Here is a 56,839-nt window from a genome sequence, read left to right as displayed (position 1 = left end):
CCGAGCGGCTGCCCGAGCGCGCCCAAGAGATAGACCGCCGGCTGGTCTCGCTGCGTACCCGCGCCCAGGCCCTGACGACCCGCGCCGGGTCCGTGGAGCCCGTCCTCAGCGAGCTGCGCCGCCGTTTCGCCGCCGCGTGCTGGCAGGACCTCCAGCAGGTGCCCGACCATGCGGCGACCAGCGTCCGTCAGGCCGAGGAGAAGCTGAAGGAGGCGGGCAAGGCGCGCGAGGAGCAGCGGTGGGCGGACGCGACCTCACTGCTCAGTACGGCGCGGGCCCTGCTGAACGGTACGGACGAGGCGGTCTCCGCGGCCGGTGACCGGCTGCGGCAGCTGAACGCCGTCTCGAAGGACCCGCAGCAGGAGATCGACCGTACGCGCTTCGCGATCCGCGACGCCCAGCGGCTGGCCATGAGCGGACGCCATACGCCCGAGCCGCGCCATGCCCGCCCGCTGGACGACGCGGTGGCCAGGCTGGAGCGCGCGGTGGCCGCGCTGGAGGGCCGCCATCCCGACTACTGGCACTTTCTGACCGAGACCGAGACCGTACGGAGCACCGTGGCCCGGGTCGTCTCGGACATCCGCGAGGAGCGCGGCGCTGCGGCGCCCGGCCACGGCGCCTGACGCGAGCGGACCCGGTGTCCGCCGTGATCGGCCCGCCCGGCCACGGCGTCTGATTTGTCCCGGACCCCGGCTGGGCGGATGCTGGGTACTACGCCGTACGCCAAAGGAGGCCGCAGATGGCCACCCAAGCGCTCCGCCACCCTCACCGGCGGCGTGTCAGGCTCGATGAACAGCTCCCCGTCGACCACCGGCTGAACCAGGTCTACCGGATCGGCGCCGGACTCATGGGGCTGATCCTGATCGTCTTCGGCATTCTCGGACTGATCGACAAAATCGGTTTCTTCGACACCGGCGGCGCCGGGGTCGCGGGTCTGAACACCAATGGCGCACTGGGCGTGCTGTCCATCTGTGTCGGACTCCTGCTTCTCGCCGGTATGACGATCGGCGGGAATCTCGCCTCGACGCTGAATATGGTCCTGGGAGTTCTCTTCATCGCCAGCGGCTTCGTCAATCTCGCCCTGCTGGACACCGGTTACAATTTCCTCGCCTTTCATATGCCCAATGTGCTGTTCAGCTTTGTGGTGGGGCTGCTGCTGATGTTCTTCGGCATGTACGGAAGAGTCAGCGGCGGTCTGCCGCACGACAATCCGTACTGGCGCGCCCGCCATCCCGAACAGGCGGAGCACGAGCAGCGGCTCCGCGCCAAGATCGAGCAGGTGCGGGCCCATGGGCACGGGTACGGACATCTGCATGATCACGGCTATCAGTACGAGCGGGAACGGGACGAGCGGGAGCGGCACGAACATGAACAGCCGCACGAGAGGAGCCGGACGGACAGCGGCTCCCCCTCCTGACGGACTGCGGCTCCCCTCCTGAGCGGGCACCCCTCCAGAGCGGGCACCAGACCCGAACGGACACCCGGCGCGGCCTGCGCCGGATAGCCTGGTGCCATGCCTCGCTACGAGTACCGCTGCCGCTCCTGTGGTGACACCTTCGAACTCAGCCGTCCGATGTCCGAGTCCGCCGCCCCGGCCGCGTGCCCGGCGGGCCACGACGACACCGTGAAGCTGCTGTCCACCGTCGCGGTCGGCGGCACCGCCAAGGCCGGCTCCCCCGGCCCGGCCGCCGCGACCGGCGGCGGTGGCGGGGGATGCTGCGGCGGTGGCTGCTGCGGCTGACCCGCCGCACGGACCGCGCTCACGGACCCCACGGACCTGCCCGTACGCGCACGGCGCGATGACGGCCGTACGCGTACGGCGCGGTGACGGTCAGGCCGCGCCCCGGGCGCCGGCGGCCAGGCTGAGGCGCCGCAGGATCTCCTCACCCGCCGCGACGCCCGTTTCCTCCAGTACGTCGACATGCGGGGCGCCCCAGCCCGTGTCGGCGAGTTCGCCGTGGCCCGGGCGCCAGGCCCGGTCGGCGGCCAGCAGCAGGTCCGCGTCGAGCAGGGAGTCCCCGGCGGCGAGGGTGAGTCCGGCTCCCGTCCTGCGGGCGATCTCGCGCATCGCGGCGCTCTTGGTGAGCGGCTGCGGTACGGCGTAGATCTTGCGGCCCTGAAGGGAGACCGTCCAGCCGCGGCCCCGCGCCCACTCGGAGAGCTCCTTCACCCAGCCCTCGGGCAGCAGGGTGCGGTCGACCACCAGATAGGCGAAGAGGTCCTCCGCGATCCGCTCCTTGAGCAGCCACGCCGGATCGGCGGCGGCGAGCAGATGGGCACGGACCTCGGCGAGCGGCGCGCACTCGTCGGCGAGCCGGTCGGCCACCCGCGCCTGCCAGGCCGTGTCGGACACACCGTCGACCAGGATGTGGCCACCGTTCGCGCAGATCGCGAATCTCGGTTCGGGACCCGGCAGATGGACCCGGCCGTACTGCTCCCGGGTACGGGTGGTGGTCGGTACGAAAACGGTCGTGCGGGCCAGCTCTTCGAGCAGCCCGGCCGCCGTCTCGGTCAGATACGACAGCGGCTTGCTCCCGTACACCTCGACACAGAGCAGCCGAGGCGCCTCGGCGTCCGGCATCGGGAGCTGGAGCGCGGCGGCCGAGTAGATGAGCGTACGGTCCAGATCGCTCGCGACCAGGACCGGGGCCGGGACCAGGGCAGGCGCCGGGCGCTCGGGCGCGGGCTCAAGGGCTCGCGCCGTCAGGGGAGCTTCCCTCGGCGCGGAAGCCTCCCTCGGCACGGAAGCTTCTGCTGTCACGGGAGCCTCTCTCGTCACGGAGACGTTCACGGCGCGGTCACCGCCTTGCCGTCCGCTCCGGTCGCGCCACGGGTGTACCGCGGGTGGATCAGCCCGACGCAGGTGTACGGAAGACCGTCGACCTCCTCCACCGGCACGCCCCGCTGCCCCGCCAGCAGCCGGACATGGTCGAGGTCCGCGCCCGCGCCGCGCTGGGCGAGGATCTTCCAGGGCACCCGGCGCAGCAGCACACGCGTGGTCTCGCCGACGCCCGGCTTGACGAGGTTCACATCGTGGATGCCGTACTCCTCGCTGATCCGCTCGACCGCCGCCCAGCCTTCCCAGGTCGGGGCCCGGTCCGCCGCGAGCAGTTCCTTGACCTCCGCGTCGACGGCGTCCACGACCTCCTCGAAGTGGGCCGCGACGGTGTCCAGGAAGTGGATCGAGACATCGGCGCCGGCGAGTTCGCCGTAGTGCTTGGCACCGTGGAAGTCGTCCGGGCCGACCAGGTCGGACCGCAGGACGGTACGGGAGATCAGCCCGGAGACGGTCGAGTTGAGGCAGGCGGAGGGAATGAGGAAGTCCTCGCGCGTGCCGTAGGTCCGTACGCAGCCGCCAGGATCGGCGAGGACCGCGATCTGCGGGTCGAAGACGCCGGTGCCCGGGTTGGCCTCCGCGAACCCGGCCAGCGCGTCGGCCAGTTCACGGGTGATCGCGCCCTTGCCGGTCCAGCCGTCGACAAACACCACATCGGCGGGATCGTGGTGGGCGGCGAGCCAGCGCAGGGCATTGGTGTCGATGCCCCGGCCGCGCACGATGGAGACGGCGTAGTGCGGCAGGTCCAGACCGTGCCGCCGCTGGGCCCAGCGGCGCATCAGTACGCCGACGGGCGTGCCGGCGCGGGCCAGGGAGACCAGGACGGGACGGGACGCGCGCTCGGCGAGCACGGTCTCGGTGACGGTGCCGACGGCGTGCGCGATCCGGGCCGCCGAGGTCTCCAGGGCGGAGAGGAACAGCTCCTGGTACTCGGCGCTCGGCTGGTACTCGACCGGTAGCGATTCGGCGTAGTGCGCGCCACCGCTCTGGATCGCCTCCTCGCGCTCCTCCGTCGGGGCCTCCAGCTCCACGTCGGAGAGGTCCTGGAGCAGCCAGCCCACGTCGTCGGGCGCGTAGGAGGAGAAGGCGGGCCCGCGAAGGGGTTCGGGCAGCATGGGGGGTTCCTGCCGTTCGGCGTCGTGCGGGGAAGAGGTGGTGTGCGGGAAAGAGGTGGCGTGCGGGGAAGAGGTGGCGTGCGAGGAGGCACCGGCGCGGGAAGGGGAGTCGGCGCCGGAGGAGGAGTCGTACGAGGAGCCCGGGAGATACGCGGGCACCACCGCCAGAACCACGCGCGGTATGTGCGCGGCGAGTTGCGCCAGCAGACCGTCCGGGCCGTGCAGTTCCGGCGAGTCCGCGAGGGAGTCGACCACGGCGACCACCGCGTCGAAGCCGCCGCCCGCGACGTTGTAGGCATACCGGTCGCCGGTGCCCTCGCCGTCGGGGAAGGCGGCGGTGTCATGGGCGGGGAAGACAAGACGGCTGCGTATGGCGTAGCCGGGATCGTCCACGGCCAGCACCGGGGACCGGGTGGTGGTGGAGTACCGCACCTCCGCGCCGGAGATACGTTCCAGCGCCTCGGCCAGTCTCAGGGGCGCGTACATCAGCTCCTCGAAGCCGAGGACGAGGACCCGCCCGGCGCCGGCGAGCCGATCGGCCAGCGTGGTGGCCAGCGCGGGCAGCGCGGACTCCAGCCGGGCCCGATGGGCGGGGGTGAAGCCGTGCCGGCCGCCGTCCGGGACCCCGGCCGGCCAGTCCAGATCCACCCGCTGAACCGTCCCGGCGGCCGGACCTCCGCCCGAGCCGGTGTCTCCGCCCGCGTCCCCGTCCGCGCCGTCCGGACCGTACGGAGGCCGGGGCGCCCCGGCCGGTGTCGTACCCTCCGGCGTCGCACCCGTCGCCGTCGCCGCGCTCTCGTGTTCCTCGACCAGTGCGCGGCCCTTCTCCAGCACGCCGTCCGGCAGCTCGATGGTCCCGGAGGCGAGCGTGATCAGATCCACGCGCGCGCCGATCCGCTCCGCGAAGTCCGCGAGCCGTCCCTGGTCGGCCGCCGAGCGCATGTCCACCAGGGCGACGATCACGTACCAGCCGCGCGGATAGCGCTCGTGGAGCGCGAGGACGGTGTTGAGGACGGTGTTCCCCGTGGAGAACTCGTCGTCCACGAGGACCAGCGGGCCGTCCGAGGCGAGCAGCGCGGGATCCTCCGGCAGCAGCAGATGGGAGGTGGCGTGCGAGTGCGACTCCTCGAAACCGCCCGCCCGCTCCACACCCGGCACCGGCCGGCGCGTGGAGTGCAGATACGGCGCGTGGCGCACGCCGTCCGCGACCGCGTGGCCGAGTCCGGTCGCGGTCTCCGCGTAGCCGAGGACGACGGCGCGCGCCACGTCCGCGCCGAGCAGTTCCCGTACCCGCTCGCCCAGCCGGACGCCGGTTCCGTATACGACCTCGGGTCGTTGCGGTACGTGTTTGCCCAGCACATTCGAGACAAGGAGATGGGCCCGCCGGGGATTGCGGCGCAGGGCCAGTCCCAGCAGATCCCGTAGCCCCTCGGCGCCCGCGAGCCGCACTCCGAGCCGCTCGGCGACCCAGGTGCCCGACCAGACCATCCCGGCGTTCTCCTCCTTCCCTCCGGACGTCCCCGCCGGCCCCCCGGACGCCCGCGCGGACATCCCCTCCGACCCCGAGGACGCCTCAGCACCCGCGGACGCCTCCACAGACCGTTCCGTGCCGCTCACTCGCCGAGACCGGCGGTGAGCAGCTCCACGAACCCGACGTCCTCGCGCGCGACCCCGAAGACCTCGGCCCGCTGAATGGTCCGCTCGGCCCAGGCGCGGTGGGGCTTCACCTCGTTCATCTTGTTCGTGTACGCCGAGCGCAGCACTCCGCCTCCGTCGCGCTCCGGCCGCAGGATGTCCTGGGCGTCGCTGAACTCCTCATGGCTGACCACCGACAGCGCGTGGACGGGCGGCACATGAGAGGGATGGATACAGGTCTTGCCCAGCAGTCCGTTGGCCCGGTCGAGCTCGATCTCGCGCAGCAGTCCGTCGAGATCGTGCTCGATCAGGGCCGTACGCAGCTCCTCCGCGCGGCCTTCGAGGAACGGGCTGCGCCGGAGCTGGGGCTTGAACATACGTTCCTGCAGACGGAAGTACTCCCACACCGGGCCGGTGATCGTGAAGCCCGAGCCGTCCGCACGGCCCAGCACATTGACCACATCCGCGATGACACCCGCCACGATGCGTACGTCGTACGCGGTCATGTCCGGCGATCTGCGCAGCCCGTACGCGGAGCAGAAGTCGGTGACGCCCAGCCGCAGCGCGAGCACGCGGTCGCGGTACTTGTCGACGACATTGGCGATCCCGGTGAGCGTCTCCGTCCTGGTCTCCAGATGCAGCAGCTCGGGCGATTCCAGCACCGGCATCGCGTAGAGCTGATGGCCGGTGGCACTCTCCGCCTCGGCGAGCGCCTCCAGAAAGGGCGTGCCGCGCTCCTCGGTGAACTTCGGCAGTACAAATCCGGACAGCAGCCGGATCGAGGAGCCCATCCGCCGGGCGAGGTCAGGAATCTGCCCCGGCTCACGGACCCGGATGAAGAGCAGCGGTGTGGCCGCGCCGCGCTCGTCGAGATCGGCGAACTGCCGGACGAGATTGGCCTCGGCCGAGTCGACCTCGGAGTCATGGATGGAATCCTCCAGGCAGAGCACCATGGAGACGACTCCGCGCCGGGTCTGCTTCACCACGTCGTCGGCGAGCCGCGGCCGGGTGGCCGGGCAGTAGAGCGTGGCCCCGAGAGCAGCCGCCAGGAGACGGGCCGGAGAGCCCGCGGTGAACTCGCACGGCTCCTGATGGAACAGACCCTCCCGGGCAGCGGGCGGGATATGCCCGAAATGACGCATGTGAATCCCCCGTACTGCCGATGTGGCCGGTTGGGCATGTGGCCGGTAATAGTACGTACGGACGGGTGTCAAGAGTTCCCACGCTTCATGAAATCCAGGTAACTCGTCCGCTTCGCGCCCATGTCCTTGGTGTAGTGGATGGATCGGGCCGCCCCCGCGTTGTCCGCACGGGTGACGGGAAGGCAGGATGACTGGCATGACGCACGCGATGCTGAAGGGCTCGAACGTCCCCCTCGACGCCATGGCCGTACGAGCCGTGCTGCGGTGGTCCCCGGGTGCCGGGGTCCCCGATGTGGATGCCTCCGCCCTGCTGCTCGGGTCCGGCGGCCGGGTGCGTTCCGACGAGGACTTCGTCTTCTACAACCAGCCCCGGCATCCGTCCGGGCTGGTCCGGCGGCTGCCCAAGAAGCAGGTCGGCGAGGCGCTGACCGATACCGTCGAGGCCGATCTCGCCGCGCTCGACGCCTCCGTCGAACAGGTGGTGCTCGCTGCCTCCTCCGACGGCGCGAGTTTCCAGCATGTCAGCGATCTGCGGATCCTGCTCTACGACGCCGGCTCGGCCGACGGCGAGCCGCTGGCCGCCTTCGACGTACGGCCGGAGACCGGCGAGGAGACCGCAATCATCTGCGGTGAGCTGTACCGGCGCGGGGAGGGCTGGAAATTCCGCGCGGTGGGCCAGGGATATCCCACCGGTCTGGTCGGTCTGGCCACCGCGTTCGGCATCTCGGTGGACGAGACGGAGGAGTCCGCCGACGAGCCGTCGCCCGCCGCCGCCCAGGCCGCCGACGCCGGTGCCACGGTGGCCGTCGAGCCGCCCGTCCGGGTGCCGCCTCCGCCGGCCCAGCCGCCCACCCAGCCGATGGCGCCCGCGTACGGTTATCCGCAGCCCGCGCTGCCCGCGGCTCCGCCCACCTACGGCTACCCGCAACCGGTCGCCGCGCCCCGGCCGCAGCCCGCCTACGGCTATCCGCAACCCGCCGCCGCGGCGGCTCCCGCACCCGATCCGAACTTCCGGCTGCCCCCGATGGGACCGCAGTTCATCCGTCAGTAGCACCGGGGCCGTCCGCTCAGGTCTTCGTCTTGTAGCCACGCCCCCACTGGAGGCCCCAGCCGTACAGCCGGTCGAGCTCCGCCTGGAAGCCGTAGACGAACTTCACCTCGCGGCGCACGATCAGCTCGCCCTTGACGTTCTCCACCGAGAACACCGCGCACGAGCGGGCCTGCGGCGTGTCCGCGTCGAGTGCGATCTCTATCCGCGGACCGCTGCTCGGGTAGAGCGTCACATGGGCGTGCGTACGGTCGAAGGCCGGCGTCTGGTCGTAGATGTAGACGAAGACCAGCAGTCGCTTGATCTTCTCCCAGTGATCGAGATTGACATAGATCGTCTCGCCCGAGCCGGAGCCGAACCGGTCGTCACCGCTGAGCTTGACGAACGGCGGATCGTTGAGGTCGCCGAGGAAACCGCCCAGCGGCTGCACCACGCCCTTGCTGCCGTCGGTCAGCTCGTACATGCAGCCCAGATCGAGGTCCACATTGACCATGCCCTGGGTGTGGGCCTGCACCACATCGGGCTTGAAGAGCTTGAGCGGATGCCGCAGCAGCGAACTGCCCTGCCGGGACCGGTCCTCGATGTCGGAGGTGCGCATCCGCCAGGAGAGATTGACCCGCAGATTGCCCGTGGCCGCGCCCTGCTTGGAGAGCGAGACCGAAGGACGTCGCCTGGTCAGCTCGATCGAGTTGGACGCGGCGCTCCCCGAATCGAAATCCGACGCCCTTCCCTGCCACAGATTGTCCCAGAAGGCCATGCCCGCCCACCCCTGTCATCCACTCGCCACCAGCACACGGACCGACGGGGCGGCCGTCAGGCTTCCGCCTCACGGCCGCCCCGTCCAGAGCGTTCCCGAAATCCCCTCCGGGTCACACCTCGGAGGACCGGCTCACCGGAGGGCTCACCGGCGCACGGCCCGGACGCGAAGCGCCACCTCAGACACTCAGCGCCGCCTTGTCGTCATCGGGATCCTTGTCGCCGCCCGCCGCCTCCAGCGCTCTGTTCCTGCGCACCGATGACCAGAAAGAGGCCGCAATCAGGACAACACCGATCAGACCGGTGATGACTTCATTGATCGAGTGCTCAATGGTGACCAGCAGAATCACGGCCAGCGCACCGATCGCGTAGTGCGCGCCGTGCTCCAGATACACGTAGTCGTCCAGGGTGCCCTGGCGGACGAGATAGACGGTGAGGGACCGGACGTACATCGCGCCGATACCGAGACCCAGCGCCATCCAGAAGATGTGGTTGGTGATGGCGAAGGCGCCGATGACACCGTCGAAGGAGAAGGACGCGTCCAGCACCTCCAGATACAGGAAGAGGAAGAAGGCGGCCTTGCCGGCCAGCCCCACCGCCGAGACGGTCTTGCCCTCGGCCTTGGCCTTCTCCTCCTCTTCCTGCTCGTGCTCCTCCTGCTCCTCCAGCCGGTTCTCGAAGTAGCCCGAGAGACCGCCGACGACGAGATAGGTGATCAGTCCCGCGACACCGGCGAGCAGCACGGTGGAGGACTTGTCCGCGTAGCCCGAGCTGGTGTGGGCGTGGGTGGCGAAGGTCAGCGCCGTGACCAGCAGCACGATCAGCGCGATGCAGACGGACAGCATGTCGACCTTGCCGAGCTTGGCCAGGGGACGTTCCAGCCAGCCGAGCCACTTGATGTCCCGCTCCTCGAAGATGAAGTCGAGGAAGATCATCAGCAGGAACATGCCGCCGAAGGAGGCGATGGCCGGATGGGCGTCGGTGACCAGGTCCTTGTACCGGTCGGGGTCGTCCAGCGCGAGCTGCACGGCGTCGATCGGCCCGACCTTGGCGCTGATGGCCACGATCACGACGGGGAACACCAGTCGCATGCCGAACACCGCGATGAGAATGCCGACCGTGAGGAAGATCTTCTGCCAGAAGGCATTCATCTTCTTCAGGACACCGGCGTTGACGACCGCGTTGTCGAACGACAGAGAGATCTCAAGGATCGACAGGATCAGTACGATCCCGAACGCCTCCCACCCCCACTGCCAGGCCGCGAAGGCGAGGCCGACCGCCGTGATGGCGAACGACCAGCCGAAGGTTTTCAGGATCACTGGCTACCCCATCTGGTGATTAACGGGTTTTCCCCCGCGCAGAGTACTGCTTTACGAAACGTTGACCCCGAAGTCTAGAGCGATGCCCCGCAGCCCCGACGCGTACCCCTGTCCCACGGCCCGGAACTTCCACTCACCGCCATAGCGGTAGAGCTCGCCGAAGATCATCGCCGTTTCCGTGGAGGCGTCCTCACTCAGGTCGTACCGCGCCAGTTCCTGACCGTCGGCCTGATTGGCCACCCGGATGAAGGCATTGCTGACCTGGCCGAATGTCTGGCCGCGATTGTCGGCCTCATGGATGGAGACCGGAAAGACGATCTTGTCGCAGGTTGCCGGCACCTTGGAGAGGTCGACAATCAGGGACTCGTCGTCACCCTCGCCCTCACCCGTCAGATTGTCACCGGTGTGCTCGACGGAGCCGTCCGGGCTCGTCAGGTTGTTGTAGAAGATGAACCACTCGTCGCCGAGCACCCGTCCCGACTGGCACAGCAGGGCGCTGGCGTCGAGGTCGAAGGGCGCTCCGGTGGTGGATCGCGCATCCCAGCCGAGCCCGACCAGCACCTGGGTGAGATTGGGTGCGGCCTTGGAGAGGGAGACATTGCCTCCCTTGGCGAGTGTGACGCCCATGATGGTGAGTCCTCCCCGAGGTGATGTGGTGCCGTGCTGCGAGGTCAAGACGCGCCTGACGTCCTGCCCCTTCAAACCTTGTTCATGCCGTCTTCGCCGTACCGACGCGCGTACGAATTCGGAGCCGAATCCGGGAGCGAATCCGAGACGCGTACGGCGCCGCACAGAAGTGTGCGGCGCCGGACACGGAAAGACGAGCCGTTCAGACGTTGACGCCGAAGTCCTGCGCGATACCGCGCAGCCCCGAGGCGTACCCCTGGCCGATGGCGCGGAACTTCCACTCCGCGCCGTTGCGGTACAGCTCGCCGAAGACCATCGCGGTCTCCGTCGAGGCGTCCTCGCTCAGGTCGTAACGCGCCAGCTCGTTGTTGTCGGCCTGGTTGACGACGCGGATGAACGCGTTGCGCACCTGGCCGAAGGACTGCTGACGGCTCTCGGCCTCGTAGATCGAGACGGGGAACACGATCTTGTCGACATCGGCGGGCACCGCGGCCAGATTGACCTTGATCGCCTCGTCGTCGCCCTCGCCCTCACCGGTGAGGTTGTCACCGGTGTGCTCGACGGAGCCGTCCGGGCTCTTGAGGTTGTTGAAGAAGACGAAGTTGCCGTCGACGGCGACCTTGCCCTCGGCGTTGGTCAGCAGGGCGCTGGCGTCGAGGTCGAAGTCACTGCCGGTGGTCGTACGGACGTCCCAGCCCAGACCCACGGTGACCGCGGTCAGGTTGGGCGCGGCCTTGGTCAGCGAGACGTTTCCGCCCTTGCTGAGGCTGACTCCCACGAGTCCTCCCTTTGGTTTCTCGGGGCGGCGCTGCCCCTGAAGCGTTGCATCGGATCAACGACTGGATCCTAGTGACCGGTTCCCCGCCACCGGGCGATTTCGCGGGGCCCGGATGGCCCGCCGCGCGGTTTCAGAGCGCGGCGAGCGCCTTGACGTAGTCGCCGAGATCCCTGGCGTCCGGCAGACCGTTGAGGATGCTCCAGCGCACGATGCCGTCCTTGTCGAGGATGAACGTCCCGCGCAGGGCGCAGCCCTTCTCCTCGTCGAAGACCCCGTACGCGCGCGAGACCTCGCCGTGCGGCCAGAAGTCCGACAGCAGGGGGTACTCCAGACCCTCCTGTTCGGCGAAGACACGCAGGGTGTGGATGGAGTCGTTCGAGACGGCGAGGAGCTGGGTGTCCTCGTTGACGAACGAGGGCAGCTCGTCGCGGAGCGCGCACAGCTCGCCCGTGCAGACGCCGGTGAAGGCGAAGGGGTAGAAGAGCAGCACCACATTCTTCCCGGCGCCGTCCGCGCCGTCGGCCCCGCCCTTCGCCGTGCGGAAGTCGGACAGCCGCACGGTCCGCCCGTGGTTGTCCTTGAGCTCGAAGTCCGGAGCGGGAGCGCCGACCTCGATCGCCATGGGATACGTCCTTTCACGTGGCCGGCCCTGTGCCGTCCGTCACCGTCCAGCCTACGGGCTGCCCCGTGATCGCCGGTGGGTCCGCGCGCGGCTTCGGACGCGGTACATCGCAGGGCGGAGGGGCGTCCCCGTACCGGGCGGGACGGCCCTTGGGGTCCGGGTGCCGCGGGCGGGGCCGGACCGGATGCGCGAGGCCCCCGCCGACGCGAAGGTCGGCGGGGGCCGTCATGGCTGCTGCGCCGGTACTGCTGCCGCGTCTCGCGCCCCCGGGGCGCCCGGGGTCAGCGCTTCGACTTCGCCGCCTTGGGGGTGACGAGCCGGCTGCCGGTCCAGTCCTTGCCGGCGTTGATGCTCTTGGTCTGGGACAGGCCCGCGGTCTGGGCGGCCTCGTTGATGTCGCTCGGTTCGACGTAGCCATCACGGCCGGTCTTGGGCGTCAGCAACCAGACCGCTCCGCCCTCCTCGATCAGACCGATGGCGTCCACCAGCGCGTCCGTAAGGTCGCCGTCCTCGTCACGGAACCACAGGAGGACGGCGTCGGCCACGTCCTCATAGTCCTCGTCGACGAGCTCCTGGCCGATGACAGCCTCGATGGACTCGCGGAGCTCCTGCTCGACGTCGTCGTCGTAGCCGATCTCCTGGACCACCTGTCCGGGTTCGAACCCCAGCCTTGCGGCAAGGTTGGTCCGTTCCTCCGCGTGGTCCGCGGTCGCGCTCACGGATTGCCTCCTGATCATGTTTCGGAAAATGCTTCAGACCCGCGCGTGCGCGGGGCATTGGCCGTAGTCCACACGGGCGCAGCGGATCGCGCAAGTACCCGGCCGCCGAGACCGCCGAAACGGTGACGTTCCCGGCCTCTTCGCCGCATCTCCTGTCACTTCGCCACCGTCTCCTGTAACGCGGGCCATACGTTTCCTCCTTCTTCGCCATGTTATGCCGGTTCAGTACGCCAATCAGGTCCGAACGGCCGAACGAAACACATAGACGGGTTGGGCGTATGGTTGCGATTTGACCGCGGCGAAGACCGAAGCGGAGACCGGGAACGGGGCGGGATTCCCCGGAGATACCTGGTTACCCCTCGGTAGAGATGACGTTTCCCCCGCAGCGGTACACGATGGAGGCGGCGTGCGTGCCCACTCCCTGGGGGCTCCGGTGAGAATCCCTCGGATCCCCGGGCCCGCGTAGCGAGCAGTATTCCGACGGCGTGCACCGCATCGACCGTGTGCAGGGCACGACACGACCAACCAGCGAAGGACAAGCGTGGCTTCCGGATCCGATCGCACCCCGATCATCATTGGCGGCCTGCCCAGCCAGGTCCCGGACTTCGATCCCGAAGAGACCCAGGAGTGGCTCGACTCCCTCGACGCCGCTGTCGACGAGCGGGGCCGTGAGCGCGCCCGCTATCTGATGCTCCGGCTGATCGAGCGTGCCCGCGAGAAGCGCGTGGCCGTGCCCGAGATGCGCAGCACGGACTACGTCAACACCATCGCCACCAAGGACGAGCCGTTCTTCCCCGGAAACGAGGAGATCGAGCGCAGGATCCTCAACGCGACGCGCTGGAACGCGGCCGTGATGGTCTCGCGCGCGCAGCGCCCGGGGATCGGTGTCGGCGGCCATATCGCCACCTTCGCCTCCTCCGCCTCGCTCTACGACGTGGGCTTCAACCACTTCTTCCGGGGCAAGGACGGCGGCGACGGCGGCGACCAGATCTTCTTCCAGGGCCACGCCTCTCCGGGCATCTACGCCCGTGCCTTTCTGCTGGACCGGCTGAGCGAGACGCAGCTCGACGCGTTCCGCCAGGAGAAGTCGAAGGCGCCGTACGGACTGTCCAGCTATCCGCACCCCCGGCTGATGCCGGACTTCTGGGAGTTCCCGACCGTCTCCATGGGCCTCGGCCCGCTCGGCGCGATCTACCAGGCCAGGATGAACCGCTACATGGAGGCGCGCGGCATCGCCGACACCTCCGCCTCGCACGTCTGGGCATACCTCGGCGACGGCGAGATGGACGAGCCCGAGTCGCTGGGCCAGCTCTCCATCGCCGCCCGTGAGGGCCTGGACAATCTGACCTTCGTCGTGAACTGCAATCTCCAGCGGCTCGACGGCCCGGTGCGCGGCAACGGCAAGATCATCCAGGAGCTGGAGTCGCAGTTCCGCGGCGCCGGCTGGAATGTCGTCAAGCTGGTCTGGGACCGCTCCTGGGACCCGCTGCTCGCGCAGGACAGGGACGGTGTCCTGGTCAACCGGCTGAACACCACGCCGGACGGGCAGTTCCAGACGTACGCCACCGAGACCGGCGCGTACATCCGTGAGCACTTCTTCGGCGACGACCAGCGGCTGCGCGCCATGGTCGAGCACATGACCGACGACCAGATCCTGCATCTCGGCCGCGGTGGCCACGACCACAGGAAGGTCTACGCCGCGTACGCGGCGGCCAAGGCGCACAAGGGCCAGCCGACGGTGATCCTGGCGCAGACGGTCAAGGGCTGGACCCTCGGGCCGAACTTCGAGGGCCGCAACGCCACCCACCAGATGAAGAAGCTGACGGTCTCCGACCTCAAGGGCTTCCGCGACCGGCTGCACCTCCCGATCACGGACCGGGAGCTGGAGGACGGCCTGCCGCCGTACTACCACCCGGGCCGGGACTCCGAGGAGATCCAGTACATGCACGACCGGCGCAAGTCGCTGGGCGGGTACGTACCGACCCGGGTCGTCCGGGCCAAGCCGCTGCACCTGCCCGAGGACAAGACGTACGCGGCGGTCAGGAAGGGCTCGGGACAGCAGTCGATCGCCACCACCATGGCGTTCGTCCGGCTGCTCAAGGACCTGATGCGGGACAAGGAGATCGGCAAGCGGTTCGTGCTGATCGCCCCCGACGAATACCGCACGTTCGGTATGGACTCGTTCTTCCCGAGCGCCAAGATCTACAACCCGCTGGGCCAGCAGTACGAGGCCGTGGACCGCGAGCTGCTGCTCGCGTACAAGGAGTCCCCGACCGGCCAGATGCTGCACGACGGCATCTCCGAGGCGGGCTGTACGGCCTCGCTGATCGCGGCGGGCTCGGCGTACGCCACCCATGGCGAGCCGCTGATCCCGGTCTATGTCTTCTACTCGATGTTCGGTTTCCAGCGGACCGGTGACCAGTTCTGGCAGATGTCCGACCAGCTCGCCCGGGGCTTCGTGCTGGGCGCGACCGCCGGACGGACGACACTGACCGGTGAGGGTCTCCAGCACGCGGACGGCCACTCGCATCTGCTGGCCTCGACGAATCCGGCCTGTATCGCCTACGACCCGGCGTACGGCTTCGAGATCGCGCACATCGTCAAGGACGGTCTGCGCCGGATGTACGGCCAGGCCGCCCCCGGGGAGAGCGCGGACGTCTTCTACTACCTCACCGTCTACAACGAGCCGATCCAGCATCCCGCCGAGCCGGCCGATGCGGACGTGGAGGGCATCCTCAAGGGAATCCATCTCTTCAAGCGGGGCGAGCGGGGCTCGGTCCCGGCGCAGATCATGGCCTCCGGTGTGGCCGTGCCCTGGGCGCTGGAGGCTCAGCGGCTGCTCGCCGAGGAGTGGAACGTCAGGGCGGACGTCTGGTCGGCGACCTCCTGGAACGAGCTGCGCCGTGAGGCCGTCGAGGTGGAGCGGCACAATCTGCTCCACCCGGAGGAGGAGCAGCTCGTCCCGTACGTGACCCGGAAGCTGTCCGGCGCGGAAGGTCCGTTCGTGGCCGTCTCCGACTGGATGCGTTCGGTGCCCGACCAGATCGCGCGCTGGGTTCCCGGCTCGTACCAGTCGCTGGGCGCGGACGGGTTCGGCTTCGCGGACACGCGCGGCGCGGCCCGCCGCTTCTTCCACATCGACGCGCAGTCGGTGGTGCTCGCGGTGCTGACCGAGCTGGCGAAGGAGGGCCGCGTCGACCGTTCCGCGCTGAAGCAGGCGGTGGACCGCTACCGGCTGCTGGACGCCTCGGCCGCGGATCCGGGCACGGCGGGCGGCGACGCCTGACAGCGGTTCGCGGTTGGGTGTACGGGGGCGGCGGGACCGGTGGGTCCTGCCGCCCCCGGCCCTGCCCAGGGCCGCCGGCCGGCGTGCGGCGGTCAGCGTTCCCACAGCTTGAAGGCCCGTACGCGGTACGGCGAGCCCGGCACCCAGGTGCCCTTGCCCGGATAGGTCTCGAACTCCCCCGTCTCGTCGCACTCGACGGACTGATAGGTGGTCACATTCCGCCCGGTGCGGTTGGCCAGTGACTGGGCCGTCGTGCCCGGAGCGAGCGGCACGCAGCTCCCGATCTCCGTACCGGACAGCTCGCGTGTCTGCCGCGCGCCCTGGAAGTCCGCCTTCGCCCAGAAACACAACTCGCCCGTGGCGCACGCGCCAAGACGCGGCGGCGGAGCCGCCTCGGCGACGGTCGGCGGTGTGGTGAGCAGAGCGGTGAGCACGACTGCGAACAGAGTGCTGAGCATGAGCGTGATCTTGCGCATATCGATCGGTCCCCGTGTGTGACGAAATCGGTCGACGCCACTCTGACCTGCGGCGCTCGGCCCCGGAAAGGGTCCACGGCACTCTCCACCCGGATAGGCGACAGCCCTGCCGGAACCTTCCGGCAGGGCTGTCGCGGGTGCTGAGTTGACGCGATGTCACCAGCGGGCTGACGTCAGATGTGCACTCCTGCGCCCGCCGCGTCCGCGTTGTCTCCACGCTTCGTCAGCAGCGCGACGAAGATCGCCACGGTGGCGACACCGGCCGCGACCAGACAGGCCAGACCCATGCCGGACATGAACGTGTCATGGGCGACGCCCGTGATCTTCTCGGCCACCTCGGCCGGCGTGCCGGGCGCCACCGGAGGCACACCGACCTGGACCGCCTCGGCCGCCGCCTCCGCCTGCGCGGGGGTGAGCGGCGGCAGACCGGCGCCGGTCCAGTTGCCCGGCAGGTCGTTGGAGACCTTCGAGGCCATGACGGCGCCGAGCACCGCCGTACCGAGGCTGCCGCCGATCTGCATGGCGGACTGCTGGAGCCCGCCGGCCACGCCGGACAGCTCCATCGGCGCGTTGCCCACGATGACCTCGGTCGCGCCCACCATCACCGGCGCCAGACCGAGGCCGAGCAGCGCGAACCAGATCGACATGGTGACACTGCCGGTGCCGGTCTCCAGCGTGGACATACCGAACATGGCCGCCGCCGTCAGCGCCATACCTCCGGCCAGCGGGACACGCGGGCCGACCTTGGTGATCAGCACACCCGCCAGCGGCGAGCCGACGATCATCATGCCGGTGAGCGGCAGCAGATGCAGACCGCTGTCGACGGCGCTCATGCCGTGCACGTTCTGGAGATAGAAGGTGACGAAGAAGAGGCCGCCGAGGAAGGCCACGGCCATCAGCACCATCAGCACCACACCGGCGGAGAGCGGTACGGACTTGAAGAGCCCCAGCGGTACGAGCGGCTCCTTGACCTTGGTCTCCCAGAAGGCGAAGAGGACGAAGCAGGCCACCGAGACACCGATGAAGAGCCAGGTCGTACCGGAACCCCAGCCCCAGACGGGCGCCTTGATGATCGCCCAGACCAGACAGAACATCGCGGAGGAGAGCAGCAGGATGCCGAGGACGTCGAAGGACTTCGGGGCGTTCTCCGCCCGGTGGTCCCGGAGGATCACGGCGCCGACCACCAGGGCGATCACGCCCACCGGCACATTGATGAAGAAGACCGACTGCCAGCTCACGTGCTCGACCAGCACACCGCCGAGGATCGGACCGCCCGCGGTGGAGGCACCGATGACCATGCCCCAGATACCGATGGCCATGTTGAGCTTCTCGGCGGGGAAGGTGGCGCGCAGCAGGCCGAGGGCGGCCGGCATCAGCAGTGCGCCGAAGAGGCCCTGGAGCACACGGAAGACGATGACCAGGCCGATGCTGTGGGACAGGCCGATGGCGCCCGAGGCCGCGGCGAATCCGGTGACACCGATGAGGAAGGTCTGCCGGTGGCCGAAGCGGTCACCGAGCTTGCCCGCGGTGATCAGCGCCACGGCGAGGGCGAGGAAGTAGCCGTTGGTGATCCACTGCACATCGGCGAAAGTGGCGCCGAGGTCCTTCTGGATGGCAGGGTTCGCGATCGCGACAATGGTGCCGTCGAGCGCCACCATCATGACGCCGATGGCCACGGAGAAGAGGGTCAGCCAGGGATGGCCGCGCAGTCCCTTGGTTGGCGCGGGCGCCGGGTGTTCCGGGCTCTGTGGCGCCTTGTCGACGGTGGTCTGACTAGTCATACCGGGTACGCTAATGTCAGCCGCTGACAGTTGACAAACCATTTCACAAGTTGGTAACTGTCACGTAGCTCACAGTTCGACTGAGCGGTCGATTTGCGACTGATCAGGTCGGATGAAGATGGAAAGCGGTGGAATGAGGACCCTTCGGTGACCCTCGGGCCGGACACAGCCGCCGGGCAGGACCGGATGTCAGCGGCTGAACAGCCGAGCGGACTGCGCGCCCGCAAGAAGCAGCGCACACGCGATGCCCTGCTGCGCGAGGCACTGGAACGGTTCACCGCCCAGGGCTACGAGCAGACCACCATCGACGAGATCACGGACGCCGTCGAGGTCTCGCAGCGCACCTTCTTCCGCTACTACGCGAGCAAAGAGGACGTCGCCTTCGCCGTCGTGGAGATGGTGGAGAACAAGTTCATCGAGGCCCTGCGCGTACGGCCCGCCGCGGAAGGGCCGATGGAGGCGATGCGCAACGCCGTCACCTCCGCCTGGACCTCCGTCGGCGAGACGATCCAGTCGGTGATACCGGTCGAGCTGTACATGCGGACCTACCGGATGATCGAGTCGACGCCGGCCCTGCTCGCCGTCCATCTGCGCCGCTCCGCCGGTCTTGAGGAAGGGCTCTCCCAACTGCTCGCCGACCGTGAGGGCCTGGACGTGGACGCCGATCCCCGGCCACGGGTGGCCGTCGCCGCGTTCACCGGGGTGATGCGGGTGACCGGCCAGCTCTGGGGCAAGGGCCAGGACACCAGCCTGGAGACACTGCGCGACCTGTCCGAGAGGTATCTCGACCATCTCGGTCCCGCGCTCGCCGAGGACTGGCGAAGTGCCGGAGCGCGTGGCGCGCCGACGGCCCGCCCGGTCCGCCGTACACGCGGCTGATCCCTCGTTCTCCGTACACGCACGGCCTTGCCCCCAGGGCACGCGCGGACACCCGCGGCGGATCGTTCCCGCCGCACCGGTTCTCCGTACACCCGTCTGGCCCGCCGTACACCCGGAACGCGCCGGAGCGTGCGCGCCGCCTGAACGGCCGGTGAGGTTACCTTCGGTTCAATCCTCCCCCGCCCGTGATCCGTACGACCCGTGTCGCGAGGACTCCCGCGACCGTCCTAGTCTGGTTGAACAGTGACCTCTTTAGACTCCTCTCCCCCTCTGAACGTCTGGCGCGCCCTGCTCGCTCTCGCCGTCGTGTTCGTGATGCTGTCGACCACCGGCTGGACCGCCGTCCAGCGTCAGCACGGCCCCGGCGAGCCGCTCGAAGCCGCGCTCGACGCCTGGGAACGAGGCCGGACAGGCGTTCGGCAGCTGCCGGATCCCGCTTCGCCGCCGAAGCGGCTCGCCGCGTTCTTCGGCTCCCTCACCGAGGAGGAACGGGAGCGGCTCGCCACCACCTATCCGCTGGTCGTCGGCAATCTCAACGGCGCGCCCGTCGGGCTGCGCTACCGCGCCAACCGGCTCGCCCTGATGCGGGCGCGCGTGGTGGAGGAGCGCCGTATGCACGACACCAGGCTGTCCGACGACGGCCGTCGTCAGGCGGGCCGCCGTATGCACCGCTACGAGTCGATGCTCGGCGGGGACCGGCAGATCCTCGCGTTCGATCCGTCGGGAAGGGGCCGGGCCGCGGAGGTGTTCGGCGATCTCGAACGGGCCGAGCGCGTCTCGGTCGTCGTGCCGGGAGTCGACACGCACATGCTGACGTTCGAGCGGACCGAGCGCTGGTACACGGCGCCGGTGGGCATGGCCGAATCCCTGTACTCCGCCGAGCGGTCCGCCGATCCCGGTACGCGTACGGCCGTCATCGCCTGGGCCGACTACACCTCGCCCGCCGGGCTCGGCATGGACGCGGCGATCGGCAAACTCGCGGAGGAGGGCGCCGTACGGCTCACCGCGCTCACCCGCGCGCTGCCGGGCACGTCCCGGGTCTCGCTCTTCTGCCACAGCTACGGCTCGGTGGTGTGCGGGGTCGCGGCGCGCGGGCTGCCCGCCCGGGTCATCGACGTGGCGGTCGCGGGCAGTCCCGGGATGCGGGTGCGGAACGCGGCCCAGCTCCGCACCGACGCCCGTGTGTGGGCCATGCGGGACCGCGACGACTGGATCGAGGACGTGCCGTACATGGCGGTCGGCGGACTCGGCCACGGCGCGGACCCGATGGCGCGGGCCTTCGGGGCCCGGGTGCTCTCCGCGGCCGGCGCGGCCGGGCACAGCGGTTACTTCGAACCGGGTACCGAGAGCCTCGACAACTTCGCGGACATCGGCGTCGGTTCGTACACCGCGGTGAGCTGCGCGGACGGCGACGGCGGCTGTGTGAGCGGAATCCCGGACGACGGCGGGAGCGGAACGGACCAGGCCTGATGCACGCGGCGGGCACCCGGGCGGGGTGCGCGTCGCGCGTCGGCCGGGCATGGCCTCCGCACGGAACGGGGAACACCCGGGGAGGACCCACGCGCGTAGAATTCGTGCGCTGGGGCAGGCGACTCATCGGCGCACGCCGCCTACGATGAAGCACATGGGTGATGTGCTCGCGGGGATCCATGCCACCTGGGAGTTCGAAAGCGACTCCGTGCTCATCCGCTTCGAACGGGGGATCAGAACGCCGAAGCTGTTCCAGGCGCTCGGTGAACGCCGAATCCCTCATGAGGCGTTGTCATCGGTGACGCTCACTCCCGGAAAGCGCGGGACGGTGGTGCTGCGCGCCGTGCCGAGAGCCGGGGCCGATCCGCTCGTGGAGGCGGCGGCCGGACAGCTCAGGGAGAGCGGCGATCCCTACCGGCTGGTGCTGCCCGCCGAGCGCGACACCCTCGCGGAGTACTACGCCGACGAGCTGCGGGCCGCGGTGGCGCGCGGCGCCCGGGACGCGCACGAGCCCGCCGAGCGCTATCTGGTGGCCACGCCCCCGCCTCCGCTGCACTTCAAGGCGTTCGACGGCAAGGCCTTCTTCGACGGGGACCGGGTGTCCTTCCGCTGGTTCTCGACGGGCGCCTCCACCACCAAGTGGAAGGCGGGCGACCAGAATCTGCCGGTCGGGGAGCTGCACGGCGTCGAATGGCGCTCTCCCGAGCTGCTGGACGGCTATCTGCGGCTGCTGCGCCGCGACGGGAGCGGTACGGGTACGGGACTGCCGCAGCCGGCCCGGGCCGACCACGATCCGGCGGCGGTCGTCTTCGGCCTCGGCTACGGCCCGGTGCACGAGTCGCTCCCGTTCGCGGCGGCGGTCCTGGCGGCCGTCCAGGACGCGTCACCGAGCCGTGCCTCGGTGACGGTCCCCGCGGTGGCGTCGATACGCCGCGACCCGGCGGATGTCGCCGACCGCATCCGCCATCTCGGCGAGCTGCACCAGGCGGGCCTGGTGACGGACGAGGAGTTCTCGGCGAAGAAGGCCGAGCTGCTCGCGGAGCTGTGAGGCCGGGGCCCCTGCCCCGGAGCGGACCCCGGGCACAGGGCACAGGTCACCCGGAAGCGCCGACCGGATCCTGCCGCCGGTGGATCGCCTTACGGTGGGCGCCTTGCGGTGGGCGACAGGCGCGGGGGTTACTCGCGGCCCGCCGAGGTGAACGTCAGGTCGGCGTACCGGCCGCCGGCCACCTGGCCCGCGATCGGCTCCAGCAGCTGGAGCTCGCTCTCGGTGAGGATGAGCCGCGTGGCGGCGGTGTTCTCCTCGACGCGGGTGCGCCTGCGGGTGCCCGGGATCGGTACGACGGACAGCCCGTGCAGCGCCGACCGCTGCTGCACCCAGGCGAGCGCGACCTGCCCGAGCGTGGCGTTCCGCCCTTCGGCGATCTTGCGCACCGGTTCCAGCAGCGCGGCGTTCACGGCGGCGTTCCCGCCGGTGAAGCGGGGCTGCTGGCGGCGGAAGTCGTCCTCGCCCAGCTCCTGGTCGGCGTTGACGAACGCGCCGGTCAGAAAGCCACGGCCGAGCGGGGAGTACGGCACGAGCGCCACGCCGAGCTCGACGGCGGCCGGTACGACCTTCGCCTCGATGTCCCGGCTGAAGAGCGACCACTCGGACTGCACGGCCGCGATCGGGTGCACCGCCTGGGCCGCGCGCAGCTCACCGCTGGTGACCTCGCTGAGCCCGAGGTGCTTGACCTTGCCCTCGTCCACCAGCTCGGCCATCACTCCCACCGTCTCCTCGATGGGGATGTTCACATCGCGCCGGTGCATGTAGTAGAGGTCGATCACGTCCACGCCGAGGCGTTCGAGGCTGCCCTCGACGCACTGGCGGATGTACGGCACGTCGTTGCGGATGACGCGCTTGGTGCGGTCGTCCGGGTCGATGGCGAGGCCGAACTTCGTCGCCACGACGATCTCGTCGCGGTGCGCCCGGACGAACGGCGCGATGAATCTCTCGTTCTCGCCGGCCCCGTAGGCGTCCGCCGTGTCGTACAGGGTCACACCCAGTTCGAGGGCGCGCTCCAGGGTGGCGCGCGCCTCGTCCAGGTCCGTCGGTCCGTAGGCGAAGCTCATACCCATGCAGCCGAGCCCCTGGGCACCGACCTCCGGGCCGCCGGCACCGAGCCGTACCTTTTCGATTCTGGTCTCGCTCATCGGGTTTCAGGCCCTCTCCGACGCCTTGCGGGCGTCCGCGTAAAAGCTGATCTTGTGATCGAGCACGGCGACCGTGTCCTGGAGTTCCGCGATCCGGTTCAGTACATCGCGCCGGGTCCGCGCCAGTAGTTCCTGCCGCTCCTCGAACGTCTCCTCGCCCACCCGGATCAGCTCGGCGTACCGGACCATGTCCGCGACGGGCATCCCGGTCAGTCTCAGCTTCCCGACGAAGGCGAGCCAGTCGAGATCCTGGTTGCTGAACCGCCGCTGTCCGGTGTGCGACCGGTCGACATGCGGCATCAGCCCGATCCGCTCGTACCAGCGCAAGGTGTGCGCGGTCAGACCGGTGAAGGCGGCGACCTCGCTGATCGTGTAGCGGTCCTCACCATGGGGACGTGGATGCAGGCGGGGTGCCGCCACACACGCGTCCAGGCGATCGGTCGATACCGGACTGCTCTGTGTCAGCGTCATACCACCCACGCTAGATCCTTCGAGTGCACTCGAAGCAAGCGAAAAATGAGCGGGAGTTTCCCGGCGCCGACACGGCCGCCGGTGGCGGCGCCGGCCGAGGCGCCGCGTAACCGCCGATCCCTCCATGAGGCCGGTTCTCCGAGTCCTCTACGCTCTAGCCATGCAGAGCCTGGCGCTGATCGAGAACTGGCCGGTGACGACCGCGGCGACCGCCGTCGTACGGGCGGACGGCACCGTCGTCGGGGCGTACGGCCCGACCTCGCACCGTTTCCCGCTCGCCTCCGTGACCAAGCCGCTCGCCGCGTACGCGGTGCTGGTGGCGTACGAGGAGGGTGCCGTCGAGCTGGACGAGCCGGCCGGGCCCGAGGGCTCCACGGTCCGCCATCTGCTCGCGCACACCAGCGGTCTGGCCTTCGACCAGCACCGCGCGGCCGGCGCCCCGGGCACGCGCCGGCTCTACTCCAACGCGGGCTTCGAGGTCCTCGGCGAGCATGTCGCCAAGGCCACCGACATACCCTTCGCCGACTATCTGCGCGAGGCGGTCCTGGAACCGCTCGGTATGACCTCCACCTCCTTCGAGGGCTCACCCGCCAGGGACGCCGTCTCCACGGTCGACGATCTGGTGCGGTTCGCCGCGGAGATCCAGACGCCGAGGCTCCTCGACCCGCGCACGGTGCTGGAGGCGATGACCGTCGTCCACCCGGGGCTCTCCGGTGTGCTGCCCGGCTACGGCCATCAGAAGAACAACGACTGGGGTCTCGGCTTCGAGATCCGGGACGCCAAGTCCCCGCACTGGACGGGCGCCTCGTCGTCGCCGCGTACGTTCGGGCACTTCGGCCAGTCCGGTACGTTCCTGTGGGTCGACCCGGACGCGGGCGCGGCCTGTGTCGCGCTCACCGACCGCCCCTTCGGGCCCTGGGCGGTCGCGGCCTGGCCGCCCTTCACCGACGCGATACTCACCGAGCTCCGTACGGCCTGAGCGCGGGGCCGCCGAGCGGCCTGCCACCGCGCCGCTCAGCCCGGCATCTCCCAGAGCAGCACCTCCGCCGCGGGTCCCGCGGCCAGCTCCAGTCCCTCGGCGTCCGTGACCCGCGCGGAGTCGCCGGGCGCCAGCTCCGCGCCCGCCCTGTCGCCGCGACCACCACCGCTGCCGCCGGCGCCCAGCCGTACGCCCCCGCGCACCACATGGACATAGACGAAGCGGGCGTCCGGCACGGCGGAGCGCTCGCCGTCCTTGAGGCGCCGTACATGCAGCATCGCCCCGGCCTGCGGAAGGGCGTACGGCGTGGAGTCCGCGATGCCCCGGACGATCTCGTACGCGGGCTCGCCGCCCGGCTCCAGTGGCGCGAGCCACATCTGTACGAAGACCAGCGGGCCCTCGCCGTCGTTGCGCTCCACATGCCGTACGCCGCCGCCCGAGCTGAGCCGCTGCACGTCGCCCGCGCGGACGACCGTGTCGTGCCCGGCCGAGTCCCGGTGCGTGAGCTCGCCCTCCACGACCCAGGTGACGATCTCCGTATGGCTGTGCGGATGTTCACCGAACCCGGCGCCCGGTGCGAGCCGCTCCTCGTTGCAGGCGAGGACCGCGCCGAAGCGGAGGTTGTCCGGATCGTAGAAGCGCCCGAACGAGAAGGCGTGCAGGGACTCGATGCCCGCGCCCGGGTCACCGCCGACATGACGCTGCGCTGCGTGCCTCACGAGAATCACGGCTCAACGGTAGGCGGTCCCCCGTGGATTCGGACCGGTCCGGGAGCGGTCCCGGACGGGTCCGGGGCAGCTCCGTGACCGGTCCGGGTGCCGTCCCTCCGCCGGCCGGCCGGGGCCGGTCGCCGGGACACCCTCCGACCCCGGGCCCCCGGACCACCGCCCTGATGAGGCACTCTTGTCCCGTGCCTGAACCCTCGAACGAACCCCATCCGCATCCCGCGACACTGCGCAGGCTGGAGCAGTCCTCGGGACGGCTCGCCGCGAACGCCATCGCCCGCATGGACGAGACGCTCCCGTGGTACCGCGCGATGCCGCCGGAGAACCGTTCCTGGATCGGGCTGGTCGCCCAGGCCGGCATCGCCGCGTTCACCGAGTGGTTCCGTCATCCGGAGACACCTCAGGCCATCTCCACCGATGTCTTCGGCACCGCTCCCCGCGAGCTCACCCGGGCGATCACTTTGCGCCAGACCGTCGAGATGGTGCGGACCACGATCGAGGTCATGGAGACGGCGATCGAGGAGGTCGCGGCCCCCGGCGACGAGTCCGCGCTGCGCGAGGCGCTGCTCGTCTACGCCCGCGAGATCGCCTTCGCCACCGCCCAGGTGTACGCGCAGGCCGCCGAGGCGCGTGGCGCGTGGGACGCCCGGCTGGAGTCGCTGGTGGTGAACGCCGTACTCTCCGGCGAGGCCGACGAGGGCGCCGTCTCCCGGGCCGCCGCCCTCGGCTGGAACTCCCCCGAGCATGTCTGTGTGCTGCTCGGCACCGCTCCCGACGGCGACAGCGAGCTGACCGTCGAGGCGATCAGACGGGCCGCCCGGCACGCCAAGCTCCAGGTGCTCACCGGGGTCCTGGGCGACCGGCTCGTGGTGATCGCGGGCGGCAGCGACAATCCGCTCCAGGTCGCCAAGGCGCTGATCGGCCCGTATGCCGCGGGCCCGGTCGTCGCGGGCCCCGTGGTGCCCGATCTGCTGGCCGCGACCAGATCGGCCCAGGCCGCGGCGGCCGGGCTCAAGGCGTGCTTCGCCTGGCAGGACGCGCCGCGTCCGGTCCTCGCCGACGATCTTCTGCCCGAGCGTGCCATCGCCTCGGATCCCGCCGCGCGAGAGCAGTTGGTGGAGGAGATCTACAGACCGCTCGAAGAAGCCGGGTCGGCGCTGCTGGAGACTCTGAGTGTCTATCTGGAGCAGGCGAGCAGTCTTGAGGGCGCCGCCCGGATGCTCTTCGTACATCCCAACACCGTGCGCTACCGGCTCCGACGTGTGACTGACGTCACCGGATGGTCACCGTCCGATGTCAGATCCGCCTTCACGCTGCGGATCGCACTCATCCTGGGGCGTCTGGCCGACGGTGACCCCCAGACCTAGACTTTTGTCGTACTCCAACAATTCCCCTGACGGTTCTTCGTCCTTGTCCTCACGGGCGATATGGCCCGTCCACAAGAGAGAGTGTGAGAGTGCTCGTACTCGTCGCTCCCGGCCAAGGCGCTCAGACGCCCGGCTTCCTGACTCCCTGGCTCGAACTGCCCGGTGCCGAAGACCGGCTGCGGGCGTGGTCGGCCGCCATCGACCTGGATCTGGTCCACTACGGCACGAACGCCGACGCGGACGAGATCCGCGACACCGCGGTCGCCCAGCCGCTGCTGGTCGCGGCCTCGTTGCTGTCGGCCCGTCAGCTCTTCCCGGACACCGCGGACATGGCGCGCCAGGTGGGCGCCACGGCCGGTCACAGTGTCGGTGAACTGGCCGCCACGGCGCTCGCCGGTGTGCTCTCCGACGAAGCGGCCCTGGAGCTCGTCCGGGCCCGTGGTCTGGCGATGGCCGAGGCCGCCGGGATCACCGCGACCGGCATGTCGGCGCTCCTCGGAGGCGATCACGACACCACCGTCGCCCATCTGCGGAAGCTCGGCCTGACGCCCGCGAATGTGAACGGCGCGGGCCAGATCGTGGCCGCGGGAACGCTCGACCAACTCGCCGCGCTGGAGGCCGACAAGCCCGAGGGCGTGCGCCGGGTGGTGGCGCTCAAGGTCGCCGGGGCGTTCCACACGCACCACATGGCGCCCGCGGTCGACAAGCTCGAAGTGGCCACCGGATCACTCGTCGTCGCCGATCCGGCCGTGCCGTACGTCTCGAACCGCGACGGGCGGGTCGTCGCCGGCGGAGCCGAAATCGTGACGCGCCTGGTCGGTCAGGTCGCCAATCCGGTCCGCTGGGACCTGTGCATGGAGACTTTCCAGGAGCGCGGTGCGACCGCTCTCATCGAGCTGTGCCCCGGCGGCACCCTGACGGGTCTCGCCAAGCGGGCCCTGCCCGGAGTCAAGACCCTCGCGCTGAAGACCCCCGACGACCTCGACGCGGCCCGCACGCTGATCGCCGAGCACTCCTCCACGGCTGAATAGGAGCCAGTGAGCATGTCGAAGATCAAGCCCACCAAGGGCGCCCCGTACGCGCGCATCATGGGCGTGGGAGGTTACCGCCCGACCCGGATCGTGCCCAACGAGGTGATCCTCGAGACGATCGACTCGTCCGACGAGTGGATCCGCTCCCGCTCCGGAATCGCCACCCGCCACTGGGCCTCGCCCGAGGAGACGGTCGCCGCGATGTCCATCGAGGCGTCCGGCAAGGCGATCGCCGACGCCGGGATCACTCCCGAGCAGATCGACGCCGTGGTGGTCTCGACCGTCTCGCACTTCAAGCAGACCCCGGCCGTCGCGACCGAGATCGCGGACCGGATCGGCGCGGGCAAGCCGGCCGCTTTCGACATCTCCGCCGGATGCGCGGGCTTCGGCTACGGGCTGACGCTCGCCAAGAGCCTGGTCGTCGAGGGCTCGGCCCATCATGTCCTGGTGATCGGTGTGGAGCGGCTCTCCGACCTGACCGATCTGGAGGACCGCGCGACGGCGTTCCTGTTCGGCGACGGCGCGGGCGCCGTCGTGGTCGGTCCCGCCAAGGAGCCGATGATCGGGCCGACGATCTGGGGCTCGGAGGGCGACAAGTCCGACACCATCAAGCAGACCGTGCCGTGGGACGATTACCGCAACGGCACGGTGGAGAAGTTCCCGGCCATCACGCAGGAGGGCCAGGCCGTCTTCCGCTGGGCCGTCTTCGAGATGGCGAAGGTCGCCCAGCAGGCGCTGGACGCGGCCGGAATCAGCTCGGAAGACCTGGATGTCTTCATTCCGCACCAGGCCAATATGCGGATCATCGACTCGATGGTGAAGACTCTGAAGCTGCCGGACAGCGTCACGGTCGCGCGTGACGTCGAGACCACCGGCAACACCTCGGCCGCCTCGATCCCGCTCGCGATGGAGCGGCTCCTGGCGACCGGGCAGGCGAAGAGCGGCGACACCGCGCTCGTCATTGGCTTCGGGGCGGGTCTCGTCTATGCCGCGACGGTCGTTACCCTCCCCTAGGCACACCGGATCTTTCCGGAGCGTGTTCCGATATATCCCTCTGCGTACAATCGAAGGAGCGCCCACATGGCCGCCACCCTGGAAGAGATCGTCGACGGTCTCGCCGAGATCGTGAACGAGATCGCCGGTATCCCGGTCGAGGACGTCCAGTTGGACAAGTCCTTCACCGACGACCTGGACGTCGACTCGCTGTCCATGGTCGAGGTCGTCGTCGCCGCCGAAGAGCGCTTCGACGTCAAGATCCCGGACGACGACGTGAAGAACCTGAAGACGGTCGGCGACGCCGCCGACTACATCGCGAAGCACCAGGCCGCCTGACCCGCCTGACCGGATCGCGCGGCATCCGCCACCCGGTGGTGGCGCCGTAAAAATTCAGCACCCTCTACACGTGGAGAAAGAATTCCAGTGAGCTCGACCAATCGCACCGTGGTCGTCACCGGTATCGGCGCAACCACACCACTGGGTGGCGACAGCGCCTCGACCTGGGAAGGTCTGCTCGCGGGCCGCTCCGGGGTCCGCCCTCTCGAAGGCGAGCGCTATGTCGGCCTGCCGGTCCGTATCGCCGCCGTGGCGGCGGTCGACCCGGGCGATGTACTGCCCCGTCCACTGGCCCGCAGGCTGGACCGCTCGGCGCAGTTCGCGCTGATCGCGGCCAGGGAGGCGTGGGCGGACGCGGGTTACACCGCCAAGGCCGGCGAGGACACCGCCGTCGACCCCGACCGCCTCGGCACCGTGATCGCCTCCGGCATCGGTGGCGTCACCACCCTGCTCGACCAGTACGACGTGCTGAAGGAACGCGGCGAGCGCCGTGTCTCCCCGCACACCGTGCCGATGCTGATGCCGAACAGCCCTTCCGCCAACGTCAGTCTGGAAGTGGGCGCCCGCGCGGGCGTGCACACACCGGTCTCCGCCTGCGCGTCGGGCGCGGAAGCCATCGGCTACGCCGTGGAGATGATCCGTACCGGCCGTGCCGATGTCGTCGTCGCCGGTGGTACGGAGGCGGCCATCCACCCGCTGCCCATCGCCGCGTTCGCCAACATGATGGCGATGTCGAAGAACAACGACGAGCCCACCAAGGCCTCCCGCCCCTACGACACGGCCCGTGACGGCTTCGTCCTCGGCGAGGGCGCGGGCGTCGTCGTCCTGGAGTCGGCGGAGCACGCGGCGGCGCGCGGCGCGCGGGCCTACTGCGAGGTGCTCGGTCAGGGGCTGTCCTCCGACGCCCATCACATCGCCCAGCCCGAGCCCACCGGCCGCGGCATCGCGAAGGCCATGGAGAACCTGCTGGACAACACGGATCTCAAGCCGTCCGAGGTGATGCACCTCAACGCGCACGCGACCTCCACGCCGCAGGGCGATGTCGCCGAGGTCAAGGCGCTGCGCCGGGTCCTGGGCGACGACCTGGACCATGTCGCCGTCTCCGCCACGAAGTCGATGACCGGTCATCTGTTGGGCGGCGCGGGCGGTATCGAGACCGTCGCGACGGTTCTCGCGCTGTACCACCGGGTGGCGCCGCCGACGATCAATGTGGACGACCTCGACACGGAGGTGGACGCGGACATCGTGCGCGACACCCCCCGCGCTCTCCCGACCGGCACGATCGCGGCGATCAACAACTCGTTCGGCTTCGGCGGCCACAACGTGGTGCTCGCGCTCCGTACGGTCTGAACACGCTGATCACGGGCGCGTGCGAGTACGCACGCGCCCGTGATGCCGCTCGTGCCGGACGGCGCCGGTCAGGCGTCGAAGCTGGCGAAGTATGTCGCTGTCATGTCCTCGTCGCCGTGGCCCTGTGTCTCCGCGCGGCGGAAGCGTTCCGCGCCGGCCTCGGCGAGGTCCATGCGTACGCCGTGGGCCTCGCCCGCCTCGACGATCAGCCGGGCGTCCTTGCCCGCCGTGGTGACCGTGAAGTTCGGGCTGTAGTCGCCCTTGAGGATCGAGTCGGACTTGGCTTGCAGATAGCCGCAGTCCAGCGGACCGCCGGAGACGGCCTCCAGGAAGTACCGCGGGTCCACGTCCAGCCCCTTGGCCAGCGCGAGCGCCTCGGCCGTACCGGCGGTGAGCGCCAGGACCCAGCTGTTGCAGACGAGCTTGAGCCGGCTGGCGGCGCCGGTGGCGCCGTCCTCCGCCAGCCAGACCGTACGGCTGCCGACGGCGTCGAGCACGGAGGCGAGCGGAGCGCGGACCTTCTCGGGGCCGGCGGCCAGGATCAGCAGCCGGCCGCTCTCGGCGGGTGTCCTGGTCCCCAGCACGGGCGCGTCCACGAAGACCAGTCCCCGCTGACGGGCCAGCTCCGCCATCGGGGCGATCGCCTCGGTACCGACGGTGGTGGACTGGAGCCAGATGGCTCCGGGGCTCAGACCCGGCCCCGCGGCCTCCATGGCCTCCAGGGCGGCGGGTCCGTCGTACACCATGGTGAGCACGACATCCGCGCCGGTCACGGCCTCGGCGGGGGTCGTGGCGACCCGCGCGCCGTCGGCGGCGAGGGGTTCGGCCTTGGCGGGAGTGCGGTTCCAGACGCGGACGTCATGTCCGGTGCGGCAGAGGTTACGGGCCATCGCGGCACCCATGATGCCCGTACCGATGACAGCTACTGCGAGTTGATCAGCCATGGGACCACCGTAGGGCGTGGCGGACCCGTCCGCTCATACCACCTGGTGCAACCAGCGGACCGGAGCGCCCTCACCCGCGTACCGGAACGGCTCCAGCTCGTCGTCCCACGGCTTGCCGAGCAGCTTGGCGACCTCCGCCTCCAGCTGGGTCTCGCCCTGCTGGGCGCGTGCCAGCGCGGCGCGCAGCCGGTCCTCGGGGACCAGGATGTCGCCGTGCATACCGGTGACGGCGTGGAAGATTCCCAGGTCAGGTGTGGCGCTGTAGCGCTCGCCCTCGGCGGTGGGACAGGGCTCCGCGGTCACCTCGAAGCGGAGCATCTGCCAGCCGCGCAGCGCGGAGGCGAGCTTGGACGCGAGGCCGGCCCGGCCCTTCCAGGAGACCTCCGCTCTCCAGGTGCCGGGCGAGGCGGGCTGGCGGATCCAGTCGAGCTGGACCCGCAGACCGAGTACGCCCGCCACCGCCCATTCGACGTGGGGGCACATCGCGCGCGGTGCGGAGTGAATGTACAGAACTCCACGTGTCGTCACCGGGACCTCCAGTGTGGGACGAGGTTCGCCTTTCCCAGCGGCCTCAGTAAACAGCATCGGGAGTGAAACTCCGCAAAAGGGACAGCATGTGACGTGATGTAATTTACCGGAGCCGAGAGATCAGGGCGCCTCTGGTTCGACGTGGGAAAAGCTACCGTGCGGCAGGGTGCCCGGGGTGACGTACGGTCGGTCCCGGGCCCGATATGCGCGAAGCTTTCACTCGGCAGGACGCCGCCGGATGCCCGAGGACGCCAGACTTCTTCAGAGGAGCCAACGGGGAGGGGCCGTTCATGCGCAAGAGCCTACGGAGTGGCGGTCGTGGGCGCGGGGGCCCGCGGGCCGCGCGCCCGCGCGCCGGTCTGGCCGCCGTCACGGCCGCCGTGCTCGCCGCGGCCGGGATGCTGGCCGGCTGCGACTCCCTGGGCGCCTCCTCCCCCGACGGAGCCTCGAAGAGCGCCCGTCCGTCCCCGCGGCCCACGCCCGTCTGGGACCGCAAGCCCGCCTCCGTGGCCGCGGTCGGTGACTCGATCACCCGTGGCTTCGACGCCTGTGTGGTGCTGGCGGACTGCCCGGAGGTGTCCTGGTCGACGGGGACGGACATGGAGGTGCGCAGTCTCTCGCTGCGGCTCCTGGGCGCGCCCGCGGTGAAGCAGCGGAGCTGGAACCACGCGGTGACCGGTGCCCGGATGGCCGATCTGCCCGGCCAGATGGCCATGGCGGCCCAGCACGGGCCCGAGCTGGTCACGGTGATGGTGGGGGCCAACGACGCCTGCCGGGACTCGCCCGGGCAGATGACTCCGGTGGAGGACTTCCGTACCTCGTTCGAGGCGTCGATGCGCCAGTTGCGCGCCGGGGCGCCCAAGGCGCAGGTGTATGTGTCGAGCGTGCCGGATCTCAAGCGGCTCTGGTCCACGGGCCGTGACAATCCGCTGGGCCGGCAGATCTGGAAGCTGGGGATCTGTGCCTCGATGCTCGGGGACTCGCAGGACATGAGCGAGCGGGCGCAGCAGCGCCGGGACCTGGTGTACGACCGGGTGGTGGCCTACAACAAGGTGCTCAAAGAGGTCTGCGCGAAGGATCTGCGCTGCCGGTACGACGGCGGCGCGGTCTTCGACTACCGGTTCACCGGGGAGCAGCTCAGCCACTGGGACTGGTTCCATCCCAGCAAGAACGGGCAGAGCCGGCTCGCGGAGATCGCGTACCGCAACATCACCTCGGCGGATCCGCCCGTGTAGGCCGGCCGGGCCATGGGACGGTCCGCCGGGCGAAGCACCGGGACGGTCCGTGGCCGCCTGCGGGAGTCCGTAGCCGCCCCGGGCCGGCCCGGCGTAGGGTGCTTGATCGTGACTGTCATGAACACGGAGCGCATCGGCGCGGCCCCCGAGGGTACGCCCGTTCACCGCTGGACCCTCGAACGGGCCGGGACCCGGCTGCGGCTGCTGACGTACGGCGGCGTCGTGCAGTCGGTCGAGATTCCCGACCGGAACGGGACCGTCGCCGATGTGGCACTCGGCTTCGCCGATGTCACGGGCTATCTGGGCTCGCGGGGCCCGTATTTCGGGGCGCTGGTCGGGCGGTACGCGAACCGCGTGGCGGGCGCGGCCTTCACACTGGACGGCCGGACCCACCGGCTCGTCCCCAATGACGGGCCGAACTGTCTGCACGGCGGTGAGCGCGGCTTCGACCGGCGGGTCTGGGAGGCCGAGCGGGCCGGGGACCACGGGGTGCGGCTGTTCCGGACCAGCCCGGACGGCGAGGAGGGGTTCCCGGGCCGGCTGGATGTCTCGGCGACGTACTCGCTGGACGCGGACGGGGCGCTGCGCATCGAGTACCACGCGGTGACGGACGCCCCGACACCGGTGAATCTGACCAATCACACGTACTGGAATCTGGGCGGCGCGGGCAGTGGCGGCACGGCCGGGCACGAACTGCGGATCGCGGCGAGCCGTATCACCGCGGTGGACTCCGCGGCCCTGCCGACCGGGGAGCTCGCGCCGGTCGAGGGGACGCGTTTCGACTTCCGCAAGCCGCGCCCGGTGGGCACCGGTTACGACCACAACTTCGTCCTCGACGGCGACGAACCGGCGGCGGAGCTGTACGACCCGGTCTCGGGCCGGGTGCTGACCGTCACCACGACGGAGCCCGGGCTCCAGCTCTACACCGGGGACCACTTCGACGGTGAGCCGTACCGTCCCGGTGACGGCGTGGCGCTGGAGACCCAGCACTTCCCGGACTCCCCGAACCGTCCCGAGTTCCCGGACACCGTGCTGCGGCCGGGTGAGGAGTTCCGCTCGACCACGGTCTACCGCTTCGGCGTCCGGTAGGGACAGGTCCGTTCCCGGGGCGGCGCGTTGCCGGGCCACGCGCCGCCCCGGGGCCGTCCTCGGGTCCTCACGCGCCGGGGCGGGCCTCCACGGTGGCGCCCAGCCTGCGGTCCGCGACCGAGCGGCCCGCCTGGACCTCGTACTCACCGGGGACGAACGACCAGGCTCCCGCCTCCTCGTCCCAGATCTCGAAGGCCCTGCGCCGCAGCGGGATCCGCACCTCCACGGTCTCCCCCGGGCCCGCCTCGACGGTGGCGAAGCCCGCCAGCCAGCGCGCCGGGCGCTCCACGGTGTCCGCCAGGGGCGCCAGATAGAGCTGGACGACCTCACGGCCGGCGCGGACACCGGTGTTGCGCAGCCGCACCCGGGCCTCGTCGGCGGTGGCCGCGATCGTCTCGTACTCCCAGTCGGTGTAGCCGAGGCCGTGGCCGAAGGCGTAGGCGGGAACCGTGCCCGCGCGCTCCCAGGCCCGGTAGCCGATGAACAGGCCCTCGGTGTAGCGCAGTTCACCGCCCTCGGGCGTGGTCGCCGAGACCGGTGCGTCGGCCAGGGCGACCGGCCAGGTGGTGGGCAGCCGGCCGCCGGGCTCCTCGGCGCCGAGCAGGACGTCGGCGAGGGCCGCGCCGCCCTCCTGGCCCGGGAACCAGCTCAGCAGGATCGCGGCCACGCGATCGCGCCAGGGCAGTTCCACCGGAGAGCCGGTGTTGACGACCACCACGGTGTTCGGGTTGACCGCCGCGACGGCCCGTACGAGATCGTCCTGACGGCCGGGCAGCCTCAGATCCTTCCGGTCGAAGCCCTCGGACTCGACGCGCTCGGTGGTGGCGACCACGACGACGGCGGTGTCCGCGCCGCGTGCGGCCTCGACCGCCTCGGCGATCAGCTCGTCGGGGTCGTGGCGCGGGCCGAGATGGAGCAGCGAGAAGGCGACGGCCTCGATCGGGGCGTCCGGGACCCTGTGGACGGTGTGGAGGAGGGAGACCTCGACGCGCTCGCCCTCGGTCAGCTCCGCGTGGGCGCGCTCCACCGGGCCGCCGAAGAACGCCTCGAACGGGTCGGAGGCCGGTTTCGGCTCCTCCGTACCGTCGAAGAGGATCTCGCCGCCGACGGTGAGCACGAAGCCGCCGAGACCGCGGGTGCCGAAGGAGTGCCTCCCGCTCTCGCGGGGGACGAAGGAACCGGTCAGCTCGACGGTGTGCAGCTCGTCGTGGGTGACACCGGCGGGCAGGTCGCTGCCCGCCCACTGCACCCGGCCGCCCGGCACGGTGGCGGTCCCGAGGATCCGCCCGTCCGCCGCGCGGCAGACGGCGGTCAGCTCGAACCCCCGGTCGGCGGCGGCGAGTTCATCACTGGGATCGGCGCCGATCGAGTAGGTCAGGGCGCCTTCGGGAAGGGCCGCGGTGAGACCGTCGAGCGGTGACACGACATGGTCCGGGAAGACCACGGCGGAACCGCCGCCGAGGATACGGGCGTCCCGGGCCGCCGCGCCGATGAGCGCGACGGTGCCGGTCGCGGCCGGATCGACGGGCAGCGCGGGCCGGCCGTCCCGTACCTCGTTGCGTACGAGGACGAACGAGCGGCGGGCGATCTCGCGGGCCAGCGCGTCGCCGTCGACCGGCGCCGGGTGTTCGGTGACGGCCGGCGGGGCGCCGTCGAGGATGCCGACGCGGGCGGCGAGCCGCAGCACGCGCCGTACGGCCTCGTCCACGGCGGGCTCCGCCACCTCACCGGCGTGCACGGCCGCGACGAGCGCCTCGCCGTAGACCGTCCTCGGTCCCGGCATCGCGACATCGAGACCGCCGCGGAGCGTGCCCGCGGTGGAGCGCGCGGCCAGCCAGTCGGAGACGATGAAGCCGTCGAAGCCCCATTCGCCGCGCAGGACCTCGTTCTGGAGATGGCGGTGCTCGGTCATGGCCGAGCCGTTGACCTGGTTGTAGGCGGCCATGATGCCCCACGGGCGGGCATGGGCCACGATGGCCTCGAACGGCGCGAGATACAGCTCGCGCAGCGGGCGCGGCGCCACGATGTTGTCGACGGTGAAGCGGTCGGTCTCGGCGTCATTGGCGACGAAGTGCTTGACGGTGGTGCCGACTCCGCCGTCCTGGACGCCCAGGACATATCCGGTGCCGATCTCTCCGGTCAGATACGGGTCCTCGCTGTACGCCTCGAAGTGGCGCCCGCCGAGCGGTGAGCGGTGCAGGTTGACGGTGGGCGCCAGCAGCACATGGACTCCCTTGCGGCGGGCCTCCTGCGCGAGCAGTCTGCCCGCCCCGCGGGCCAGCTCCGGGTCCCAGGAGGCGGCGAGCGCGGTGGGCGACGGCATGGCGACGGACGGATCGTCGGCGGTCCAGCGGACGCCGCGGACGCCGATGGGGCCGTCGGACATGACCAGGGAGGCAAGACCGATCTCGGGGAGCGCGGGCAGCGACCACATGTCCTGGCCCGCGAGCAGCCGGGCCTTGGCCGCCAGATCCAGTTTGCCGAGCGCCGCCTCGACAGCGGCGTTGCGGGCCTGCTCGGCCCGGGTGTTGGATGCGCCTGCCACGGCCGTACCTCCTCGTCGAGTACCGGTGAATGGTGACATGGTGGCCCCATTATCTGTAGTTGAGTAGATTACGTTATCCATTCGTTACTTTTGAATGACGGCGGACAGAGCGGAAGGGAATCCGGCCCATGGCGAGAGCCAGAAGCGAGGAGCGGCGGGCGGAGATCCTCCGCGCCGCCCTCGAAGTGATCGCCGAGCGCGGCTACCGGGGCACGACCCTGGGCGCGGTGGCCGAGCGCGTCGGCCTCACCCAGCAAGGGCTGCTCCACTACTTCCGCTCCAAGGAGGCACTGCTCGTCGCCGTGCTGGAGGAGCGCGACCAGTGGGACACCGGCGGCGGGAGCGGCGGCCGGCAGGGCTGGCGGCTGGAGCTGCTGACCTCGCTGGTCGAGTACAACGCGATGCGCCCGGGGATCGTGCAGACCTTCTCGGCGCTGCTCGGCGAGAGTGTGACGGAGGATCATCCGGCCAGGGAGTTCTTCACCCGCCGCTATGAACAGGTCCGGGGCGAGATGGCGGATGTGCTGCGCGACGAGTTCGGCGACGGACTGCCCGGCGGGCTCACTCCGGAGCGGGCCGCGCCGCTGCTGACCGCCGTGATGGACGGGCTCCAGTACCAGTGGCTGCTGGACCCGGAGTCGGTGGACATGCCGGCGGCGTTCCGCGACTTCCTGACGCTGCTGTGCTCGGGCGGCCCCGGTCCGCGGGACTGACCGGCCGGGTACACGCATCGCGACCCACGGGCCGGTGACCGGAGTTGGGGCCGGTCAGGCGCCATGGTCAGAGGGCCGGTGCGGAGGTGATACTTCCGCCATCCGACGGAAGGACTCCCGTGAGACTCATGAGGCCCATGAGCCGGACAGGTGTCCGCGTGTGGACACGCGGACGGATACGCCCGGAGCTGACCGGACTCGTACTGCTCACCGCCACCGCTCTCACCCTTGCCGCGCCGCCGCCGCTCGCCACCGCCCGCCCGGCCCCGGCCACCGGAACGGCGCGGACCACGACCGCCGGGACCGCCGCTGCCCCCACCGTCGAGGAGCAGCGGCTCGACCGGGCCGTGCCGCGGGAGATCCTGCGGCGCAGCGGTTTCGACACCGTGGCGCCGGAGTTCGTACGGTCGCTGCGCCACGCGGACTCCTACGCCGAGGCGAAGCGGACCGCCGGGCGCCAGGGAGCGCGGCTGTGGCAGCGGGCGGTGGACCGGGCACAGGGCCGCGGTCCCGCCGGCGGTGATCTCAGCCGGGACGACGACCGGCCGCTGTACTGGGCGCGCCTCGGGATGACCCGTGAACTGCGCCAGTGGGAGCCGGAGTTCCCCCTGTCCGAAGCAGCGCGCTCGGCTCTGCTCGGCGCACTGGAGCGCTCGTCGCGCGGCCAGGACTCGCTCACCTTCCCCGGAGGGAAGGCGGTCAGGAGCAAGGACAGGAGCGAGCTCAAGGGCGGCGGCACGGACCGGCGGGGCGTCAGGCGGATCGTGATGACCGGCTTCGATCCGTTCACCCTGGACCGCGACATCCGGATCAGCAATCCGTCGGGAGCGACGGCGCTGGCCCTGGACGGCACGGTCATCAGGACCGCCGACGGTCCGGCCCGTATCGAGACCGCCGTCTTCCCGGTCCGCTGGGCGGACTTCGCGGACGGCACGGTGGAACGGGCCCTGCGCGGCCCGCTGTCCCGGGCCGATCTGTTCACGACGGTGAGCCAGGGCAGGGTCGGCAGGATCGATGTCGAGCGCTACAACGGCGCCTGGCGCGGCGGGTTCGGGGACAACGACAACATCTCCGAGACCGGACTCGTCCCGGTGGGCGATCCGGCCTCGCAGCCGCAGTGGACGGTGACCAGCCTGCCGTACACCGCGATCACGGCGGCGGCGACCGGACGGTTCCCGGTGTACGACAACACCTCGGTGACCGAGATCCCGGCGGGCGCGACGGCTCCGGTGGTACGGCCCGACGGACCGACGCCCGGTTCAGCCGCCCGCGCGGGCGGCGGCGGGGACTATCTCTCCAACGAGATCGCCTACCGGGCGACGCTGCTGCGCGACCGGCTCGGCCTGGACATCCCGGGCGGCCATGTCCACACGCCCGTCCTCCAGTTCGGAGCGGGGAACACCGATCCGGCGACCGGGACGGTGACCGATCCCGCGTTCGTCCAGAACCGGCTGGACATCATCGCCCAGATCAGGGCGATCATCACGGTGGCCGCCGAGTCCTCCTGACACGGCGGGCAGCACGGGCACGGCGGGGCGGTCCGAGGGATCCAGCGGATCCGAGAGACCGGACAAGACCCGGCGGACCCGAGCGGCCGGACCCCGCGGACCCGGGGGCCGCGAAGTCCGGCCGCACAGGGTCTACTTGTCGAGAGTGAGCGGTGCGCCCGCCCCGGGCGCACCCTCGCCGCTCGCCCCGCCGCGTGCCGCCCCGTCCGGCGCGCTCTCCGGCGCCGGCGCCAGTTCCCGGGCCATCAGCGTGGCTCCGGCCACCGCGCCCGGCATCAGGAACACCGCCACGAGCGGTACCAGAAAGGCGAGCGTCAGCGGCACACCGAAGCCGAGGGCCAGCATCCGCCGGCCCCGGAGCATGGCCAGACGCTCCTTCAGCTCGATACCGCGCCGCTGGAGCGCCACCGCCGTCAGCTCCTCCGTCAGGAAGTAGCCGGAGACACAGAAGCCGAGCACGGGGATCACGGTCTGCCCGACCACCGGAATGAAACCGAGCGCGAAGAGCAGGACACCGTACAGCGTCACCCGCACCAGGATCCGCAGGCTGTCGCGGGCGGAGATCAGAAGCTCGCGCCAGAGCGGCAGGCCCGACTCGGGCACCTCACCGCCCTCGGCGCGATCGACCGCCTCCGAGAGCGACTCGTAGAAGGGCTGGCCGACCAGCAGGGTCACGGCCGTGAAGGTGACCACCGCGAGAAAGAGGCCGAGCGCGAAGACGAGTACGGTCAGCGAGCCCCGGAAGAGCCCGAGCCAGGGCGAGGACCAGTCGTCGGCGAACGGAGTCGCCCAGGCCGTGAGATCGTCGGCGCCGTAGAAGAGCGCGACGAGCGCGCCCGCGTACAGCACCAGTGTGACCAGACCGGGCAGCAGCCCGAAACCGAACCACCGGCCATGGCCCGCGACCCAGCGCTGGCCCTTCATCAAGTAGCCGAAGCCGGCCCCGAGATCATGCATGGCGCTCACCCTACCCACGACGTGGACACCCTCTTGTCGTTCGGTCGTACACCCTGTAAACCCTGCTTACCGATCACTGTCGATCGATTCTTCATACCACCGATCACTTCTGATCATTTTCGAAAGCTCGGAGGGTACAGACGCATGGGGATACCCAGACCCGTCCTGCTGACCACCGCCGTTACGGCCGGTGCTCTGCTGCTCGCTCCGCTCCCCGCCACCGCCGCTCCCGGGCATGACGCCCGCCGGACGCACGTCGTACGCGAGAGCGGCGGCCCGTCCTCCGCCGCCGTGGCCGCCACCGCCACCGTCGCCGCCACCGGGAAGTCCTCCGCCGCCGCGCTCACCGCGCTCACCACCCTCGGCACACCCGGTCCCGCGCTGCGCAAGGACGGCGGCTACCCGCGCCGTACGGTCCTCGAAACGCCGCCCGAGAACCCGGCCGACAAGTCGGTCAAGCTCGGTCTCGCCCCGTACCACTCCCTGGCCCCCCGGCTCAACGCCCTCCAGAAGCTGGGCGATCGCGTCAGTGTCGAGGTCGCGGGCCGCTCCGCGGGCGGACACGACCTGTATCTCGTCACCGTCACCGCGCCCGAGAGCGCGCACGAGGCGCGCGAGCAGGAGCGGATGCGCGAGCTGATCGAGGACTCCCCCGCGTCGGCCGCCAGGAACCGCCGGATCGCTTCGGACTACAAGACACCGGTCTTCATCAACAACAACATCCACGGCAATGAGTGGGAGGGCACCGACGCCGCCCTCGAACTCATCGAGGAGCTGGCGAAGGCGAAGGACGGCAGGACGCGCGAGCTGCTCGCCACGAGCCGGATCTATCTCAATGTGACCGCCAACCCGGACGGCCGGATCGCCGGTACGCGCGCCAACGGCAACAACTTCGATCTGAACCGGGACTTCATCACCGGCTCGCAGCCCGAGACGCGCGCCATGCGGCAGATCGCCATCGACAAGCAGCCCGCCGTGATGCTCGATCTGCACGGCTATGTCAACGGCACCCTCATCGAGCCGACGACCCCGCCGCACGGCGAGAACTACGAGTACGACCTCTTCCTGAAGAACACCTACGCCAATGCCCTCGGCATGGAGAAGGCGGTGAACGACCTCGGCTACACCTCCGCGAAGGACGGTGTCGAGCCGCCCGTCATCCCCTTCCGCGACCAGCAGGAGGGCTGGGACGACTGGCCGCCGATCTTCACCCCGCAGTACATGGCGTTCCAGGGCGCGGTGGCCTCGCACACCGTCGAGATCCCGATGCGGGTCAACAACGCCTCCTACGACTCCCTGTCCGTCGAGGAGCTCCGCCGGCGGTCCGCGATCAACACGGACATCGCGGGCGCGGCCATGCGCGCGACCCTCGACTACGCCTACCGCAACCGCGCTTCGGTGATCGCCGACCAGATCGAGACCTTCCGGCGCGGCGCGGCGGGCGAGGCCCAGCGGCCGGTCTCCGAGGAGACGGTGCCGGGAGTGCCGGGCATCGGCCCGGAGGATGTGTACACGACGGAGTTCCCGCGGGCGTATGTGATCCCGGCGGGCGAGGGCCAGCGCTCCGCGACCGCGGCGGCCCGGCTGGTGGACCATCTCATCGCCAACGACGTACGTGTCGAGCGGGCGTCGGCCGGCTTCCGGCTGGCGGGACGCTCGTACCCGGCGGGCTCGTACGTCGTGGACATGCACCAGTCCAAGCGCGGGATCGCCAATGTGATCCTGTCCGAGGGCCGTGACATCAGCGCGGACGTCTCCACGATGTACGACATCTCCGGCTGGAGCCTCGGGCTGCTCTGGGGCGCGAGTGTGGACAAGGTGCGCACGGCCGGCGGCGAACTGCGCGTCCACGGCCGTACGGTCCACGCCGCCGCGCCCACCGGCTCGGTCGCGGGCGGCGGCCGGGGCCACGGCGATCTGCGGCTGCGCCTGGACGACCCGAAGGAACTGACCGCTCTCAACTCGCTGCTGGCGCGGGGAGTGAACGTACGGCGGGCGGCCGACGGTTCCGCGATCGTGCCGTCCTCGGCGCGTCGTCAGGCCGTCGTCCTCGCCGACCGGTACGGCGTGGCCTTCTCCTCGACGAAGGAGAAGGGATCCGGTCCGCTGCACCGCACGCGGGTCGCCGCCGCCGTGACGCCCGGTGAGCTGTTCGGGCTGCGCGAGATGGGCTTCGAGGTGGTGCCGGTCTCGACCGCGGTCCTGAACGCGGGCTTCGACTGGTCCGCCGCCGATGTGCTCTACGTCTCCTCGGGCCTCTCGTACAGCGGTCTCAACCCGGCCGCGCGTGAGGCGCTGAACGGATTCCTCGCCGGTGGCGCGGGAGTCGTCGGACTCGGTTCGGCGGGCGCGTCCTTCAATACGGCGGCCGGCCTGCTGGCCGCCAAGGCGGTCGCGGGCAGCAGTGACGCCAACGGTGTGGTGCGGGTGGCCAACGCGGGCGGTCCGATCACGGGCGGTGCCCTCGCGCACTCCTTCGTCTACGCGCCCCGGTGGTTCACCGACCTCGGCCCCGGAGTGCGGGCCGATCAGTCCTACGCCACCGGCGATCCGCTGGTCTCGGGCCACTGGCGCGCGAACGCGAGCGGTACGGGCGGGCCCTCGGACGCGGCGGGCAGGGCCTCGATCGTGAGCGGAACGTCCGCGCAGGGCGCGCCGGTTGTGCTGTTCGGCACCGAGCCGCTGTTCCGCGACCACCCCAAGGGCGTGTTCGCGCAGCTCGGCCGCGCGCTGCTCGCCTCGGCGAGATAGCACCCGGCAAACGGAGCCCGAGGGCCGGATCCCATGCGGGATCCGGCCCTCGGTCGTTCAGGTCGTACGACGTCATGAACCGTCGTACGGTGCTGTGCCGTGCTGTGCTGTGTCGCTGCGCTGTGCGGTGAACTGCTGTGTGATCAGACGACGGACAGCTCGACCTTGATGTTGCCACGGGTCGCGTTGGAGTACGGGCACACCTGGTGCGCCTTCTCCAGCAGGTCCTTGGCGGTCGCCTCGTCGACATTCGGGATGGACGCCGTCAGCTCGACCTCAAGACCGAAGCCGCCGGCCTCGGTCTTGCCGATGCCGACCTTGGCGGTCACCGTCGAACCGGAGATGTCCGCCTTCTCCCTGCGGGCGACGACACCGAGCGCACCCTGGAAGCAGGCGCTGTACCCGGCGGCGAAGAGCTGCTCCGGGTTGGTGCCGGCGCCGCTGCCACCCATCTCCTTGGGCGGGTTGACGACGACGTCGAGCTTGCCGTCGTCGCTGGAGACACGGCCGTCACGGCCGTTCTCCGCGGTGGCGACGGCGGTGTAGAGGACATCGATCTTCTGGATGCTCATAACGGTGCGTTCCTCCTGTTGTACGCCGTGGCTCGCGCCCACGGACCACGACGGCCTAAGACGAGCCTAACTGTTGAGAGTAACGATCATCTTTCCGGTGTTCGCACCGCGCAGCATTCCGAGGAACGCGTCGAAGCCGTTCTCGATGCCCTCGACCACGGTCTCGTGGTGCTTCAGCTCACCGGAGGCCAGCCAGCCGGCGACGTCCTTGACGAATTCCGGCCGCAGTCCGTAGTGATCGGTGACGATCATGCCCTCGAGGCGCAGCCGCTTGCCGACGGCGAGGGCGAGATTGCGCGGGCCCGGCGTCGGTTCCGTGCTGTTGTACTGCGCGATCGCGCCGCACAGGACGACCCGGCCGAAGGGATTGAGCGCGGAGATCGCGGCTTCGAGATGCTCGCCGCCGACATTGTCGAAGTAGAGGTCGACACCGTCGGGCGCGGCCTTCTTGAGCTGCTCCCCGACCGGGCCGTTCCTGTAGTTGAAGGCCGCGTCGAAGCCGTACTCCTCGATCAGGAGCTTCACCTTCTCGTCCGAGCCCGCGGAACCGATCACGCGGCCGGCGCCCTTGATCCTGGCGAGCTGCCCGGCCTGGTGGCCGACGGCACCGGCGGCGCCGGAGACGAAGACGGTGTCGCCCTCCTTGAGGGAACCGATCTCGAGGAGGCCCACATAGGCGGTGAGGCCGGGTCCGCCGAGCACTCCGAGATAGGCGGTGAGAGGAGCGAGGGAGTCATCGGCCCTCAGGGCGTTCTCAGCCGGGAGCTCGGCGTACTCACGCCAGCCGAGACCGTGTACGACATGGTCGCCGACGGCGAAGCCCTCGGCGCGGGAGGCGATGACCTCGCCCACCGCCGCGCCGTCCAGTGGCCGGTCGAGCTGGTACGGAGCCACGTACGACTTGACGTCGTTCATCCTGCCGCGCATGTACGGGTCGACCGAGAAGTGCAGATTGCGGACCAGGATCCGGCCCTCGCCGGGCTCGGTCACCGGTAACTCGCGCAGGGCGACATCGGTCGGTTCCGGCCAGCCGTGCGGGCGGGCGACAAGATGCCAGGCGCGGCCGGACTCGGGAAGTGCGGTCATGGAGCGGGGCCTCCTTCATAAAACTTCACTACCTGAAAGAATCATGCTCCTTGATATTTCATGCTGTCAAGTAACTGGTTATGCTCGTATCCATGGCCACTCCGCACACAGACCCGCTGAGCCTCGAAGTGATCGAGCTGATCGGCGCCGTCGTGGCCCGCTACTACGAGGAGTACGACCGGGCCGCGGCCGAGCACTCCCTCACGGGCGCACAGGCACGCGTCCTGCGACTCCTTTCCATGGAGCCCATGCCCATGCGCCGGATCGCACAGAAGCTGAAGTGCGAGCCGTCCAATGTCACCGGCATCGTGGACCGGCTCGAAGCGCGCGGTCTGGTGGAGCGGCGTCCGGACCCGGCCGACCGCCGGGTGAAGCTCGCCGCTCCGACGGAGAAGGGCCGGGCGACGGCGACGCTGCTGCGGAACTCACTGGACTTCGCGCGGGAGCCGCTCGCGGAACTGTCCGAGGAGGAGCGCCGGGTACTGCGTGATCTGCTCAGGAGGATGCTGGGCGGGGAGATGGAGTAGCGCGCCCACACGCCGGAGGCTTCGGACGCTCACGCCGGAGGCGTCGGACGCGGTCGCCGATCAGAGGGCTCACCCGACGGGCGCGGGCCCGCAGGGCGCGAATCAGTCGCAGAAGAAGATCCACAAGGTGCAGGAGGTCGTCGGCCCGGGATCCGGCGGGGGCGGCGGAGGCGCCTGTGTCGTCGGGCTCCCCGAGGTGGGCTCTCCGCTGGACGTGGAAGGACCGGGCGTTCCCGGCGTGGTGGAGTCCTCGGGACCGGGCGAGCCGGACACGGACGGATCCGGAGCGCCCTCCGCCGAGCCTTCCGAACCCTCCGGGTCCGCCGAGGCGGCGGGCGGCCCGCTCGCCTCACCGGTCGCCGAGGGCACGGCCTCGCCACTGCCCCCGGGACTCGCCGAACCGGTCGCGCCGGGGTCCGTGGACGGCGTGGGACCCGGATCGTCGGGGGCCTCGGGCCGGTCCGTGTCGTTCCGCGGTCCACCCTCGAAGTCGACCGGGGTGTCCTCCTTGACGGCGGAGGCGCGGTCCTTGCCCGGGGGCTCCAGGGCCAGCTCGGCCAGGCCGAGTGTGGCGAGCGAGAGCAGCACGCCGAAGGTCGCCATGAGGACCTTGCGCCGGCGCTTGCCGCGCGCCCGGCGCGGTCTGCCACGCGTACGGCGGGGCCGGGACTCACCCTTGCGCCGGCGCGAGGACGAGCCGCTCCGCCCGGGGTCCGGCTCCGGGTGGCGGCCGGTCAGTACGACCTCACCGAGTACGAGCTCACCGTCCGGCGCGTCCCCGTACTCTCCGTGATCCTCGGTGCCCTCGCCGTCCCGGTCCGGGCGGCGGCTGTGGGGCGGCCCGGCGGATGGCGGGTCTTGCTGCCTGAGCTCCTCGGCGGGGGTGCCGCATCCGGCGCACGTCAGTGCTCCGTTGAGGTGCCGTTGGCACTGGTCGCAGTAGTCCATGGCGCCCCGCAGATTATGCGGCGGAGGAGCGACGCGCATAGACGAGCCTGTGAGGGTCTTGTGTGGACTGCCGTGTCATGTGTGTCTCCGGCCTTCCCCGGGTACCGGCAAGATGGCGTTATGACGTCCAATGGGCCGTTCGGTCCGCTCGACTTCCAGCTCGTCCTGCTGCGGCGGATGGCCGACCACCGGCCCGAGCTGGTCGATGACGCCCGCCGTGAACTGGGTGTGTCCCTGACGGAGATGCGTGAGGCCAATCGCCGCTGGCAGGCGATGGTCCGCGCGCCACGGGCGCGGGGAGCGCTGTCCCGTTACCGCTCCGTCCTCGGTGAGCCGGAGCTGGCCTTCCGCCGGACCGTCGGCGATCTGGAGTGCGACGCCCTGCTCTGGCCCGTGCCGCTCTGGCCGGGTCTGCGGTTCGAGGTGATGGTGGCGCCGGGCGGGGCCGTATGGAACGAATGGCTGGTACGCGCACCGGGGGCGGCCGGTCCCGAGCTGCGCACGGCCGCGGATCTGCGCCCGTGGTCCTGCACTGTGGACGAGGTGGCGCGGGCGTTCCCGCCCGCCCGGCCGACGGAGGGCGGCGCCCCGACCCGGCTGCGGCTGGCGTTCACTCTCCCGGGCGGCGGTCCGGGCGTCGCGGACTTCACCTGGGGGCTGTTGCAGGACTGGTCCGAGACGCGCCGGGACGCGTAGGCGCGGACGGGGCACGGGCCGCCGGGAGCACCGGAAATGGCGCCGCCGGATGATCCGGACCCGGCCGCAGGGCCAGGTCACGCGCGTCGCGGACACGGCCGCCGGGACCCTCTGGCACGCCGTCAACTCCGTACGCCCGACCGGCGCAACCCAGCGCGCGCCGCGAGGGCCGTCGCAGCACGATGCGAACAGGGCCGGCCGCCGCCGGTGAACCCATCAGCGCTCTCGGGAGACCCTGCCGTGACCGTCAGTCTTGAGCAGTTGCGACGCTGCCACATCGCCGTCGACCTGGGGGCCGCCAGGACCCGGGTCTTTGTCAAAGGAGCGGGGCTCGTCGTCGACGAACCGAGCGTCGCCGCCATGAACACCCGTACCGGCGCGCTCATCGCCGTCGGCGCGCTCGCCGAGCAGATGACGGGCCGTACGCCCGACTACATCCGGGTCGTCCGGCCGGTCTCCGGCGGGACGGTCGTCGACATCGAGATGGCGCAGCGCATGCTCCGTCATCTCCTCGGTGACAAGCTGCGCCGCCAGCTCCGCCGCAAGCCGCGGCTGCGCGCCGCCGCCTCCACTCCGCACGACAGCGACCCGCTCGCGCAGCGCGCCGCCGTGGAGACACTGATCGGTCTCGGCGCGCGCCGGGTCGAACTGGTCGACACCCTGATCGCCGCGGCCGTCGGCTGCGGACTGCCCGTGGAGCAGCCCACCGCCAATATGATCATGGTCTGCGGCGCGGCGACCACCCAGGTCGCGGTCCTCTCCCTGGGCTCGATCGTCACCGCCCAGCGGATCCCGGTCGGCGGGAACGCCATCGACCACGCGGTGATCCAGCATCTGCGTCACCAGCACGACCTGCTGCTGCCCAGCCAGTCCGTACGCCCGCTGCAACTCGCGCTCAGCGACGAAGGCCTCACCGCGCGGGGCCCGAGCACCACCGAGATCCACGGCCGGGACGTGGCCACCGGGGTGGCCCGCTCGGTGCTGGTGAACACCGCCGCCGTGCGGGACGCGATCTACTCACCGCTGACGGCCGTCCTCGACGGTATCGGCAAGGTGCTCAGGGACTGTCCGCCCGATCTGGTGGCCGATCTCGCGGACGGCGGGATCACGATGGTCGGCGGCAGCGCCCTGATGCCCGGTCTCGACCAGATGCTGCGCAACGCGACGGGCATGCCGGTGGCGATCGCGGAGCGTCCCGACATCTGCGCCGTGCTCGGCCTCGGTGCGATGCTGGAAGGGAAGATCCAGCCGATGGTCCTGAACCCGCTGGCCGTGGTCCGCTGACGGCGGAGCCGCCGCTCGGCCGACGGACGGCGGCGTGCGGGGCGGGTGAGAAGACGAGCGGTGCGCGATGAGCGGAGAAGGCGGCGGGAGGGGGAGGAACGGCGGGGAGGAACGGCATCCGGGACCGGAGCCACAAGCGGAGGCGGGGCCGGAGGCGGCGCAGCAACCACGGCCGGAGCAGGAGCCCGGGGCACGGCGGAGGCAGGAGCCACGGCAGCCGCGGGAGCCACGGCCGGAGCCGGGTACGGGTCCCGGGCCGGAGGCCGACGGCATGGCCCCCGAGCCCCTGCTGCCCGCGCTGCTGGAGGCCGTGCTCGGTATCGGCACCGAACTCGAACTGCGGCCCGCGCTCCAGCACATCGTCGACACCGCCACCGAACTCATCGGTGCCCGGTACGGCGCCCTCGGAGTGATCGACCCCGAGCGCGGCCGGCTCACCGAACTGTTCACGGCCGGGATCACCGACAGCGAGCGGGCGCGCATCGGACGGCTCCCCGCCGCGCACGGCGGGCTGCTCGGCGTACTCGCCCGCGACGCGAAGCCGCTGCGGCTGGACGATCTGAGGTCCCATCCCCGGTTCGCCGGCCTGGCGCCGGGCCATCCGCCGATGCGCTCCTTCCTCGGAGTGCCGGTCCAGGTGGACACCGTGGTCCTGGGCAGTGTCTATCTCGCGGAGAAACGCAGCGGTCCCTTCACCGAGCAGGACCAGGAGCTGCTGGGTGTGCTGGCCTCACAGGCGGGCATCGCGATCGGCAACGCCCGGCTGTACGGAGCGGCCCGGCGGCGCGAGCGCTGGATCAAGGGGGCCGCGGCGGTCACCACGGCGCTGCTGCGCGGGGAGAACGCGGCGGACTCGCTGATGACCGTCGCCGAGTCGGCCAGACTGCTCGCCGACGCCTACGCGGGTGTGGTGCTCCAGCCCACCGAGGGAGGCGGGATGGAGATCGTCGCCGCGTCCACGGTCGGCGATCCGGACGGCATCGTCGGTACCGTCATCGAGCCCGGCTCGCCCGTACTGGTCCAACTGCTCGGCGGAGAGCCGGTGTTCATCGAGGACTCGGCCACCGATCCCCGGATGACCACCCCCGTACGGTCCCGTTTCGGGCCGAGCATGATGCTGCCGCTCCAGAGCGGCGGCAAGCTGATCGGCACGCTCGCCCTGCCGCGCCGGCGCGGCGGCCGTCCGTACAGCGCGGTGGACCGGCTGCTGGCCACCCAGTTCGCCTCCCAGGCCGCAGTGGCGCTCGTACTGGCGGACTCCCGGCACAACCGGGAGCAGCTCGCGGTGTACGAGGACCGCGACCGGATCGCCCGCGATCTGCACGATCTTGTCGTCCAGCGCCTCTTCGCGACCGAGATGATGCTGGAGTCGACCAGACGACGCGCCGACACCCCGGAGCTGGACGAACTTCTGAACCGGGCCGTGGACGAGCTGGACTCCACCATCCAGGAGGTACGGACCACGATCTTCGCGCTCCAGCAGCCGCCCGCCGACGCTCCGACGAGCGTGCGCGGGAAGGTGCTGCGCGAGGCGGACGGCGCGGCGGTGCTGCTGGGTTTCCGGCCGTCGGTGCACTTCAACGGCCCGGTGGACACGCTGGTCGGCGAACCGGTGGGCCGCCGGCTGCTGGCCCAGGTGCGCGGCGCCCTCGCCGCCGCCCACCGGCGGGAGGGTGTGACGGCGATCGCGGTCGAGATCGACGCGAACGCGGCGCTGCCGGACGGGACGGCGGGTGTACGGCTGGTCGTCACGGACAACGGCGTGGGCGAGGACGGTGCGCGCGGTACGACGACGGTCTGGGAGGAACCACGTCCGGGGCCGTAGCCGTGAGCCGGCCGCTCAGGCCGGGGCGTGCGAGGCCCGTCCCTCCCGGCACTCACCCGCCTGCCCGTCGGCCCCGCGCCCGTCAGCGCAGCAGGTCCTGGAGCGATGCCGTCAGCCGCGTGGCGAACGCCTCCCGGGTGCCGGAGTCCACCAGGTCCAGGGACAGATACGGATTGAGGTCCTCCAGCTCGACGAGCAGCAGTTCCCCGTCCGGGGCCCGGCAGGCGTCCACGCGCTGTATCCCGTGCTCGAGACCGTTCCAGTCGATGAACCGGCGCGCGAACTCCAGATCCGCCGCGCCCGCCTCGTACGGCTCCAGCTCCCAGCGCCGCGCCGGGTCGGGCGCGTACAGGGCGTACTGGAAGTCCCGGTCGACGAAGTAGAACGAGACCTCGTAGCGGAACGGGATCCGGGGCTGCACCAGAACGTCACCGAAGGCCAGGTCCGCCAGCCGCTCCGCCGGGACGAACTCCATCCCGATCGAGTCCGCGCCCAGCCGCGGCTTCACCACGTAGGTGCCGGCCTCCGGCAGCCGGCCGAGGTCCTCGGCACGGTCGACGGTCGGTATGACCGGATACCCGGCGGCGCTCAGCTCCGCCAGATATCCCTTGCCGGTCATGTCCGCCCTGCCGGTCAGCGGGTTGTAGACCCGGATCCCGGCCGCGCGGGCCCGCTCGCGGAAGGCTTCGTACTCCTCCCGGTAGTGGAGCACTGGCCCGCTGTTGCGCACCACGACCGCATCGAAAGACTCCATCAGCCGTGCGGCGTCGAGAGGGTGGCACAGCGCCACGGCGAAGTCCCGCCGCAGCCGGGAGGAGAGCCGGATGTCCTCGTCGCAGTATCTGCGTCCCTGGGCCTCGTAGCCGAGATCGGTGACATAGAGAAGGGTGGACACGGCGCTCGCTCCCGGTGCGGGTCGGACAATCGGCGAATCGGTCAGGAGAGGTGCCCACGGTACGGGGAGCGCTCGGCCCCCGCGCGCTCAGCTCAGCGCGCAGGAGTTCACCACATCGCCGGAGGCGGGCCTGGCCACCGTACGGCTCGCCGGCGGCGTCGCGCCACGCTCGACCCATCGGGTCAGTGCCTCGAACGCGCTCCGGTAGCAGGGCAGGATCGGGCGCAGCCGGTCCGGAAAGCTGTCGTAGAGGCCGTCGACATGCGTACCGCCCTCGATCGTGTAGTAGCGGTGCAGCGTGGCGCGGTGCTGGTCCTTGATCATGCGCGTGTACACGTCCGAGTCGGTGGCGATCGGCAGCAGCGTGTCCAGCGAGCCCTGGAGCGTGATCATGGGCTTGCCGATCCGGCCGGTCAGCGAGACGCGCTCGACGGCCCGGTGGACGGAGCGCGGCCGGGCCGAGTAGTCGTACGAGGCGTCCGAGGCGCAGGGCGCCAGGATCTCCGCCGTGGTGGAACCGGCCGAGGCGCCGGGGCAGTTGGTGTCGTACGCCGGGTCGAACTCGGCCCGGTACACCTTCTGCGTCAGCCCCCAGTACGCGGTCTGGTGATAGGGCCAGAGGAACTCGCTGCCCCGGGCGAACCCTGCCTCGTACATGCCGTCCGCCCCCGCGCCGCCCGCCCCGTACGCGACCGTGGTGGGCAGATAGGTCAGGAGGTTGGGGCCGCGCTCCGTCCAGAGCACGCCCTCCCAGTCCACCCCTCCGTCGTACAGCTCGGGATGGTTCTCCAGCTGCCAGCGGGTCAGATAGCCGCCGTTGGAGGTGCCGGTCATGTACGTACGGCGCGGGGCGTGTCCGTACGCGCGCTGGACCGCCTTCCTGGCGGCCCGGGTCAGCTCGGTGGTGCGCCGGTTCCATTCCACGACCGCGTCACCGGGCCGGGTGCCGTCGGTGTAGAAGTCGGGCCCGCTGTTGCCCTTGTCGGTGGAGGCGAAGGCATAGCCCTGCGCCAGTACCCAGTCGGAGATCAGCGGGTCCAGCGAGTACTGCTTGCGGGTGCCGGGCGCGCCGGTCACCACCAGCCCGCCGTTCCAGCGGTCGGGCAGCCGGATCACGAACTGGGCGTCGTGCTTCCAGCCATGGGTGGCGTTCAGCCGCGAGGTGTCGGGGAAGTAGCCGTCGATCTGGACACCGGGCACGCCCGTGGGGTTCTCGGTGCCCTTCGCGAAGAGCGGCGACCAGTCGGTGGAGTCGGTGTACCCCGTGCCCGCGAGCGCCGCGGAGGTCAGATCCGGCAGACAGGCCGCGGTCTGGAACTCCGCGCCCGGTACGGAGACCCGGTCACGTGCGGCGCAGTGCGCCGGTGCCGCACCGGTCTCCGAGTCCGGTACGGGGGCCGCCGAGGCGCCGTTCGCCGTGACGGCCAGCAGCATCGCCGCCAGCACGGTGACACCTGTTCTCAGACGCATGGAACTCCTCCGATTGGCTCGACCAGGCCGGTCCATCAATGCCATGGCGCACATCGTCAGCGCCGCATGAAAACCGGGCCATGTGGAGAGCCCATATGTCCCGGCATCAAAAGGTGGAGCCTCAGCCCACCCTGGAGCCGACCGTCGCAGCGGGAGCGTCGCACCGGGAGGACAGGCACACCCACGTCACACACAAATACCGCACACCAACAAGGGGTTAACAGCTTCCCAATGCTCGTCCTCCCATGGCGCCGGGCGCCGGACGTGCTCGTATTTTGTCCACTCATCACGGTTATCCCGGCAGCCGGAGGCGACAGTGGAAGTGGACAGCATTCCGTGGGACGTCATTCTCGCGATTTTCGGTGTCGTGGTCCCGATCGTCGCGGCGCTGTACGAGTTCGTCCTCGTCGGCCGCAAACGCCTCGGCTACCGGATCCAGATGGACACCACCGCCACCGACACCGTCCACTCCGAACACGCCGGAGCGCTCCATCAGTTACGGCAAGGGAACGGCACGCTGCTGGTGGATCCGTCATTCGTCCTGCTGCGTATCGAGAACAGCGGAGCCATCAACATCGACTCCAACGACTATGCCGTCCTCGACGACGACAAGGTCGGCATTCGCGTCAACTTTCCCGGGCGCACGGTGGCCGGAGCGGTGGTGACGGAACTGAGCGACGACTTTCTGCGTCCCTCCTTCGCCGAGGGCCTGGGCCTGGGGGTACGGGACGGCGTCATCGAACTGCCCAAGGTGCCGCTGAACCGTGCGGCCCACTACAAAGTCCTGGCGGCCCTTGAGGCCATACCCGAGGACGGAGGCAGACGCCGCCGTGAAGGGGAGGCGTTCGAGGCTCCCCGGATCGTCGGCGGCATCAAGGGCGGCGTCGGCAGCGGCGGGATACAGGAGACCAAGAGCCGTACCGGCACACCCATTCAGGCCGTCTCGCTCGTCTGCTTCCTCGTCCTGGTCATCATCGCCCAATTCATCGTCTCCGTCAGCGGAACGGAGTCCGCCGTGGACTGCGCCAAGGGAGAACTCACCCTTATCGGGTCCACGGCCTTCCGGCCCGTCCTGGACGACGCCGTCGGCGAGTACCGGACGACCTGTCCGGACGCCGATTTCACCATCGAGACCGAAAGCAGCGGTAAGGGCGCGATCCGGCTGAACAAAGTCGGAGAGGACGACTACGAAGGCCCCGACCTGCTGGCGTTCTCCGACGGAACGGTGTCGGACACAAATCCGATGCTCGTGCCGCGTCCCATCGCTTTTTCCCTCTTCACCCTGGTCGCCAACAAGGAAGCCGGGGTGGCCAATCTCTCGATGGAGCAGATAACGCGGCTCTTCAACGGAGAGATCGCCAACTGGAACGATCCTTCCGTGGGCGGGAGCGACCGGCCGGTCCATCTCGTCGACCGGGAGGGCGGCTCCGGTACGCGAGGAGTCTTCGAGGAGCGGGTCCTCGGTGGTGGCGGTACGGCGACCGACAACTCCGAGGACTGCAAGACGTATACGCACGAGGGCACCAAGGGCGTCATACGGTGCCGGCGGGGCAGCACCGAGGATGTGCTCAATGCCGTCGAGGACACTCCCGGAGCCATCGGCTACAGCGAGATCGGGCTCGCCAAGGCCCATGAGAAGGACCTGACGCTCGTCAGCATCGGCAACCAGCAGGCGAGCCTGGAGGCGGCGGACCAAGGCGTCTACCCGTTCTGGGAGACCGAGTACGCCTATACCTACGGCAAGGTGTCGGCCGATTCCCTGACGGCCAGTTTCCTGCGGTATCTGACGAACGAGGTCGGCAAGGACATCGTGCGCGACCACGGCCACCACCCGTGCGACGAGCTGGAGAAGCCGGTGGTCTGCCGGCCCGTCGAGGAGCCGACGCCGACGCCGAGCCCGTGACGGACGCCGGCCCGGCCCCCTCCGCGCCGGCCGGGTCACCGGCGCGGACCCGATCGGAATCAGAGACGGGCGGCCACCGTGCGGGCCAGGTCCTCGAGAGGCTTACGGGTCTCGTCCGGCGGGACCGAGCGGACGAGACGTATGGAGATCCACTGCCCGGAGGTGCGGAAGAAGACCGATCCGTCCTCCAGATACGCCTCCTCGCCGATCCCGGAGAGCGGGCTCAGCTTGTGTCCGATGCCGCGTTCCGCGTCGAGATAGCTCCGCGCGGAGTCGCCGACGCAGATCTCCACCTGCGCCGAGGGACCGGACGCGAGCCCGGTGTAGGTGCAGGTCTCGTCGAGGGGCTCGGCGGGATTGAGCTTCGAGCCGGCCAGCGCCTCGGCCTCCTGCTGCGAGACGATCCCGCAGGGATCACCGGCCGCCACCGGACCGTCCGACGACTCCGACGGGCTCTCGGCGGGCCCCTGCGGGGGCTCCTCCGCAGGCACGGTCGGGCTCGGCAGATCACTGGCGGTCGGACTCGGGGCCGGGTCCTGGTTCTGGATCGCGTCGCATCCCTGGAGCGCGAGGACCGCGACCAGGGCCAGTGGCGCCATGGCGACGGCCGTCAACGGGCGGACGCGCCCGTCGGTGCGTCTGCCGGAGCGGGTACGAGTACGGGTGCGCGTCATCGGATCAGTCCCCTTGGGCGGCGTGGCGGAGGGCTCTGACAGCCTCTCCGAAGCAGGCGACATCAGGGACGCCCCGAACCGACCGATTGGTTTCCGCCAGACGCAGCTCCGGTGCCCCGGACGCTTCGCCGGGTCTGCGCCAGGTGGCGGCGAGGTTGATCCATGCGGGTGGAGGTGCTCTCCATACGATCAAGGAAACGCCGTCACAAGGAACGATTCAGCTATCGTCCGACACGTACGCCGGTCCGCTCTCCCACGTCGACAAGGAGGTCGCGAGGAATGCCCGAGCTCCCGTTCCCCGCGCCCGCCGTGAGCGCCTGTCAGCCCCCGTCGCCCACCCCTCGCCCGCGAGACCCGGCAGACGACGGAGCGCCCCATCCTGGCCTGATGCCGGCTGGGGCGCTCGAATACCGGTCGGATCGTTTCCTCGAACGTCCGTCCGCGTGGGGCGGGTGGGACTCGAACCCACGGCCGACGGATTATGAGTCCGCTGCTCTAACCGGCTGAGCTACCGCCCCTAACGGCGCGTCGCGCACATTTGTGCGCGCCGTCTGCCGCAGCATAGCCGCTCATACGATCTCCTGCCTCGGATGGTCGGCATCGCCCTGACCTTGAGGACTTCGCTCCGCACCGCCCGGTTCCAGGATTGACGCAGAACAGACGAAAAAGGACCCCGAGGGGTCCTTCTCGCTCTCCTGCTCCCCCGGCTGGACTCGAACCAGCAACCCTCCGGTTAACAGCCGAATGCTCTGCCAATTGAGCTACAGGGGACCGCGCTCCCCCGACTGGACTCGAACCAGTAACCTGCCGGTTAACAGCCGGCTGCTCTGCCAATTGAGCTACAGGGGATTGCTGCGTGTGCACCGAACGTACCTGCCCGGGCCCTCCCGGGCGGCGCACGCTCGCCGCGACACATACATTAGCGCAAGCAGGGGGGTGTTCCGCCAATCGCTTTCGACCCGGGTCACGCCGGGTGATCCCGGTCCCCCACGGGGTAGGCGGAGGGCAGAGACCGACGGTCCGCCGCCGACACCGGGGACCGGGACATCAGGGAAGGGTGGCAGCCATGCGGTACCGCCTCGCATTCATCGCGGGACTGGCTTGCGGATATGTGCTCGGCACACGTGCCGGACGCGAGCGTTACGAGCAGCTCAAGAAGTCGGTGCGCGAGGTGTCCCAGAACCCGGCCGTGCGCAACGCCGCCGAGTCGGCCGCGCAGACCGGCCGCGAGGTCGCGGGCAAGGCGTACCAGTCGGTGAGCGCCGTGGTGGGCGACCGGGTGCCGGACTCCGTGGCCCACCGGGTGCGCTCGCTGCGGGAGCGCAGCCAGAACGGCCAGGACGACTGGGGCACCAGCAACACCTGACCGGTCGGCGCCATACACCCGCGTGCCGTCCCGGCCGCGTCCGCCGCGCCGCGCGTGCGGCAGAATCAAGTGTCATGGGAATAGTCGCCGGGTTGGACAGTTCGTCCGGATTCACACGCGTCCTCGTCTGCGACGCGGACACGGGGGCCGTGCTGCGGCAGGGCTACGCGCCGCACCCGGTCGATCCGAAGGCCACCGAGATCGATCCTCAGGCCTGGCTGCTCTCCCTCGGTGAGGCCGCGTCCGGCGGCCTCCTGGAGGGCGTCCAGGCCATCGGTGTCTCGGCCCAGCAGGACGGCATGGTGGCCCTGGACCAGCAGGGCAATCTCGTGCGGCCCGCGCTGCTCGGCAACGACAAGCGGGCACAGGTGGCCGCCGCTGATCTGGTCGACGCGCTGGGCGGGCGGCAGGCGTGGGCCGAGGCGGTCGGATCCGTACCGCAGTCCAGCCAGCTCGTGGCCAAGCTGCGCTGGATGGCGCGGACCGAGCCGGAGGCGGCGCAGCGCACCGCGCTGGTGCTCCAGCCGCACGACTGGCTGGTCTGGCAGCTCCTCGGCCGGCCTGCGCGCAGCACCACCGACCGGGGCGCCGCGTCGGCGACCGGCTACTGGTCCGCGCGTACGGGCACGTACCGGCCCGATCTCGTGGAGCTGGCGCTCGGACACCAGGCCGCGCTGCCGGAGGTCCTCGGTCCCTCCGACGTCGCCGGAACCACTCCCGAGGGACTGCTGATCTCCGCGGGCACCGGCGAGACCATGGCAGCCGCCTTCGGGCTGGGTGTGGCCGTCGGGGACGCCGTGGTGTCGCTGGGGGCCTCGGGCTCGGTGATGGCCGTGCACCACGAGGCGCTCGCCGATCCGGCCGGAATGATCACCTCCTTCGCGGACGCGACCGGGATGCATCTGCCGGTGGTCCACACGCTGAACGCCGTCAGGGCCCTGCGCGGCACGGCGGAGCTGCTGGGGACCGGGGCGCTGGCCGAGCTGTCCGCGCTGGCGCTCAAGTCCACGCCGGGCTCGTCCGGGCTGGTGTTCCTGCCGTATCTGGAGGGTGAGCGGACGCCTCAGCTCCCGCACACGGCGGGCACGCTGACCGGGCTGCGCCGCGAGTCGATGAAGCCGGAGCATCTCGCGCGGGCCGCGTTCGAGGGAATGCTCTGCTCGCTCGCCGACGCGATGGACGTGCTGCGCGGGCGCGGCGTGGAGGTGCGCCGGGTGTTCCTGCTGGGCGCCACCGCCGCGCTGCCGGCCATCCAGGCCCTCGCTCCGGCGGTCTTCGGCGCGCAGGTCGTCGTACCGCAGCCCGCGGACTACGCGGCACGCGGCGCGGCGGTGGCGCCCAGCAGGAACACCCGGCGCACCTCCACGCCGCGCCCGCGCAGCACGT

Annotated in this window: 50 protein-coding genes and 3 tRNA genes (1 of these 53 cut by a window edge); 26 read left to right on the top strand and 27 right to left on the bottom strand. The window is 70.4% G+C overall.

Annotation, left to right across the window (positions count from 1 at the left end):
- From BFF77_RS05850 to BFF77_RS05840, 3 genes are all read left to right on the top strand, one after another.
- Window positions 1-623, top strand: partial view of a coiled-coil domain-containing protein gene (locus tag BFF77_RS05850; protein ID WP_066944485.1) — the 3' end only. 763 nt of this gene lie to the left of the window's left edge; the window shows 623 of its 1,386 coding nt (coding positions 764-1,386); its start codon lies beyond the left edge, outside the window; its stop codon occupies window positions 621-623.
- A 116-nt stretch (window positions 624-739) separates the two neighbouring features.
- On the top strand, window positions 740-1,417 hold the full coding sequence (locus BFF77_RS05845) for a DUF4383 domain-containing protein (protein ID WP_079124873.1): 678 nt from the start codon (window positions 740-742) through the stop codon (window positions 1,415-1,417).
- Window positions 1,418-1,513: 96 nt separating this feature from the next.
- Window positions 1,514-1,741, top strand: a complete 228-nt coding sequence (locus BFF77_RS05840) for an FmdB family zinc ribbon protein (protein ID WP_066944483.1) — start codon at window positions 1,514-1,516, stop codon at window positions 1,739-1,741.
- A gap of 90 nt (window positions 1,742-1,831) precedes the next feature.
- On the opposite strand, the gene BFF77_RS05835 is transcribed toward BFF77_RS05840, so the two are convergent.
- The 3 genes from BFF77_RS05835 to BFF77_RS05825 form a co-directional block, all read right to left on the bottom strand.
- Window positions 1,832-2,761, bottom strand: coding sequence for an HAD family hydrolase (locus tag BFF77_RS05835; RefSeq protein WP_425424343.1), 930 nt, complete (start codon window positions 2,759-2,761; stop codon window positions 1,832-1,834).
- Window positions 2,762-2,787: 26 nt separating this feature from the next.
- Window positions 2,788-5,439 (bottom strand): phosphoribosyltransferase, encoded by a 2,652-nt coding sequence (locus tag BFF77_RS05830; protein WP_066944481.1) that lies wholly within the window; start codon window positions 5,437-5,439, stop codon window positions 2,788-2,790.
- Between the two features lie 125 nt (window positions 5,440-5,564).
- Window positions 5,565-6,728, bottom strand: coding sequence for an HpcH/HpaI aldolase/citrate lyase family protein (locus tag BFF77_RS05825; protein WP_066944480.1), 1,164 nt, complete (start codon window positions 6,726-6,728; stop codon window positions 5,565-5,567).
- A 187-nt stretch (window positions 6,729-6,915) separates the two neighbouring features.
- On the opposite strand from BFF77_RS05825, the gene BFF77_RS05820 reads away from it, so the two are divergent.
- Window positions 6,916-7,779 (top strand): TerD family protein, encoded by an 864-nt coding sequence (locus BFF77_RS05820; protein ID WP_066944478.1) that lies wholly within the window; start codon window positions 6,916-6,918, stop codon window positions 7,777-7,779.
- 16 nt (window positions 7,780-7,795) lie between these two features.
- Here BFF77_RS05820 and BFF77_RS05815 read toward each other — a convergent pair whose 3' ends face one another.
- The 6 genes from BFF77_RS05815 to BFF77_RS05790 all read right to left on the bottom strand — a co-directional run bounded on the left by BFF77_RS05815 (window position 7,796) and on the right by BFF77_RS05790 (window position 12,597).
- Window positions 7,796-8,533 carry a TerD family protein gene (locus BFF77_RS05815; protein WP_066944476.1) on the bottom strand — a complete coding sequence of 246 codons (738 nt, stop codon included), beginning with the start codon at window positions 8,531-8,533 and terminating at the stop codon, window positions 7,796-7,798.
- Window positions 8,534-8,711: 178 nt separating this feature from the next.
- A complete protein-coding gene (locus BFF77_RS05810; protein ID WP_066944474.1) occupies window positions 8,712-9,851 on the bottom strand; it encodes a DUF475 domain-containing protein in 1,140 nt (379 codons plus the stop codon).
- Between the two features lie 51 nt (window positions 9,852-9,902).
- The gene (locus tag BFF77_RS05805; RefSeq protein ID WP_066944472.1) at window positions 9,903-10,478 is read right to left on the bottom strand and encodes a TerD family protein; all 576 of its coding nucleotides are present in this window, start codon (window positions 10,476-10,478) and stop codon (window positions 9,903-9,905) included.
- A gap of 202 nt (window positions 10,479-10,680) precedes the next feature.
- Window positions 10,681-11,256 (bottom strand): TerD family protein, encoded by a 576-nt coding sequence (locus BFF77_RS05800; RefSeq protein ID WP_066944470.1) that lies wholly within the window; start codon window positions 11,254-11,256, stop codon window positions 10,681-10,683.
- Between the two features lie 130 nt (window positions 11,257-11,386).
- Window positions 11,387-11,878, bottom strand: coding sequence for a peroxiredoxin (locus BFF77_RS05795; protein WP_066944468.1), 492 nt, complete (start codon window positions 11,876-11,878; stop codon window positions 11,387-11,389).
- A 281-nt stretch (window positions 11,879-12,159) separates the two neighbouring features.
- Window positions 12,160-12,597, bottom strand: coding sequence for a DUF3052 domain-containing protein (locus BFF77_RS05790; RefSeq protein ID WP_066944466.1), 438 nt, complete (start codon window positions 12,595-12,597; stop codon window positions 12,160-12,162).
- Between the two features lie 541 nt (window positions 12,598-13,138).
- On the opposite strand from BFF77_RS05790, the gene aceE reads away from it, so the two are divergent.
- Complete coding sequence (aceE, locus tag BFF77_RS05785; protein ID WP_066944465.1) at window positions 13,139-15,883, top strand: pyruvate dehydrogenase (acetyl-transferring), homodimeric type; 2,745 nt, start codon at window positions 13,139-13,141, stop codon at window positions 15,881-15,883.
- Window positions 15,884-15,975: 92 nt separating this feature from the next.
- Here aceE and BFF77_RS05780 read toward each other — a convergent pair whose 3' ends face one another.
- Window positions 15,976-16,341, bottom strand: coding sequence for a peptidase inhibitor family I36 protein (locus tag BFF77_RS05780; protein ID WP_079124874.1), 366 nt, complete (start codon window positions 16,339-16,341; stop codon window positions 15,976-15,978).
- A 191-nt stretch (window positions 16,342-16,532) separates the two neighbouring features.
- Window positions 16,533-18,140 (bottom strand): MFS transporter, encoded by a 1,608-nt coding sequence (locus BFF77_RS05775; RefSeq protein WP_066944461.1) that lies wholly within the window; start codon window positions 18,138-18,140, stop codon window positions 16,533-16,535.
- Window positions 18,141-18,326: 186 nt separating this feature from the next.
- On the opposite strand from BFF77_RS05775, the gene BFF77_RS05770 reads away from it, so the two are divergent.
- From BFF77_RS05770 to BFF77_RS05760, 3 genes are all read left to right on the top strand, one after another.
- Window positions 18,327-19,019, top strand: a complete 693-nt coding sequence (locus BFF77_RS05770) for a TetR/AcrR family transcriptional regulator (protein ID WP_066944501.1) — start codon at window positions 18,327-18,329, stop codon at window positions 19,017-19,019.
- 243 nt (window positions 19,020-19,262) lie between these two features.
- Window positions 19,263-20,489 carry an alpha/beta hydrolase gene (locus BFF77_RS05765; protein WP_066944459.1) on the top strand — a complete coding sequence of 409 codons (1,227 nt, stop codon included), beginning with the start codon at window positions 19,263-19,265 and terminating at the stop codon, window positions 20,487-20,489.
- Window positions 20,490-20,643: 154 nt separating this feature from the next.
- Entirely contained in the window at window positions 20,644-21,537 is an 894-nt protein-coding gene (locus tag BFF77_RS05760) for a DUF4429 domain-containing protein (protein WP_211280164.1), read from the top strand.
- Between the two features lie 128 nt (window positions 21,538-21,665).
- On the opposite strand, the gene BFF77_RS05755 is transcribed toward BFF77_RS05760, so the two are convergent.
- Window positions 21,666-22,682 (bottom strand): aldo/keto reductase, encoded by a 1,017-nt coding sequence (locus tag BFF77_RS05755; protein WP_066944453.1) that lies wholly within the window; start codon window positions 22,680-22,682, stop codon window positions 21,666-21,668.
- A gap of 6 nt (window positions 22,683-22,688) precedes the next feature.
- Window positions 22,689-23,153, bottom strand: a complete 465-nt coding sequence (locus BFF77_RS05750) for a MerR family transcriptional regulator (RefSeq protein WP_066944452.1) — start codon at window positions 23,151-23,153, stop codon at window positions 22,689-22,691.
- Window positions 23,154-23,313: 160 nt separating this feature from the next.
- Here BFF77_RS05750 and BFF77_RS05745 point away from each other — a divergent pair, with 160 nt between their 5' ends.
- Window positions 23,314-24,132, top strand: a complete 819-nt coding sequence (locus BFF77_RS05745; RefSeq protein WP_066944450.1) for a serine hydrolase domain-containing protein — start codon at window positions 23,314-23,316, stop codon at window positions 24,130-24,132.
- Between the two features lie 35 nt (window positions 24,133-24,167).
- Here BFF77_RS05745 and BFF77_RS05740 read toward each other — a convergent pair whose 3' ends face one another.
- Window positions 24,168-24,857, bottom strand: coding sequence for a pirin family protein (locus BFF77_RS05740; protein ID WP_066944499.1), 690 nt, complete (start codon window positions 24,855-24,857; stop codon window positions 24,168-24,170).
- A gap of 167 nt (window positions 24,858-25,024) precedes the next feature.
- Here BFF77_RS05740 and BFF77_RS05735 point away from each other — a divergent pair, with 167 nt between their 5' ends.
- The 5 genes from BFF77_RS05735 to fabF all read left to right on the top strand — a co-directional run bounded on the left by BFF77_RS05735 (window position 25,025) and on the right by fabF (window position 29,937).
- Window positions 25,025-26,224 carry a PucR family transcriptional regulator gene (locus BFF77_RS05735; RefSeq protein WP_066944448.1) on the top strand — a complete coding sequence of 400 codons (1,200 nt, stop codon included), beginning with the start codon at window positions 25,025-25,027 and terminating at the stop codon, window positions 26,222-26,224.
- A gap of 89 nt (window positions 26,225-26,313) precedes the next feature.
- The gene (locus tag BFF77_RS05730) at window positions 26,314-27,255 is read left to right on the top strand and encodes an ACP S-malonyltransferase (protein WP_066944445.1); all 942 of its coding nucleotides are present in this window, start codon (window positions 26,314-26,316) and stop codon (window positions 27,253-27,255) included.
- A gap of 12 nt (window positions 27,256-27,267) precedes the next feature.
- On the top strand, window positions 27,268-28,269 hold the full coding sequence (locus BFF77_RS05725; RefSeq protein WP_066944443.1) for a ketoacyl-ACP synthase III: 1,002 nt from the start codon (window positions 27,268-27,270) through the stop codon (window positions 28,267-28,269).
- 66 nt (window positions 28,270-28,335) lie between these two features.
- Window positions 28,336-28,587 carry an acyl carrier protein gene (locus tag BFF77_RS05720; RefSeq protein ID WP_046502803.1) on the top strand — a complete coding sequence of 84 codons (252 nt, stop codon included), beginning with the start codon at window positions 28,336-28,338 and terminating at the stop codon, window positions 28,585-28,587.
- 87 nt (window positions 28,588-28,674) lie between these two features.
- Window positions 28,675-29,937, top strand: coding sequence for a beta-ketoacyl-ACP synthase II (gene fabF / locus BFF77_RS05715; protein WP_066944432.1), 1,263 nt, complete (start codon window positions 28,675-28,677; stop codon window positions 29,935-29,937).
- A gap of 68 nt (window positions 29,938-30,005) precedes the next feature.
- Here fabF and BFF77_RS05710 read toward each other — a convergent pair whose 3' ends face one another.
- Together BFF77_RS05710 and BFF77_RS05705 are read right to left on the bottom strand one after the other, a co-directional pair.
- Window positions 30,006-30,881 (bottom strand): NAD(P)-dependent oxidoreductase, encoded by an 876-nt coding sequence (locus tag BFF77_RS05710; RefSeq protein WP_066944430.1) that lies wholly within the window; start codon window positions 30,879-30,881, stop codon window positions 30,006-30,008.
- A gap of 33 nt (window positions 30,882-30,914) precedes the next feature.
- Window positions 30,915-31,409: a DUF3145 domain-containing protein gene (locus BFF77_RS05705; protein WP_066944428.1), complete on the bottom strand. Its 495-nt coding sequence runs from the start codon at window positions 31,407-31,409 to the stop codon at window positions 30,915-30,917.
- Window positions 31,410-31,699: 290 nt separating this feature from the next.
- Here BFF77_RS05705 and BFF77_RS05700 point away from each other — a divergent pair, with 290 nt between their 5' ends.
- Window positions 31,700-32,644: an SGNH/GDSL hydrolase family protein gene (locus tag BFF77_RS05700; RefSeq protein WP_079124871.1), complete on the top strand. Its 945-nt coding sequence runs from the start codon at window positions 31,700-31,702 to the stop codon at window positions 32,642-32,644.
- Between the two features lie 117 nt (window positions 32,645-32,761).
- Entirely contained in the window at window positions 32,762-33,733 is a 972-nt protein-coding gene (locus BFF77_RS05695; RefSeq protein WP_066944426.1) for an aldose epimerase family protein, read from the top strand.
- 67 nt (window positions 33,734-33,800) lie between these two features.
- Here BFF77_RS05695 and BFF77_RS05690 read toward each other — a convergent pair whose 3' ends face one another.
- Complete coding sequence (locus tag BFF77_RS05690) at window positions 33,801-36,278, bottom strand: beta-glucosidase family protein (protein WP_066944424.1); 2,478 nt, start codon at window positions 36,276-36,278, stop codon at window positions 33,801-33,803.
- A gap of 128 nt (window positions 36,279-36,406) precedes the next feature.
- Here BFF77_RS05690 and BFF77_RS05685 point away from each other — a divergent pair, with 128 nt between their 5' ends.
- Both BFF77_RS05685 and BFF77_RS05680 read left to right on the top strand, forming a co-directional pair.
- Window positions 36,407-36,991, top strand: a complete 585-nt coding sequence (locus tag BFF77_RS05685; RefSeq protein WP_066944422.1) for a TetR/AcrR family transcriptional regulator — start codon at window positions 36,407-36,409, stop codon at window positions 36,989-36,991.
- Between the two features lie 137 nt (window positions 36,992-37,128).
- Window positions 37,129-38,499 (top strand): pyroglutamyl-peptidase I, encoded by a 1,371-nt coding sequence (locus tag BFF77_RS05680; protein WP_079124869.1) that lies wholly within the window; start codon window positions 37,129-37,131, stop codon window positions 38,497-38,499.
- Between the two features lie 132 nt (window positions 38,500-38,631).
- Here BFF77_RS05680 and BFF77_RS05675 read toward each other — a convergent pair whose 3' ends face one another.
- On the bottom strand, window positions 38,632-39,456 hold the full coding sequence (locus tag BFF77_RS05675; protein ID WP_066944420.1) for an EI24 domain-containing protein: 825 nt from the start codon (window positions 39,454-39,456) through the stop codon (window positions 38,632-38,634).
- A 144-nt stretch (window positions 39,457-39,600) separates the two neighbouring features.
- On the opposite strand from BFF77_RS05675, the gene BFF77_RS05670 reads away from it, so the two are divergent.
- Entirely contained in the window at window positions 39,601-42,207 is a 2,607-nt protein-coding gene (locus BFF77_RS05670) for a M14 family zinc carboxypeptidase (RefSeq protein WP_066944418.1), read from the top strand.
- Between the two features lie 143 nt (window positions 42,208-42,350).
- Here the strand turns inward: BFF77_RS05670 and BFF77_RS05665 are convergent, their stop codons facing one another.
- Entirely contained in the window at window positions 42,351-42,779 is a 429-nt protein-coding gene (locus BFF77_RS05665; RefSeq protein ID WP_066944416.1) for an organic hydroperoxide resistance protein, read from the bottom strand.
- A gap of 66 nt (window positions 42,780-42,845) precedes the next feature.
- Window positions 42,846-43,865 carry an NADP-dependent oxidoreductase gene (locus BFF77_RS05660; RefSeq protein WP_066944414.1) on the bottom strand — a complete coding sequence of 340 codons (1,020 nt, stop codon included), beginning with the start codon at window positions 43,863-43,865 and terminating at the stop codon, window positions 42,846-42,848.
- A gap of 92 nt (window positions 43,866-43,957) precedes the next feature.
- Here BFF77_RS05660 and BFF77_RS05655 point away from each other — a divergent pair, with 92 nt between their 5' ends.
- The gene (locus tag BFF77_RS05655; RefSeq protein WP_066944412.1) at window positions 43,958-44,392 is read left to right on the top strand and encodes a MarR family winged helix-turn-helix transcriptional regulator; all 435 of its coding nucleotides are present in this window, start codon (window positions 43,958-43,960) and stop codon (window positions 44,390-44,392) included.
- Window positions 44,393-44,494: 102 nt separating this feature from the next.
- Here the strand turns inward: BFF77_RS05655 and BFF77_RS05650 are convergent, their stop codons facing one another.
- Window positions 44,495-45,379, bottom strand: coding sequence for an SCO2400 family protein (locus BFF77_RS05650; protein ID WP_141698367.1), 885 nt, complete (start codon window positions 45,377-45,379; stop codon window positions 44,495-44,497).
- 81 nt (window positions 45,380-45,460) lie between these two features.
- Between BFF77_RS05650 and BFF77_RS05645 the strand changes: the two genes are divergently transcribed.
- The 3 genes from BFF77_RS05645 to BFF77_RS05635 all read left to right on the top strand — a co-directional run bounded on the left by BFF77_RS05645 (window position 45,461) and on the right by BFF77_RS05635 (window position 49,145).
- Entirely contained in the window at window positions 45,461-46,036 is a 576-nt protein-coding gene (locus BFF77_RS05645; protein WP_066944408.1) for a hypothetical protein, read from the top strand.
- Window positions 46,037-46,276: 240 nt separating this feature from the next.
- Entirely contained in the window at window positions 46,277-47,320 is a 1,044-nt protein-coding gene (locus BFF77_RS05640; RefSeq protein ID WP_066944406.1) for a rod shape-determining protein, read from the top strand.
- A 271-nt stretch (window positions 47,321-47,591) separates the two neighbouring features.
- Window positions 47,592-49,145, top strand: coding sequence for a GAF domain-containing sensor histidine kinase (locus tag BFF77_RS05635; protein WP_066944404.1), 1,554 nt, complete (start codon window positions 47,592-47,594; stop codon window positions 49,143-49,145).
- An 82-nt stretch (window positions 49,146-49,227) separates the two neighbouring features.
- On the opposite strand, the gene BFF77_RS05630 is transcribed toward BFF77_RS05635, so the two are convergent.
- Together BFF77_RS05630 and BFF77_RS05625 are read right to left on the bottom strand one after the other, a co-directional pair.
- Complete coding sequence (locus BFF77_RS05630) at window positions 49,228-50,040, bottom strand: ATP-grasp domain-containing protein (protein WP_066944402.1); 813 nt, start codon at window positions 50,038-50,040, stop codon at window positions 49,228-49,230.
- 87 nt (window positions 50,041-50,127) lie between these two features.
- Window positions 50,128-51,510 (bottom strand): tannase/feruloyl esterase family alpha/beta hydrolase, encoded by a 1,383-nt coding sequence (locus BFF77_RS05625; RefSeq protein ID WP_066944400.1) that lies wholly within the window; start codon window positions 51,508-51,510, stop codon window positions 50,128-50,130.
- Between the two features lie 322 nt (window positions 51,511-51,832).
- On the opposite strand from BFF77_RS05625, the gene BFF77_RS05620 reads away from it, so the two are divergent.
- On the top strand, window positions 51,833-53,413 hold the full coding sequence (locus BFF77_RS05620; RefSeq protein WP_066944493.1) for a PstS family phosphate ABC transporter substrate-binding protein: 1,581 nt from the start codon (window positions 51,833-51,835) through the stop codon (window positions 53,411-53,413).
- Between the two features lie 59 nt (window positions 53,414-53,472).
- On the opposite strand, the gene BFF77_RS05615 is transcribed toward BFF77_RS05620, so the two are convergent.
- The 4 genes from BFF77_RS05615 to BFF77_RS05600 all read right to left on the bottom strand — a co-directional run bounded on the left by BFF77_RS05615 (window position 53,473) and on the right by BFF77_RS05600 (window position 54,936).
- Window positions 53,473-54,087 (bottom strand): hypothetical protein, encoded by a 615-nt coding sequence (locus tag BFF77_RS05615; RefSeq protein ID WP_079124867.1) that lies wholly within the window; start codon window positions 54,085-54,087, stop codon window positions 53,473-53,475.
- Window positions 54,088-54,531: 444 nt separating this feature from the next.
- Window positions 54,532-54,605, bottom strand: a tRNA-Ile gene (locus BFF77_RS05610).
- A gap of 180 nt (window positions 54,606-54,785) precedes the next feature.
- A tRNA-Asn gene (locus BFF77_RS05605) sits at window positions 54,786-54,858 on the bottom strand.
- 5 nt (window positions 54,859-54,863) lie between these two features.
- A tRNA-Asn gene (locus BFF77_RS05600) sits at window positions 54,864-54,936 on the bottom strand.
- Between the two features lie 208 nt (window positions 54,937-55,144).
- Between BFF77_RS05600 and BFF77_RS05595 the strand changes: the two genes are divergently transcribed.
- The gene (locus tag BFF77_RS05595; RefSeq protein WP_079124866.1) at window positions 55,145-55,453 is read left to right on the top strand and encodes a hypothetical protein; all 309 of its coding nucleotides are present in this window, start codon (window positions 55,145-55,147) and stop codon (window positions 55,451-55,453) included.
- Between the two features lie 74 nt (window positions 55,454-55,527).
- Window positions 55,528-56,839 (top strand): FGGY family carbohydrate kinase (locus BFF77_RS05590; protein WP_066944489.1); only part of this gene is annotated, 1,312 nt, incomplete at its 3' end.

Source organism: Streptomyces lushanensis (genome assembly GCF_001700515.1).
Taxonomy (GTDB): domain Bacteria; phylum Actinomycetota; class Actinomycetes; order Streptomycetales; family Streptomycetaceae; genus Streptomyces; species Streptomyces lushanensis.
The sequence above is the reverse complement of the archived record's forward strand: the minus strand, read 5'-3'. Positions and strand labels throughout refer to the sequence as shown.

What these genes read in the sequence shown, in the direction of transcription:
- BFF77_RS05615 (WP_079124867.1), bottom strand. Translation starts at nt 54,087, where the DNA reads ATGACGCGCACCCGTACTCGTACCCGCTCCGGCAGACGCACCGACGGG.
- BFF77_RS05720 (WP_046502803.1), top strand. Translation starts at nt 28,336, where the DNA reads ATGGCCGCCACCCTGGAAGAGATCGTCGACGGTCTCGCCGAGATCGTG.
- BFF77_RS05675 (WP_066944420.1), bottom strand. Translation starts at nt 39,456, where the DNA reads ATGCATGATCTCGGGGCCGGCTTCGGCTACTTGATGAAGGGCCAGCGC.
- BFF77_RS05750 (WP_066944452.1), bottom strand. Translation starts at nt 23,153, where the DNA reads ATGACGCTGACACAGAGCAGTCCGGTATCGACCGATCGCCTGGACGCG.
- BFF77_RS05745 (WP_066944450.1), top strand. Translation starts at nt 23,314, where the DNA reads ATGCAGAGCCTGGCGCTGATCGAGAACTGGCCGGTGACGACCGCGGCG.
- BFF77_RS05725 (WP_066944443.1), top strand. Translation starts at nt 27,268, where the DNA reads ATGTCGAAGATCAAGCCCACCAAGGGCGCCCCGTACGCGCGCATCATG.
- BFF77_RS05645 (WP_066944408.1), top strand. Translation starts at nt 45,461, where the DNA reads ATGACGTCCAATGGGCCGTTCGGTCCGCTCGACTTCCAGCTCGTCCTG.
- BFF77_RS05780 (WP_079124874.1), bottom strand. Translation starts at nt 16,341, where the DNA reads ATGCTCAGCACTCTGTTCGCAGTCGTGCTCACCGCTCTGCTCACCACA.
- BFF77_RS05655 (WP_066944412.1), top strand. Translation starts at nt 43,958, where the DNA reads ATGGCCACTCCGCACACAGACCCGCTGAGCCTCGAAGTGATCGAGCTG.
- BFF77_RS05625 (WP_066944400.1), bottom strand. Translation starts at nt 51,510, where the DNA reads ATGCGTCTGAGAACAGGTGTCACCGTGCTGGCGGCGATGCTGCTGGCC.
- BFF77_RS05680 (WP_079124869.1), top strand. Translation starts at nt 37,129, where the DNA reads ATGAGCCGGACAGGTGTCCGCGTGTGGACACGCGGACGGATACGCCCG.
- BFF77_RS05685 (WP_066944422.1), top strand. Translation starts at nt 36,407, where the DNA reads ATGGCGAGAGCCAGAAGCGAGGAGCGGCGGGCGGAGATCCTCCGCGCC.
- BFF77_RS05635 (WP_066944404.1), top strand. Translation starts at nt 47,592, where the DNA reads ATGGCCCCCGAGCCCCTGCTGCCCGCGCTGCTGGAGGCCGTGCTCGGT.
- BFF77_RS05775 (WP_066944461.1), bottom strand. Translation starts at nt 18,140, where the DNA reads ATGACTAGTCAGACCACCGTCGACAAGGCGCCACAGAGCCCGGAACAC.
- BFF77_RS05760 (WP_211280164.1), top strand. Translation starts at nt 20,644, where the DNA reads ATGGGTGATGTGCTCGCGGGGATCCATGCCACCTGGGAGTTCGAAAGC.
- BFF77_RS05700 (WP_079124871.1), top strand. Translation starts at nt 31,700, where the DNA reads ATGCGCAAGAGCCTACGGAGTGGCGGTCGTGGGCGCGGGGGCCCGCGG.
- BFF77_RS05815 (WP_066944476.1), bottom strand. Translation starts at nt 8,533, where the DNA reads ATGGCCTTCTGGGACAATCTGTGGCAGGGAAGGGCGTCGGATTTCGAT.
- BFF77_RS05840 (WP_066944483.1), top strand. Translation starts at nt 1,514, where the DNA reads ATGCCTCGCTACGAGTACCGCTGCCGCTCCTGTGGTGACACCTTCGAA.
- BFF77_RS05735 (WP_066944448.1), top strand. Translation starts at nt 25,025, where the DNA reads ATGAGGCACTCTTGTCCCGTGCCTGAACCCTCGAACGAACCCCATCCG.
- BFF77_RS05845 (WP_079124873.1), top strand. Translation starts at nt 740, where the DNA reads ATGGCCACCCAAGCGCTCCGCCACCCTCACCGGCGGCGTGTCAGGCTC.
- BFF77_RS05795 (WP_066944468.1), bottom strand. Translation starts at nt 11,878, where the DNA reads ATGGCGATCGAGGTCGGCGCTCCCGCTCCGGACTTCGAGCTCAAGGAC.
- BFF77_RS05650 (WP_141698367.1), bottom strand. Translation starts at nt 45,379, where the DNA reads ATGCGCGTCGCTCCTCCGCCGCATAATCTGCGGGGCGCCATGGACTAC.
- BFF77_RS05695 (WP_066944426.1), top strand. Translation starts at nt 32,762, where the DNA reads ATGAACACGGAGCGCATCGGCGCGGCCCCCGAGGGTACGCCCGTTCAC.
- BFF77_RS05805 (WP_066944472.1), bottom strand. Translation starts at nt 10,478, where the DNA reads ATGGGCGTCACACTCGCCAAGGGAGGCAATGTCTCCCTCTCCAAGGCC.
- BFF77_RS05710 (WP_066944430.1), bottom strand. Translation starts at nt 30,881, where the DNA reads ATGGCTGATCAACTCGCAGTAGCTGTCATCGGTACGGGCATCATGGGT.
- BFF77_RS05830 (WP_066944481.1), bottom strand. Translation starts at nt 5,439, where the DNA reads ATGGTCTGGTCGGGCACCTGGGTCGCCGAGCGGCTCGGAGTGCGGCTC.
- BFF77_RS05670 (WP_066944418.1), top strand. Translation starts at nt 39,601, where the DNA reads ATGGGGATACCCAGACCCGTCCTGCTGACCACCGCCGTTACGGCCGGT.
- BFF77_RS05825 (WP_066944480.1), bottom strand. Translation starts at nt 6,728, where the DNA reads ATGCGTCATTTCGGGCATATCCCGCCCGCTGCCCGGGAGGGTCTGTTC.
- BFF77_RS05660 (WP_066944414.1), bottom strand. Translation starts at nt 43,865, where the DNA reads ATGACCGCACTTCCCGAGTCCGGCCGCGCCTGGCATCTTGTCGCCCGC.
- BFF77_RS05665 (WP_066944416.1), bottom strand. Translation starts at nt 42,779, where the DNA reads ATGAGCATCCAGAAGATCGATGTCCTCTACACCGCCGTCGCCACCGCG.
- BFF77_RS05755 (WP_066944453.1), bottom strand. Translation starts at nt 22,682, where the DNA reads ATGAGCGAGACCAGAATCGAAAAGGTACGGCTCGGTGCCGGCGGCCCG.
- BFF77_RS05770 (WP_066944501.1), top strand. Translation starts at nt 18,327, where the DNA reads ATGTCAGCGGCTGAACAGCCGAGCGGACTGCGCGCCCGCAAGAAGCAG.
- BFF77_RS05820 (WP_066944478.1), top strand. Translation starts at nt 6,916, where the DNA reads ATGACTGGCATGACGCACGCGATGCTGAAGGGCTCGAACGTCCCCCTC.